Origin of the sequence: Paucibacter sp. KBW04 (assembly GCF_003852425.1) — a bacterium.
GTDB lineage: Bacteria > Pseudomonadota > Gammaproteobacteria > Burkholderiales > Burkholderiaceae_C > Paucibacter_A.
On sequence record NZ_QAJN01000001.1, the window covers coordinates 731886 to 788273 of the forward strand.

At 59.1% G+C, this 56388-nt stretch carries 53 protein-coding genes, 1 other RNA gene and 1 pseudogene (2 of these 55 running past the window's edge); 36 read left to right on the plus strand and 19 right to left on the minus strand.

Features of this window, described 5'->3' with window-relative positions; translation table 11 throughout:
* Window positions 1-876 carry the 5' portion of a peptidylprolyl isomerase gene (locus DBR47_RS03250; protein WP_124446780.1) on the minus strand. The gene continues 6 nt to the left of window position 1, outside the view, so the window shows 876 of its 882 coding nt (coding positions 1-876); it begins with the start codon at window positions 874-876; its stop codon lies beyond the left edge, outside the window.
* 302 nt (window positions 877-1178) lie between these two features.
* On the opposite strand from DBR47_RS03250, the gene DBR47_RS03255 reads away from it, so the two are divergent.
* The 4 genes from DBR47_RS03255 (at window position 1179) to DBR47_RS03270 (ending at window position 10135) form a co-directional block, all read left to right on the plus strand.
* Window positions 1179-4118 (plus strand): HD domain-containing phosphohydrolase, encoded by a 2940-nt coding sequence (locus DBR47_RS03255; protein ID WP_124446782.1) that lies wholly within the window; start codon window positions 1179-1181, stop codon window positions 4116-4118.
* A 43-nt stretch (window positions 4119-4161) separates the two neighbouring features.
* Window positions 4162-7791, plus strand: a complete 3630-nt coding sequence (gene dnaE, locus DBR47_RS03260) for a DNA polymerase III subunit alpha (protein WP_124446784.1) — start codon at window positions 4162-4164, stop codon at window positions 7789-7791.
* A 62-nt stretch (window positions 7792-7853) separates the two neighbouring features.
* Window positions 7854-8690: a WlaTC/HtrL family glycosyltransferase gene (locus DBR47_RS03265; RefSeq protein ID WP_124446786.1), complete on the plus strand. Its 837-nt coding sequence runs from the start codon at window positions 7854-7856 to the stop codon at window positions 8688-8690.
* A gap of 137 nt (window positions 8691-8827) precedes the next feature.
* The gene (locus tag DBR47_RS03270) at window positions 8828-10135 is read left to right on the plus strand and encodes a patatin-like phospholipase family protein (RefSeq protein WP_124446788.1); all 1308 of its coding nucleotides are present in this window, start codon (window positions 8828-8830) and stop codon (window positions 10133-10135) included.
* Between the two features lie 37 nt (window positions 10136-10172).
* Here DBR47_RS03270 and DBR47_RS03275 read toward each other — a convergent pair whose 3' ends face one another.
* Both DBR47_RS03275 and msbA read right to left on the minus strand, forming a co-directional pair.
* Window positions 10173-11261 carry a glycosyltransferase family 2 protein gene (locus tag DBR47_RS03275; RefSeq protein ID WP_124446790.1) on the minus strand — a complete coding sequence of 363 codons (1089 nt, stop codon included), beginning with the start codon at window positions 11259-11261 and terminating at the stop codon, window positions 10173-10175.
* A 586-nt stretch (window positions 11262-11847) separates the two neighbouring features.
* Entirely contained in the window at window positions 11848-13587 is a 1740-nt protein-coding gene (gene msbA / locus DBR47_RS03280) for a lipid A export permease/ATP-binding protein MsbA (protein WP_124446792.1), read from the minus strand.
* Window positions 13588-13625: 38 nt separating this feature from the next.
* Between msbA and DBR47_RS03285 the strand changes: the two genes are divergently transcribed.
* Entirely contained in the window at window positions 13626-14765 is a 1140-nt protein-coding gene (locus tag DBR47_RS03285) for a glycosyltransferase (protein WP_124446794.1), read from the plus strand.
* Here DBR47_RS03285 and DBR47_RS03290 read toward each other — a convergent pair.
* From DBR47_RS03290 to gyrA, 13 genes are all read right to left on the minus strand, one after another.
* Window positions 14755-15777, minus strand: coding sequence for a glycosyltransferase (locus DBR47_RS03290; RefSeq protein ID WP_124446796.1), 1023 nt, complete (start codon window positions 15775-15777; stop codon window positions 14755-14757). The genes DBR47_RS03285 and DBR47_RS03290 overlap by 11 nt on opposite strands.
* On the minus strand, window positions 15774-16754 hold the full coding sequence (locus DBR47_RS03295; RefSeq protein ID WP_124446798.1) for a glycosyltransferase family 32 protein: 981 nt from the start codon (window positions 16752-16754) through the stop codon (window positions 15774-15776). The genes DBR47_RS03290 and DBR47_RS03295 overlap by 4 nt, the downstream gene beginning before the upstream one ends.
* 8 nt (window positions 16755-16762) lie before the next feature.
* Window positions 16763-17491, minus strand: a complete 729-nt coding sequence (locus DBR47_RS03300; protein WP_124446800.1) for a glycosyltransferase — start codon at window positions 17489-17491, stop codon at window positions 16763-16765.
* Between the two features lie 12 nt (window positions 17492-17503).
* Complete coding sequence (lapB, locus tag DBR47_RS03305; RefSeq protein WP_124446802.1) at window positions 17504-18652, minus strand: lipopolysaccharide assembly protein LapB; 1149 nt, start codon at window positions 18650-18652, stop codon at window positions 17504-17506.
* Complete coding sequence (locus DBR47_RS03310; protein WP_124446804.1) at window positions 18642-18935, minus strand: lipopolysaccharide assembly LapA domain-containing protein; 294 nt, start codon at window positions 18933-18935, stop codon at window positions 18642-18644. The genes lapB and DBR47_RS03310 overlap by 11 nt, the downstream gene beginning before the upstream one ends.
* 81 nt (window positions 18936-19016) lie before the next feature.
* Window positions 19017-19331: an integration host factor subunit beta gene (locus DBR47_RS03315; protein ID WP_124446807.1), complete on the minus strand. Its 315-nt coding sequence runs from the start codon at window positions 19329-19331 to the stop codon at window positions 19017-19019.
* A 189-nt stretch (window positions 19332-19520) separates the two neighbouring features.
* Entirely contained in the window at window positions 19521-21230 is a 1710-nt protein-coding gene (gene rpsA, locus DBR47_RS03320) for a 30S ribosomal protein S1 (RefSeq protein ID WP_058719250.1), read from the minus strand.
* A 158-nt stretch (window positions 21231-21388) separates the two neighbouring features.
* On the minus strand, window positions 21389-23476 hold the full coding sequence (locus DBR47_RS03325) for a bifunctional 3-phosphoshikimate 1-carboxyvinyltransferase/cytidylate kinase (protein WP_124446809.1): 2088 nt from the start codon (window positions 23474-23476) through the stop codon (window positions 21389-21391).
* A gap of 75 nt (window positions 23477-23551) precedes the next feature.
* The gene (locus DBR47_RS03330) at window positions 23552-24448 is read right to left on the minus strand and encodes a prephenate dehydrogenase/arogenate dehydrogenase family protein (RefSeq protein ID WP_124446811.1); all 897 of its coding nucleotides are present in this window, start codon (window positions 24446-24448) and stop codon (window positions 23552-23554) included.
* Window positions 24449-24463: 15 nt separating this feature from the next.
* On the minus strand, window positions 24464-25582 hold the full coding sequence (gene pheA, locus DBR47_RS03335) for a prephenate dehydratase (RefSeq protein WP_124446813.1): 1119 nt from the start codon (window positions 25580-25582) through the stop codon (window positions 24464-24466).
* The gene (gene serC / locus DBR47_RS03340; RefSeq protein ID WP_124446815.1) at window positions 25575-26696 is read right to left on the minus strand and encodes a 3-phosphoserine/phosphohydroxythreonine transaminase; all 1122 of its coding nucleotides are present in this window, start codon (window positions 26694-26696) and stop codon (window positions 25575-25577) included. The genes pheA and serC overlap by 8 nt, the downstream gene beginning before the upstream one ends.
* A 106-nt stretch (window positions 26697-26802) precedes the next feature.
* Entirely contained in the window at window positions 26803-27384 is a 582-nt protein-coding gene (locus DBR47_RS03345) for a DUF2059 domain-containing protein (protein ID WP_197046834.1), read from the minus strand.
* 15 nt (window positions 27385-27399) lie between these two features.
* Window positions 27400-30069, minus strand: a complete 2670-nt coding sequence (gyrA, locus tag DBR47_RS03350) for a DNA gyrase subunit A (RefSeq protein WP_124447019.1) — start codon at window positions 30067-30069, stop codon at window positions 27400-27402.
* Window positions 30070-30335: 266 nt separating this feature from the next.
* Between gyrA and ompA the strand changes: the two genes are divergently transcribed.
* From ompA to DBR47_RS03375, 5 genes are all read left to right on the plus strand, one after another.
* The gene (gene ompA / locus DBR47_RS03355) at window positions 30336-30998 is read left to right on the plus strand and encodes an outer membrane protein OmpA (protein WP_124446819.1); all 663 of its coding nucleotides are present in this window, start codon (window positions 30336-30338) and stop codon (window positions 30996-30998) included.
* A 154-nt stretch (window positions 30999-31152) separates the two neighbouring features.
* Window positions 31153-31854: a bifunctional 2-polyprenyl-6-hydroxyphenol methylase/3-demethylubiquinol 3-O-methyltransferase UbiG gene (gene ubiG, locus DBR47_RS03360; protein WP_124446821.1), complete on the plus strand. Its 702-nt coding sequence runs from the start codon at window positions 31153-31155 to the stop codon at window positions 31852-31854.
* Window positions 31851-32561, plus strand: a complete 711-nt coding sequence (gene gph / locus DBR47_RS03365) for a phosphoglycolate phosphatase (RefSeq protein WP_124446823.1) — start codon at window positions 31851-31853, stop codon at window positions 32559-32561. The genes ubiG and gph overlap by 4 nt, the downstream gene beginning before the upstream one ends.
* 13 nt (window positions 32562-32574) lie before the next feature.
* Window positions 32575-32948: a transfer-messenger RNA gene (gene ssrA / locus DBR47_RS03370) on the plus strand.
* Window positions 32949-33130: 182 nt separating this feature from the next.
* On the plus strand, window positions 33131-34540 hold the full coding sequence (locus DBR47_RS03375; protein ID WP_124446825.1) for an integrase arm-type DNA-binding domain-containing protein: 1410 nt from the start codon (window positions 33131-33133) through the stop codon (window positions 34538-34540).
* A 39-nt stretch (window positions 34541-34579) separates the two neighbouring features.
* Here DBR47_RS03375 and DBR47_RS24650 read toward each other — a convergent pair.
* From DBR47_RS24650 to DBR47_RS24525, 3 genes and pseudogenes are all read right to left on the minus strand, one after another.
* Window positions 34580-34879 (minus strand): annotated as a pseudogene (locus DBR47_RS24650) (transposase); the annotation flags it as partial.
* An 814-nt stretch (window positions 34880-35693) separates the two neighbouring features.
* Window positions 35694-36122 (minus strand): ORF6N domain-containing protein, encoded by a 429-nt coding sequence (locus DBR47_RS03385; protein ID WP_124446830.1) that lies wholly within the window; start codon window positions 36120-36122, stop codon window positions 35694-35696.
* The gene (locus DBR47_RS24525; protein WP_197046836.1) at window positions 36119-36343 is read right to left on the minus strand and encodes a hypothetical protein; all 225 of its coding nucleotides are present in this window, start codon (window positions 36341-36343) and stop codon (window positions 36119-36121) included. The genes DBR47_RS03385 and DBR47_RS24525 overlap by 4 nt, the downstream gene beginning before the upstream one ends.
* Here DBR47_RS24525 and DBR47_RS03390 point away from each other — a divergent pair.
* From DBR47_RS03390 to DBR47_RS03515, 26 genes are all read left to right on the plus strand, one after another.
* Entirely contained in the window at window positions 36342-36548 is a 207-nt protein-coding gene (locus tag DBR47_RS03390) for a DDE-type integrase/transposase/recombinase (RefSeq protein WP_197046837.1), read from the plus strand. The genes DBR47_RS24525 and DBR47_RS03390 overlap by 2 nt on opposite strands.
* Before the next feature lie 524 nt (window positions 36549-37072).
* Window positions 37073-37339, plus strand: coding sequence for a flagellar biosynthetic protein FliQ (locus tag DBR47_RS03395; RefSeq protein ID WP_124446834.1), 267 nt, complete (start codon window positions 37073-37075; stop codon window positions 37337-37339).
* A 17-nt stretch (window positions 37340-37356) separates the two neighbouring features.
* Entirely contained in the window at window positions 37357-38121 is a 765-nt protein-coding gene (locus DBR47_RS03400) for a flagellar biosynthetic protein FliR (protein WP_124446836.1), read from the plus strand.
* Window positions 38118-39227, plus strand: coding sequence for a flagellar biosynthesis protein FlhB (locus DBR47_RS03405; protein WP_124446838.1), 1110 nt, complete (start codon window positions 38118-38120; stop codon window positions 39225-39227). The genes DBR47_RS03400 and DBR47_RS03405 overlap by 4 nt, the downstream gene beginning before the upstream one ends.
* The gene (locus tag DBR47_RS03410; protein WP_124446840.1) at window positions 39224-41290 is read left to right on the plus strand and encodes a flagellar biosynthesis protein FlhA; all 2067 of its coding nucleotides are present in this window, start codon (window positions 39224-39226) and stop codon (window positions 41288-41290) included. Before DBR47_RS03405 ends, DBR47_RS03410 begins: the two co-directional genes overlap by 4 nt.
* Window positions 41287-42000: a flagellar hook-basal body protein gene (locus DBR47_RS03415; RefSeq protein ID WP_124446842.1), complete on the plus strand. Its 714-nt coding sequence runs from the start codon at window positions 41287-41289 to the stop codon at window positions 41998-42000. The genes DBR47_RS03410 and DBR47_RS03415 overlap by 4 nt, the downstream gene beginning before the upstream one ends.
* Complete coding sequence (gene flgG, locus DBR47_RS03420; RefSeq protein WP_124446844.1) at window positions 42000-42770, plus strand: flagellar basal-body rod protein FlgG; 771 nt, start codon at window positions 42000-42002, stop codon at window positions 42768-42770. Before DBR47_RS03415 ends, flgG begins: the two co-directional genes overlap by 1 nt.
* A 266-nt stretch (window positions 42771-43036) precedes the next feature.
* Window positions 43037-43465 carry a flagella basal body P-ring formation protein FlgA gene (locus DBR47_RS24655; protein WP_197046838.1) on the plus strand — a complete coding sequence of 143 codons (429 nt, stop codon included), beginning with the start codon at window positions 43037-43039 and terminating at the stop codon, window positions 43463-43465.
* A gap of 42 nt (window positions 43466-43507) precedes the next feature.
* On the plus strand, window positions 43508-44071 hold the full coding sequence (locus DBR47_RS03430; protein ID WP_255420646.1) for a flagellar basal body L-ring protein FlgH: 564 nt from the start codon (window positions 43508-43510) through the stop codon (window positions 44069-44071).
* A gap of 1 nt (window position 44072) precedes the next feature.
* The gene (locus DBR47_RS03435; protein ID WP_124446850.1) at window positions 44073-45200 is read left to right on the plus strand and encodes a flagellar basal body P-ring protein FlgI; all 1128 of its coding nucleotides are present in this window, start codon (window positions 44073-44075) and stop codon (window positions 45198-45200) included.
* Between the two features lie 21 nt (window positions 45201-45221).
* On the plus strand, window positions 45222-45590 hold the full coding sequence (flgB, locus tag DBR47_RS03440) for a flagellar basal body rod protein FlgB (RefSeq protein ID WP_124446852.1): 369 nt from the start codon (window positions 45222-45224) through the stop codon (window positions 45588-45590).
* On the plus strand, window positions 45590-46027 hold the full coding sequence (flgC, locus tag DBR47_RS03445; protein ID WP_124446854.1) for a flagellar basal body rod protein FlgC: 438 nt from the start codon (window positions 45590-45592) through the stop codon (window positions 46025-46027). The genes flgB and flgC overlap by 1 nt, the downstream gene beginning before the upstream one ends.
* The gene (gene fliE, locus DBR47_RS03450) at window positions 46024-46329 is read left to right on the plus strand and encodes a flagellar hook-basal body complex protein FliE (protein ID WP_124446856.1); all 306 of its coding nucleotides are present in this window, start codon (window positions 46024-46026) and stop codon (window positions 46327-46329) included. The genes flgC and fliE overlap by 4 nt, the downstream gene beginning before the upstream one ends.
* 3 nt (window positions 46330-46332) lie before the next feature.
* Window positions 46333-47775: a flagellar basal-body MS-ring/collar protein FliF gene (gene fliF, locus DBR47_RS03455; protein ID WP_124446858.1), complete on the plus strand. Its 1443-nt coding sequence runs from the start codon at window positions 46333-46335 to the stop codon at window positions 47773-47775.
* Between the two features lie 742 nt (window positions 47776-48517).
* Entirely contained in the window at window positions 48518-48949 is a 432-nt protein-coding gene (locus tag DBR47_RS03460; protein WP_124446860.1) for a FliH/SctL family protein, read from the plus strand.
* Window positions 48946-50277 (plus strand): FliI/YscN family ATPase, encoded by a 1332-nt coding sequence (locus DBR47_RS03465; protein WP_124446862.1) that lies wholly within the window; start codon window positions 48946-48948, stop codon window positions 50275-50277. Before DBR47_RS03460 ends, DBR47_RS03465 begins: the two co-directional genes overlap by 4 nt.
* The gene (locus DBR47_RS03470; protein WP_124446864.1) at window positions 50274-50738 is read left to right on the plus strand and encodes a hypothetical protein; all 465 of its coding nucleotides are present in this window, start codon (window positions 50274-50276) and stop codon (window positions 50736-50738) included. Before DBR47_RS03465 ends, DBR47_RS03470 begins: the two co-directional genes overlap by 4 nt.
* Window positions 50735-51613 (plus strand): hypothetical protein, encoded by an 879-nt coding sequence (locus DBR47_RS03475; protein WP_124446866.1) that lies wholly within the window; start codon window positions 50735-50737, stop codon window positions 51611-51613. Before DBR47_RS03470 ends, DBR47_RS03475 begins: the two co-directional genes overlap by 4 nt.
* A 20-nt stretch (window positions 51614-51633) precedes the next feature.
* Entirely contained in the window at window positions 51634-52011 is a 378-nt protein-coding gene (locus DBR47_RS03480; RefSeq protein ID WP_124446868.1) for a flagellar hook assembly protein FlgD, read from the plus strand.
* A gap of 10 nt (window positions 52012-52021) precedes the next feature.
* Window positions 52022-53215 carry a flagellar hook protein FlgE gene (locus DBR47_RS03485; protein ID WP_124446870.1) on the plus strand — a complete coding sequence of 398 codons (1194 nt, stop codon included), beginning with the start codon at window positions 52022-52024 and terminating at the stop codon, window positions 53213-53215.
* On the plus strand, window positions 53212-53979 hold the full coding sequence (locus DBR47_RS03490) for a FliM/FliN family flagellar motor switch protein (RefSeq protein WP_124446872.1): 768 nt from the start codon (window positions 53212-53214) through the stop codon (window positions 53977-53979). The genes DBR47_RS03485 and DBR47_RS03490 overlap by 4 nt, the downstream gene beginning before the upstream one ends.
* A gap of 3 nt (window positions 53980-53982) precedes the next feature.
* On the plus strand, window positions 53983-54321 hold the full coding sequence (locus tag DBR47_RS03495; protein WP_124446874.1) for a FliM/FliN family flagellar motor switch protein: 339 nt from the start codon (window positions 53983-53985) through the stop codon (window positions 54319-54321).
* A complete protein-coding gene (locus DBR47_RS03500) occupies window positions 54318-54716 on the plus strand; it encodes a flagellar biosynthetic protein FliO (RefSeq protein ID WP_124446876.1) in 399 nt (132 codons plus the stop codon). Before DBR47_RS03495 ends, DBR47_RS03500 begins: the two co-directional genes overlap by 4 nt.
* Entirely contained in the window at window positions 54713-55504 is a 792-nt protein-coding gene (fliP, locus tag DBR47_RS03505) for a flagellar type III secretion system pore protein FliP (RefSeq protein ID WP_231512098.1), read from the plus strand. The genes DBR47_RS03500 and fliP overlap by 4 nt, the downstream gene beginning before the upstream one ends.
* A gap of 71 nt (window positions 55505-55575) precedes the next feature.
* On the plus strand, window positions 55576-56259 hold the full coding sequence (locus DBR47_RS03510) for a sigma-70 family RNA polymerase sigma factor (protein WP_255420647.1): 684 nt from the start codon (window positions 55576-55578) through the stop codon (window positions 56257-56259).
* A 37-nt stretch (window positions 56260-56296) separates the two neighbouring features.
* Window positions 56297-56388, plus strand: partial view of a hypothetical protein gene (locus DBR47_RS03515; RefSeq protein WP_124446880.1) — the beginning only. The gene runs 289 nt beyond the window's last position; only the first 92 of its 381 coding nucleotides appear in the window; the start codon lies at window positions 56297-56299; its stop codon lies beyond the right edge, outside the window.

Genomic DNA, 56388 nt, shown 5'->3' on the forward strand with positions numbered 1-56388 from the left:
AGCTGCCTTCACCGGCCGCGTCGGCGGCGGCCCGCCGCAGAGTTCGGTGCGGCCCGGGTTGTGCACATACCAGCCGCCTCGGTTGCGGCGTGCATCCAGGATTTGTGACCAGCTCTTGCTGTCGGTGCGCATCACCTGCAGGGCAGGGCGCTCTTGCGGCGGCATGTCGGCTAGCAAGCGAGTGGCCTTGATTTCTACCCGCTGCTCGGGCTTCTCGTAAAAGCCCATGTTTGGGCCGCCGCGCGGCAGGCTGGCCAGCAGGTCCATGCCCTTGAGCACGCGGCCCACCACGGTGATGTTGAGGTCCAGGGCGCGTGGGGCCTGGCCGATGATGGCGTAAAGCTCGGCCCCGGTGCTGGAGTCCACCGCGTCATTGCGGCCCGCACCCACCATGCCGTAGCAATGGGCCAGCCATGCCTTGTTTTGCTTGGGTGCCGCGGCGACCGGGAAGCCGTCCACAAAGCCGGTGACGGGCGCCCAGGGGTCGGTTTCGGCCAGACGGGTCAGTGGCAGGCCTCGGTAGGCGATGTTGAACTCGGCCGGCAGCTTGGCCGCGGCCGCGCCTAGGCTGCGGGCTTTGGCGGGGTCATCGCCGTTCGGGTCGCCCCATTGCGTGACGAAATTGTCTTGCACCCGCACGATGGCCAGGCCATCGTAAAAACCTTGCTGGGCCAGCTTGCGGATATTGGCCACATGCTTGGGCGCGAAGCGGGGCGCCAGCTCGATCAAGACCTGACCCTGGGGCAGCTCCATGACCAGGGTGTTTTGCGGATCCAAATCACGCCAATCACCATCGGGCGCGTGGGCAATCACCTCGGCCGTGGTTTGGGGCTTGGGCTTGGCCCCTGCTTTGGCTGCATGTGCTGGGGCAGACATCGCGAGCAAAAGGGCGCAGCTGAGAGCAGCGCTGAGTGCAAGCCTTGGGGCGCTCAAGCTGGTGGTCAAGCGGGCGCTGAAGCGGGCGGGAAGCAATGCGTTGGCGGCATGAGATTTGTGCATGAAGCTGGGTCTCCTTTGGGGTGGCAGCATATAGCTTTTGCGCCTAACGCCGTCTTCCATGGCCTGGGTGGGGCGAGCTCAGGGTAGAGTGGGCGATCGTTTGAATTCATGGTCAAGGTCGAAGGCGAGCGAATTTTGCTCGACCCCGTTCGCCGCGCCGGATATTTTTTGGAGAACCCATGCACGCCGGCCGGAAAATTTCCTTCCAGTTGCTGATCGCGACCTTGTTTGTCGGGCTCACCCTGTTGGTGGCTCTGGTCTTGGGCCTGGTGCTGTTTCACCGGCTTGACCTGATGACTTTGAATGAGGCCGAGTTGCGTTTTGAAGCGCTGGGCCAAAGGACGGCAGGGGCGGCGCGTGCCATGCTCAAGCCAGGCAAGGATCAGGTGGAAGCGCTGGCACAGACGCGTTTGGCCCAAGCCCAAACGCTGCCGGAGCGACTCCACTTTGTGCCCTATCTGGCGGCGATGTTGAGCAGCAACAGCATGAGTAGCGCGAGCTATATCGCCTATCCCAGTGGTGAGTTCTTTTTGCTGAGAAAGTGGCAGGAAACAGCCGCCTTGGAGGCCTTGCTGGCGCCGCCGCCCCAGACCGTTTGGGTGGCGCAGAGTTCCAGCCTGGAGCGAGGCAAACGCGTGGGGCGCTTCCACTACTTCAGCCAGGATTTGCAGCTGATCGGCGAGCGGGAGTCTGCGGACTACCAGTTCGACCCGCGTGAACGGCCCTGGTATCAGGCGGCCATGGCGCACACGGACGGCAGGGCCCGTGCGATCACTCCCTATCAGTTTTCTTCATCGGGTCGCTTGGGCTTGACCTTCTCGGTGCAGGTCGAGCGCAGCGGCGTGGTCGCGGGCAGCGATATTCGCCTGAGTGCCCTGGGCGATTTGCTGGCTCAAAACCAGGTCTCTCCTTCGACCCGAACCGCTTTGCTGGGCGCCGATGGCAGCGTGCTGACCTTGCAAAAAGGCAGGGACTTGGCCCTGGAGCCCGCGCTGATCAAAGACGGACAGGGCTTGGGCCGTTTGCCCAGGCTGGAAGAGTTGGACGCGCCGATCTTGCAGCAGCTGCTGACGCATTTTGCGGTGGGCCAAAGCGAGAGTTTGGAGTTTCAAGAGCAGAGCTGGATAGGCATGAAGCAGGAGCTCATCCTGCCTGACACCCCGCCCTTGACCTTGCTGATCGCCAGCCCGCAGCGGGAGCTGTTGGCGGAGCTGGCGCAGCTGCGCAGGCATTCGTTCTGGCTGACTATAGCCGTGCTACTGCCCTTGTTGGGCTTGGTTTATCTGGCCTCGCGCTCGCTCGCGCGGCCGGTGCGGCAACTCAGTGCCGAGGCCCAGCAAATTCAAAACTTCGAGTTTGATAAGCCGGTGGAAGTTCGGTCCTCCATCACCGAGATTCAAGAACTGGCCGACTCGATGAGCGGCATGAAGTCGACCATCCAGTCCTTTATCCAGATCTCCACCAACTTGGCGTCCGAGGGCAATTTCGACCGCTTGCTGAGCTTGGTGCTCAGTGAGGTGGCCGAGACGGCCGAGGCCAAAGGTGGGGCGATTTATCTGCATGATCCCGGCAGCGCAAGCTTGCAGCCTGCCCATGCCTATCTGCATGGCCAGGGTCAGCTGAGTATCGAGAATTTGCGTGCTTTGCAGCTGGGTGATGAGGCCCTGCCTTGGCTCATGCTTGCTTTGCAAAGCAGCCATGTGTTTCGACTGAGCCCGCAAGAGTTCACGCAACAATTCGGGCGAGAAAGCGCCGAGACCCAGACCCAGAGCCTGATTGCCTTGCCCTTGCGGGATCGCCAAGCGAGCCTGGTGGGCTTGCTCGTCCTGCCTCTCAGCGAAGCCCATGTCGACCCCGGCAAGAAGGCATTGCTGGAAGCGATCGCGGGCACGGCGGCCGTGGCCATCGAGAGCCGGCGCCTGATTGAGGAGCAAAGGCGATTGCTGGAGGCCTTCATCCAGCTGCTGGCGGGCGCCATCGATGCCAAGAGCCCCTACACCGGCGGGCATTGCCAGCGTGTGCCTGAGCTGACCAAGCTGCTGGCGCGTGCGGCCTGCGAAGCCAAGACCGGGCCCTTCGCGGAATTTCAGCTGGGCGAAAGCGAATGGGAAACCCTGCACCTGGCCGCTTGGCTGCATGACTGCGGCAAGATCACAACGCCCGAGTACGTGGTGGACAAGGCCACCAAGCTGGAGACGATTTACGACCGTATTCACGAGCTGCGCATGCGCTTCGAGGTGCTCAAGCGCGATGCCGAACTGACCTATTGGCAGGCCCTGCAGCGGGGCGAAGAGGAGGGCGCGCTGCGGGCTCGGCTGCAGGCCGACTTGGCCGACTTGGACGCCGACTTCGCCTTCGTCGCCAGCTGCAACCAGGGCGGTGAGTTCATGGACGAGGCCAAGGTCGCGCGTTTGCAGACCATCGCTGCGCGCACATGGCGGCGCACCTTGTCGGACCGATTGGGCATCTCGCATGAAGAGGCCTTGCGCCGCCAAGCCCAGGCCGAAGCTCCCTTGCCCGTGGACGAGCCCTTGCTGGCCGACCAGCCCTGGCATCTGCTGCCACGCAGCGAGGCCGAGCGCCTTCCCGCCGACAACCCCTGGGGCTTCAAGCTGCAGTGCCCCGAGTTCCTCTACAACCGCGGCGAGCTCTACAACCTGAGCGTGGCACGCGGCACCTTGTCCGCCGAGGAGCGTTACAAGATTAACGAGCACATCATCCAGACCATCAAGATGTTGGAGGGCCTGCCGCTGCCACGCCACCTGGCGGCGGTGCCCGAAATTGCCGGCGGCCATCACGAAAAAATGGACGGCAGCGGCTACCCCAAGGGCTTGGCGAGACAGCATTTGAGCCTGCCCGCTCGCATGCTGGCGATTGCCGACATCTTCGAGGCCTTGACCGCCGATGACCGGCCTTACAAGCGCGGCAAGACCTTGTCAGAGGCGCTGCGCATCATGGGCTTTATGTGCAAGGACCAGCATATCGACGCCGATCTGTTTGCGCTGTTCTTGCAGTCCGGCGTCTATCTGGACTATGCCCAGCGCTATATGAAGCCCGAGGCCATCGATGCGGTGGATATCGCGCCGTTTCTGCTGATCTGTGAGCAGATGAAGGCTTGAGCAGCTTCGGGCTGGCTGCGACAGGCATTGCCTACAATGCCCCATGGCTTTTGTACATCTGCGCACCCACACCGAATTTTCCGTCGTCGACGGGACTCTGAGAACCGATGATGCGGCCTCTGCAGCCGCCAAAGATGGCCAGGTGGCCCTGGGTCTGACCGACCTCGCCAATATGTTTGGCGCCATCAAGTTCTACAACGCTTGCCGCAAAAAAGGCGTCAAGCCCATTCTGGGCGCGGACTGCTGGCTGGAGCCCGAGGGCTCGGACAAGAATCCCTCGCGCTTTTTGCTGCTGGTGCAGAACAAGCAGGGCTATCTGAATATCTGCGAGCTGCTCTCGCGTGCCTGGATTCAGAACGTGCAGCGCAACCAGGCCTGCTTGAAGTGGGAATGGCTGCGTGAACTGAACGAGGGCTTGATCTGCCTCTCGGGCGCACAGTTCGGCGGTCTGGGCGCAGCCCTGCTGGCGGGCGATAAGCCGCGTGCCCTGGATTGGGCGCGGCGCTTCAGCGACATCTTCCCGAATCGTTTTTACATCGAGCTGCAACGCGCCGGTCTGGCCGGCCAAGAGGCCTTGGTGCAGGCCAGCGTGCCCTTTGCTGCAGACTTAGGCCTGCCAGTGGTGGCCACTCACCCGATTCAATTCTTGGGCGAAGAAGATTTCGAGGCGCATGAGGCGCGGGTCTGCGTGGCCGAGGGCGAGACCCTGGGCAACCCCAAGCGCATCAAGCGCTTTGTGCCGGGCCAGTATTTCCGCAGCCAGGCCGATATGGAGGCGCTGTTCGCCGACATCCCCTCGGCCATCGCCAACACCGTGGAGATCGCCAAGCGCTGCTCCATCAGCCTGGTGCTGGGCAAACCGCAGCTGCCCAACTTCCCCACGCCGATTCTGGAAGACGGCACGCCCATGCCCATGGAGCAGTACTTCCGCCAGCTCTCCTTCGAGGGCTTGGAAGACCGCCTCAAGCTGCTTTACCCCGATGAAGCCAAGCGCGACGCCGAGCGGCCGCGTTATGTGGAGCGCTTGGAATTTGAGCTGAACACCATCATCAAGATGGGTTTCCCCGGCTACTTCCTGATCGTGGGCGACTTCATCAAGTGGGCCAAGAACAATGGCTGCCCGGTGGGCCCGGGCCGGGGTTCGGGCGCGGGCTCACTCGTGGCCTATGTGCTCTTGATTACCGACCTGGACCCACTCCAATACAACCTGCTGTTCGAGCGCTTCCTGAACCCGGAGCGGGTGTCCATGCCCGACTTCGACATCGACTTCTGCCAGGGCAATCGCGACCGGGTGATCGATTACGTCAAGCGCAAATACGGCCTGCCCGCGGTGAGCCAGATCGCCACCTTTGGCACCATGGCCGCCAAGGCGGCCTTGCGCGATATCGGCCGGGTGCTGGGCATGGGCTATGGCCAGGTGGACAGCATCGCCAAGCTCATCCCCGCGCCACCGGGTAAGACGGTGACCCTGGCCAAGCTGCCGGAGAACTTCGACCCCGCCAAGGAGAAGATGATTTACGCCCGCCACGAGGCGCCGGAGCTGGATGAGCGGGAGCAGCAGGAAGAAGAAGTGGCCGAGCTGCTCAAGCTGGCCGCCCGGGTGGAAGGCATGGTGCGCAATATCGGCATGCATGCGGGCGGCGTGCTGATCGCGCCCGGCAAGATCACCGACTTTTGCCCGCAGTACCAACAGCCGGGCTCGACCAGCGCGGTGAGCCAGTACGACAAGGACGACGTCGAAGCCATCGGCCTGGTGAAGTTCGACTTCTTGGGCCTGGCCACGCTGACGATTTTGGAGCTGGCCAAGGATTTCATCGTCGCCCGCTACCCCGAGCAAAAGAACTTCGCCTTCGAGACCATCCCGCTGGATGACAGGCGCACCTACAAGCTCTTCTCGGACGGCCTGACGGAAAGCGTGTTCCAGTTTGAATCCCCCGGCATGCAGCGAATGTTGAAGGACGCCAAGCCCTCGCGCCTGGAAGATCTGATCGCCCTGAACGCGCTCTACCGCCCGGGCCCCATGGACCTGATCCCCACTTTTGTGGCGCGCAAGCATGGCAAGGAAGTGGTGGAGTACCCGCACCCCCTGACCGAGCCGGTGCTGGCCGAGACCTACGGCATCATGGTCTACCAGGAGCAGGTGATGCAGACGGCCCAGGTGCTGGGCGGCTACAGCCTCGGCGGCGCGGACATGTTGCGCCGTGCCATGGGCAAGAAAAAAGCCGAGGAGATGGCCGAGCACCGCGCCATCTTCCGCAAGGGCGCGGCCGTCAACGGCCTGAACGAGGCCCAGGCGGACGAGGTCTTCGACTTGATGGAGAAGTTCGCGGGCTACGGCTTTAACAAATCGCACGCCGCTGCTTACTCGCTGCTGGCCTATCACACGGGTTGGTTGAAGGTGCATTTCGCGGCCGAGTTCTTCGCCGCGAACATGACCATTGAAATGGACGACACCGACAAGCTCAAGGTCTTGTTGAATGACGCCAAGCTCTTCGGCATCGAGTTCGAGCCGCCCAACGTCAACCTCGGTGTGCACCGCTTCGAGCCCATCATGCCGGGCGATGGCGTGTTCCCGCACTGGGTGGCACCGGCTGCCGGTGCACGGCCCAAACGCATCAATTACGGCCTGGGTGCCATCAAGGGCACGGGCAAGGGCGCGATCGATTCCATCGTGGCGGTGCGCCAAAAGGGCGGGCCCTTCAAGAGCTTCTTCGACTTCTGCTCCCGCATCGACCGCAAGGCCTGCAACAAACGGGTGGTGGAGGCCTTGATCAAGGCCGGGGCTTTTGACAGCCTGGAGCCCGATCGCGCCCGCCTCTTGGCCAGCGTGGCGCGCGGCTACACCCATGCCGAGACCTTGGAGGCGAATGCCGATCAGGGCGGTCTGTTCGACTTTGGGGATTCACACGCGTCCAGCACGGCCGAGCCCGATCTGGTGGACGCCAAGCCCTGGAGCATCAAGGAGCGGTTGACGCTGGAGAAAACAGCCATCGGCTTTTACCTCAGCGGCCATATGTTTGACCAAAGCGGGGACGAGGTACGCCGCATGGTCAAGCTGCGCATCGCCAACTGCACCGACATCCGCGAGCCGGTGATGGTGGCCGGCATCGTCAGCGATCTGCGCATCATCAACGGCAACCGTGGCCGTGTGGCCATCTTCAAGCTGGACGATAAGAGCGATCAGATCGAATGCGTGGCCAATGAGGAGCTGCTCAATGCCAACAAGGATTTGCTGGTCGACGACGAGCTGCTGATCCTGCAAGGCAAGGTGCAGATGGATCGCTTCTCGGGTGGCTTCCGCATGAACGTGCAGGCCGTCTGGGATCTGGCCGGTGCGCGGGCGCGTTATGGCAAGCATTTCTATGTGCCGGTGCGCGAGCAGCTGCCCGCGCTGCAGGAGATCGTCCAACAATGGCCAGCCAAACAGCTGAGCACCGAGAACGGCACCCAGCGCCTGGGCCTGAAGATGATCACCCATCACTTCCTCTCGGGCGAGCAGGCCGGGGCGGAGTTCAAGATCGAGCTGGGTGAGGACAGCCGCTTCTGGCCTTGCGACGAGGCCTTGGAGCGTCTGGCCCAGATCACCGGCCAGCCGGCGGTGGCAGCCAAGCCCGGCCAAGCGGCCAAGCCGGCACAGGCGGGGGGCTATATCGCTTTTGAATCGGGCGGCTGATCGAGACGCGGCTTGGGTCGGCTTGAAGTCAGGGTCAACAGACGGAGCAGGAGGCATAGCAGATGATCACGATAGTCAGTGCGTTTTTTGACATCGGCCGTGCCAACTGGAGTGCTTACTCGCGCTCGGTCGACACCTATTTCAAGAACTTCTCCCGGCTTTGTGCGCTGGAGAACGATGTAGTCTTGTTCACCGAGTCACGCCACCGCGAGCGCTTGGAAGCCTTGCAGCGCAGCAAGCCCAATTTGACCGTCTATTACCAGGACGATTTGTTCGAGCGCCATGCGCCCATGCTGGCGCGCATCGAGCAGATCCAACAGAGCGAGAGCTTTCGGGAGGGCATTCAAGACCCCAGCTGCCCCGAGTACAACTCGCCCAAATACGTCTTGATCAATTACCTGAAGAGCCGCTTTTGCGTGGAGGCGATTGAGCGCCTGCAGCTGAGCTGCCCCCGGGTCGCTTGGATCGATTTCGGCTATCTGCGCAAAAACCGCCAGCTGCCGGTGTCCCTGCGCTGGGACTACCCCTTCGAGGACAAGATCCATCTCTTCAGCCTCAAGCCCTATGGCGCCGACGTGGACATCGTCCACGCCATCAAGCACAACACGGTTTTCATCCAGGGCTGTCATATCGTGGCTTCGCGGCAGAAATGGGCCTTGATGGCCGAGCTGATGGAGCAGGCGTATCACTCGCTGGAACAGCGTGATCTGATCGACGACGATCAAACCCTGCTCTTGATGGCCAGCCTGAGCGCCCCCGAGCAGTTTGTTGTGCGCCCGGCGCTGATTGAAGCCAAGCTGGATTGGTTTTTTATCTTCCGCCGCTACAACCGCTTTGAACAAGAACTCTCCCTGCTGGACCGGCTGAAGTTCGCCGTCCGCAAGCTGGGCCTGCCTTGAGCCGCCGTAGCCTACCCTGGCCGCGGAATACTGATCGAACAGGCAGGACTGTCGCTTTGTTGGCGACTTCCCCCTTACTTCTTGTGCTTTACCGCTTGTTACATCGGCGATGATGCGACGCAAAGTGTTGCTTCGCCATGCCCGAGCTTCAATCGCCGCCTCCTCTCACCGCCAGCCCTCCGTCCACCGGTCTGATCCTGACCGGCGGCGGTGCGCGCGCGGCCTATCAGGTGGGGGTGTTGGCGGCCGTGGCGCAGTTGCGGCGCGATGCCGGGGTGGGAGGCAATGCCGGCGGCAACCCGTTTCCCATCATCGCCGGCACTTCAGCAGGCGCCATCAATGCCGGCACCCTGGCTTGTTATGCCGACGACTTCGACTCCGCCGTCGACGGCCTGGTGCATCTGTGGCAGAACCTGCACGTCGAGAACATCTACTGCGCCGACGCCTTTGGGGTGATACGCACCGGCGCCCGCTGGATGACGATGATGAGCCTGGGTTGGGCGGTGGCGCGCTGGCGGCGCACCCGGCCGCGCAGCTTGCTGGACAACTCACCGCTGGGCGAGTTGCTGCGCCGCTGGATACGCATGGACCGGGTGGACGCCATGCTGGAGGCGGGTCATATGCGGGCCTTGGCCATCAGCGGCTCCAGCTACACCTCGGGTCAGCACGTGACGTTTTATCAGACCCACAATGACATCAAGCCCTGGCTGCGCTCGCAGCGCATCGCCGTGCCGACGCAGATGACGGTGGAGCATTTGCTGGCGTCCTCGGCCATTCCCTTCATCTTCCCGGCCGAGCAGCTGGATTTGGATGGCCATCGTGAGTGGTTTGGCGACGGCTCCATGCGCCAAAGCGCGCCCATCTCGCCCGCCGTCCATCTGGGCGCCGATCGGGTGCTGGTGATTGGCGCGGGCCGTATGCATGAGCCCGCCGAGGAGCAGCAGCGGCGCGTGCTGGTCGAGGGCGCGCCCAGCATGGCCCAAATCGCTGGCCATGCCTTGTCCAATATTTTTCTGGATGCGCTGGCGGTGGATGTGGAGCGCTTGCAACGCATCAACAACACCTTATCCCTGCTGCCAGCCGCGGCGCGCAGTGCCACGCCTCTGCGCCCCATCGATGTGCTGGTGATCGCGCCCAGCCGCCGCCTCGACGAGTTGGCGGCCGAGCATCAAGGCAGCCTGCCGCCCGCCATCAAGGGCTTGTTGCGCAGCGTGGGTGTGGCGGGTGAGGGCAAGGGCGCCAGTGGCTCGGCCTTGACCAGCTATCTCTTGTTTGAACCCTCGTTCACCAATGAGTTGATCAATCTGGGCATGAGCGACACCTTGGCCAGGCGCACCGAGGTGCAGAACTTTTTCGGCTGGCCGACTCAGCCGCCCCAGGTGGATGCCGCCGCCATGCGCAAGCGGCGTGGCGGCTTTACTGAGACGGCGCCGGCTGCGCTTTAAATCAGCGCTGTCTTTTCGACCCTTGGGGGCGGGGCCGTCAATCCTTGCCTTGAATGGCGAACAGTGCGTCCTCTTGCTTTTGATCCGAGCCGGCGGTGCAGCGCTTGACCCAGTGTTGAAGCTTTGCCGCGCGCCACCACCAGCCACGCCCTCGGTAGGCCTTCAGCAGGCTGGGAATCGGCAGCGGTATGGATTGTGCAAACTGAGCCAGGTAAAGCGGCAAGCGTTCGTGCGCGCCTAGCTTCCCCGCCTGACGGCAGGCGCTGAGAAAAAATCCAGCAGAAAAAAAGGCGCAGGCGAACGCGGTCTCAGCATCCAGGTCAGAGGGCAGCCGGCGCGGAAGCCCTAGCAAGGACTGCATCATGTCGTCGTTCTTGGCCAAACCCGAGCCAGCCAGAATGCTGCCAGGGCGTTTGCGGTAGCCGATCCAGACCTCGGGGGCGTAGAAGTAGCTGCGGGCTCGGCTCAGCAGTTCCGGCATCATGGCAACATCTTCGAAGCAGCGCCCGACAGGGAATTGAAAACCCTCGGCGATCAGCTGGCGCCGGAAGATCTTGGTCCAGAGATGAACTTGTCCACTCGCGAAGACGCCTCGGGTGAGTTGAATCTGCACCTCGCCGACGCTGCCCTTTTTCAGCGCAAAGCTCTTGACATGAAGCTCACCGCGCAGGCGGTGTTTGAGTTTCATGGCCGGCCTAACAATCTTGAAGTCGCAAAGCACCATATCGACAGCACGCTGATCCAGGATCTCGCGCAGACGCGCGATAGCGCCGGGCAGCATGATGTCGTCTGAGTCAAGGAACCAGATGTACTCGCCGCGGGCCGATTGAATGAGGCTGTTTCGAGCGGCGCCGATGCCGCTGTTTTGCGGGTGAGTCAACACACGCAAACGCCCCTCATGAGCCTGATTCCATTGAGTCAACAAGTCGGAGGAGGCGTCCGTCGATGCGTCATCGACCACCACGATTTCAACCCCGTCCAAGGCCTGGTTTGCAACCGAATTCAGGCACTCAAGCAGATAGGGCTCGACGTTGTAGACGGGGATCAGAATGCTCAGCCACGGGCGCTCGACCGTGCAAGAGGATGTCGTTGATGGGGCCTGGTTTGGCAGGGTTGAGAGCCTCATATCGCGTGCTTTGAATCAGGTTGGGGAGCAGGCCGGCACTCGTCTTGCCGGCCTCTTTGTGCGGACATCCCGGGCTCGTGGGTATGCAAGAAGGGGAGCTTCTGTTCTTGACCCCATCCAGCGACTTGCAAAACCTCTTTGGTGGGCTGGATGCGCTGATTGGATTGGGGTCTGCAGAAGAATCGGTGGCTTGAAATTGACGCCTAAATAATGAGTTAGTTAGGCGTTAAAGGCTAAGCTGATTGGCATGATTTGACTTGGAGGCGGAGACGCTCTGCTTGAGTTGCCACTGCTCAAGCGTCTTGCTGCCTAAGCAGGCGAACTATGGCTCTTGTGCCGCCTCCCCGAGCGGGGATTAGGAACATCTTGTGCGATGTGTGAGCCTATCGTTTGGGGCGCTTGGCATCGGGCGCGTCGGCCCAACTAGGGTGAGGAAGTTCGGCAGGAACACAAGACGAAACTAGGTGCCAGTTGGGCTGAGCCTGAAGTGGAAGAGCAGGACGACTTCGCTCCTGTTTGGACGAAGTCGCCTCTTGTGCGTGGCGCTTCCCCTGGCTTCGACCTGGGTGAGCTATGCCGGAGGTTTTCACTCGCCGTTCTGCGCCCTCACCATGGCCGCATAAGCGCCGTCGCTCGCCAGCAAGGCACTGTGCGTGCCGCTCTCCAGCACCCGGCCTTGGCTCATCACATGGATGGTGTCGGCCGCACGTATGGTGGACAGGCGGTGGGCAATGACGATCAAGGTTTTGCGACCCTGCCATTGCTCCAGGGCTTGCTGCACGGCGCGCTCGCTCTCGGTGTCCAGGGCCGAGGTGGCCTCATCAAACACCCAGATGGGCGCGTCGCGGTACAGCGCCCGGGCAATGGCCAGGCGCTGGCGCTGGCCGCCACTGAGCTTGCTGCCATTGGCGCCCACCACCGTTTCCAGGCCTTGCGGCAGCTCTTGCACAAAGTCCCACAAATGGGCTGCGCGCAGGGCTTGTTCCAGGCGGGCGTCGTCGCGGGGCTGGGCGTAGGCGATGTTGTTGGCCACCGAGGCGTCGAACAGCACGATGTCTTGCGAGACAACGGCGAACTGCTGGCGCAGATTGGCCTTCTTCAGTTCATGGATGGGCACACCATCGAGCAAGACCTGACCCTTCTGGGGCTCGCCGAAGGCCAGCAGCAGATGGATGATGGAGCTCTTGCCTGCGCCCGAGCTGCCCACCAAGGCGGTGGTCTGGCCGGCCTTGAACTGGATGTTCAGTCCGTTCAGCGCGGGGCGCTCGGCGTCGGGGTACTGCAGCATCACATCGCGCATCTCGATCTCGCCGCGCACCTTGTCCAGCGTGCGGCTGCCGTTGTCGGGCTCGCGCGGCATGTCCATCAGGCTCAGGCAGCCACGGGCGATCACCATGGCGCTGGTGATGGGTGGCATCAGGTCGCTCAAGTGCCGCAGGCGCGAGGTCAAGAGCAGCAAGGCGGTGACGAAGGCGGCGAACTCGCCCACGCCGGTCTGGTTCTGGCGCGCTTGCAGCAAGGCCAGGCAGATGATGACCGAGAGGCCCACGCTGGCCACCAGCTGAGACAGCGGTTGGCTGAGGGCTGCCGCGGTCGTTGTCTTCATCGCATTGCCTTGCACGTCTTTGGCAAGAGCGCCGAAGGCGGCGCGCTCGTAGTCGGCCGCGTCAAAGGTGCGCACCACGCGCCAAGCGCGGGTCACATCGTCCACCTTGTTGACCAGGTGGAGCTGCGCATCGTAGGTGCGGGTTCCCATGGCGCGCACGCGCTGGTTGATCTTGCGAACCACCAAGGCCATCAGCGGTGTGGTGATCAGGGACAAAAGCGTGAGCTGCCAGTTCAGGTAAAAAAGGTAGCCCAGCATGGCGATGGCAGGCAAGCCGTCGCGCAGGACGCTCAGCGCGCTATTGCCGACCAAGCTCATGATCTGCTGCGGGTCGTTGACGACCTTGGTGACGGCCGTGCCCGGTTGCAAGCTGGTGAAGACGCGGGAATCGGCCCGCAAAAGCGAGTCCAACAAGGCGGCGCGGAAGTCCATCACGCTGCGCCACAGCGTCCAGTTGAACATGTATTGGCCGGCGAAACTGCAGGCCCCGCGCAAGGCAAACAAGCCAATCAGGGTGACGGGCACCCACCAGATGCTGAAGGAATTTTTTGTGAAGCCGTCGCTGAAGACCAGATTGATCAGCTTGGGGATCAGGGGTTCGGTGACTGCCGCGCCGATATAGGCCAGGACGGTCAGCAGCGCACCCATGCGATAGGGTTTGACGAAGCCAGCCAAACGGCGGGCAATTGGCTTGAAATCGGACGCTTGTTCATCACTCATAGCCTGCCATTGTCGCCGCTGTTTCTATACTGCCCGGCATGAGGAAAAGCGTGGAAAACAACGAGCGAAGAGATGACACCTTGACCAGATCCGAGGCGCCGCGGGTGCTGCACTTCGTGACGGGCGGTTTTTCGGGGGCGACGCAGGTGGCGATTGATCTGTGCTTGGCCTCTTTGCAGACCGGCCGCATCGCGCCGCTGCTGGTGCTGCGCCGCAAACGCAATACCGACAAGGTGCGGGTTCAGGCCTTGCGCGACAAGGGCTTGCAGGTTTGGGTGGTGCCGGGTTGGTCACATCTGGCCACGCTGTGGGCGCTGCGGCGCTTGTGCTTGGCCTTGCGGCCACGGGTGATGGTGGCGCATGGCTTCCCCGAGCATCTGCTGGGCCGTTGGGCCGCGCTATGGGCGGGCGTGTCGGTGCTGACCCAGGTGGAACACAATAGCCGCGAGCGCTACAGCGCCTGGCGGCTCTGGCAGGCCCGCCGATTGGCGCCCTACAGCGCCAAATTGATTGGCGTGTCGGAAGGCGTGCGGCAGCGCCTACTGCAGTTGGGTATGCCGGCGGCCAAGACTCTGGCGATTCCTAATGGGATTGATCTGCGGCGCTTCGAGGCAGCGCAAGGCAAGCCTTTTGCGGCACGTTTGCCGCAGCTGGTGATGTCGGCCCGCTTTGCGCGCCAGAAAGACCATCTGACCCTGATCCGTGCCCTGCACCTGCTGCGTCAGCAAGACCTGGCACCTAAGCTCAAGCTAGGCGGGGCGGGCAAGGCTTCTTACCGCAAAGCGGCGGAGGATTTGGTCCGGCAACTGGGTCTGCAAGACCAGGTCGAGTTCCTGGGCCACTACGGCCAAATGCCCCAGCTTTTGATGGACTCGCAGATCTGCGTGCTCGCCACCCATTACGAAGGCATGCCCCTGGCCTTGGTGGAGGGCATGGCAGCGGGCTGTGCCTGTGTGGCCTCGGATGTGGTGGGTGTCAGCGAGGTGCTCGCCCAGGGCGAGACTGGATTCCTGGTGCCCGAGGGCGATGCCCAGGCCTTGGCCGATGTGCTGGGCCGCCTGCTGCGCGAAGCCGGTCTGGCCGAGCGACTGGGCCGGGCTGCGCGCGAGCGAGCCTTGGCCGAGCATGGCATGCCGCTGATGATTCAGCGTTACGAGGATTTGCTGCTCAGCCTGTAGCTCGGTTGAGCCAGTAGCGCAGCTGCAAGAAGCGCAAGAGTCGCCCGGTCTTGAGGTAGCTGCGCAGCAGTTCCTGCGGCGCGATCGGCGAGCTAGCGGCAAACTGCCGGGCGAAGCGCTTCAAGGCCTTGCCTGCGTCTGCATCGCGCAGCTTTGTGCGGCGCTTGCAGACCCGCACAAAGGTTCGGGCGCAGAAGTGCGCGATCAGGAGCAGACCTTGGGGGCTGAAGCTCAGACCTGGCGCTCGCAAGGCCTTGGGCAAGCCCACCAGGGCGCTCATCCAGTCTTCTAGTTTGCTGGCGTTCAGGCTGCTGAGAATGCTGCCGGGCCGCTGGCGATAAGCCATCCAGACTTCGTTCACATGCATCCAGCGCTGGGCGGTGAGGGCCAGGCGCGGGTAGACGGCCAAGTCTTCAAAGGCTTTGCCTACGGGGAAGCGCAAGTCCTGCGGCCAGGCCGCCCGCCGCACGATCTTGGTCCAGGCATGGAATTGGCCTTGCGCAAACATGCCGGTCAGCAAGGCCTCGGTGTCGGTCTGCAGGCTGTTGGAGGGGCCGGCAAAGGTGGAGACATGGGCGTACTTGGGCTTGGACTGTGTCTGGCCGTCGTCAAAAGAGCGGAAGTCGCACAGCAGCAAATCGAGGCCTTGGGTTGCCGGGCCTTCGATCAAGGCCTTGAGGCGGGGCAGCACACCGGGTTCCATCAAATCATCGGGGTCGACGCACCAGACGTAGCTGCCCTGCGCCGCTGCCAGGCCCGTGTTGCGGGCAGCGCTGAGGCCCTGGTTCTGTGCATGGCGGATCAGGCGAATTTGCTGAGGATGGCGGGCCTGCAGGGCTTCGATCAGCGCGGACGATGCATCGGGCGATGCGTCGTCGACGAAGATCAGCTCCACGCCTTCATCGGCCTGTTGGAGGATGGAGTCGGCACAGGCTTGAAGATAGGCCTCGACTTTATAGACGGGCAGGATCAGGCTTAGCCAAGGAGCGGCCTGCGCGGGCATGCTTGTCATCGTGTCAGTTTGAGCAGTCGGGCCAAGGCGCTTGAGCGTATCCAGCGGCCCTTGGCCAAGCCTTGTTCCACCACCCGGCGGTCATTGCCGCGCAGCTTGATCAGCACCGGCAAGCGGGCCGGGCAGGGCATGAGGGCCAGACGGGCGAAGAGGTGGCGCTTGCGCCAGCCAACGGCGGCGTGGAAGCCCAGTGCAGAGTCCTCGGCGCGCAACAGGCTCAGGCGGTATTGTTCGGGCGCCAGATCCAGCAGATCGGAGGCGGCCATATGCATCAGCAGATAGCACTGAAAGTCCGGGGTCAGGTTTTGCGCGACCCGCTCCAAGCGGCCTTGTTCGCGCAGACGCTGCAGATTGGCCTCGGCTCCCAGAGCCAAGACCTCGTCAAAGGCCTGGGCCAGGGCGACGACAAAGGGGCTGGCGGGCACGGCGGCCATGAACCAATTCTCGATCAGGGGCAGCGCGGGGCGCGTGCTTGAGCTGTCGAGATAAAAGCCTATGTACTCGGCCTGGGTGCGGGCGCGCTGTTCGTGCACCCAGGACAGATCGCGGCACAAGACCGTGGAAGCATCCATCCAGATGCCGCCATGGCGGGCCAATAACTGCACGCGGAGCCAGTCGGCCTGGCGATAGGCGGGCAGGCCGTCAAAGCCGGCGGCCAAGCTGTCGGCGTCAATCCATTGAAGCAGGCTGCGGCGATTCAGCAGGCGCAACTCATGGTCCGGCGCTTGATCGCGCCAGTTTTGCAGGCATTGCTGGATCAGCGGTGGTGGTGCACCGGGCTCCCAATAGCTCCAGATGATGCGCGGGATGCTGGTCTGAAGCTCGGGCGCATTGGCGCCTATCAGGCATTCCTGCGCCCGTTCGGGCACTTTGGCAAAGGCCACGCGAGCCAGTTCACGCAGCAGCAGAAGCAGAACCAGCAGGCCTAGGCCTAGCAGGCCCAGGCTCAGCATGAGCGGCCAGGAAGGGCTTGCCATGGGCTTGATTACTCCCGCCAGTGGTCAGCGATCCAGCGGGCCGGCCGCGCATGCCGCCAATTGCCGTTGTTTCGGCCGGCCAGGGCGTCGGGCGGGTTCATCACGCCGTGGAAGATCAGGATTCGGGCACCCTTGGGGATGAAGGGGTCGCGCCAGAAGCTGCTGGGCCACCAAGGAATGCAGTGGTATTTGTAGCTGGCGCACCAGCTGCTGTCCCAGTACTGCAGCTTGCCCTGTTTGTGCAGCACATCGCTCAAAAAGGCTTGCTCGTTGCGGAATTCGGCCTTGGCCTTGGCCTGGTTCTCACGGAACTGCTGCAAGACATCGGCATGCGCGCCCAGGGTGAAGCGGTAGACCGAGGAGTTGCCGGTGATGCGCCAGGGGCGCTTCCAGTCGTGAATAATCAGGAACTCACCCGGCACTTCAAAAAAAGGTGTGATGTCGTCGGTGATGACCACATCCAGATCCAGGAAGAGCGCGGTGCCGCGCAGGCCGTGCAAGTCGGCCTCGAAGGTGGTCAGCTTCTTCCAGCCCCGCTCCGGCTCGCCATTTGGCAGGGTCAGCTCGGGGATGGGCAGGCATTGCACCTCGTCGCGAATGCCCTCCGTGCGATCGGTCAGGCAGACGAATTTGAACTCGCCCTTGAGATGCCGGCGCACCATAGCGTAGAGACGGTTGACGTACTCGGGGCCGTACTTGGTACCCCATTTCATGCAGAGGATGACGCGCTCGTCCATGCTTGTTCTTCTTTACAGTTCTTCTACGTGACGGGGCGGATAGGTGTCCCAATTCAGGCAGCCAGGGCATTGCCAGAAATAGTGTTGGGCCTCGAAGCCGCAGGCGGCACAGCGGTAGCGCTGCAGAGGCCGCGCGGCGCGATCCAGGGCGCTACCGACCAAGGGGGCCTCGGCCTCGCTGAGCTGGCTGCCACTCACGGCCAGCAGATTGCGGGCCGCCGACAGGCTGGGCTGCTCGCGCAGATGTTCGGCCAGGCGCTGGCGTTGCTGGGCGGCGGCGGGCTCCAGCTTGGCGATCGCGGCCAGCAGATGCAGACCCGGCGTGCGTTGGTACTGGCTGCTCAAGGTGGCCAAGGCGCGCTCGGTGGCGCCGCAGGCTAAAGCGGCCTCGGCGTAGTCTTTTGCGACCAGATTGAAGGCTTCCGGGTTCAGGGCCAGCAACTCGGCATAGGCATTCATCGCGGCCTCGGCCTGGCCGGCCCGGGCCAGCATCTGGCCGCCCAGCACATGGGCTCGGGCGGCTTGGGGTGCGGCCTCTCTCGCTTCGCGCAGCAAGGCTTGTGCCTCCTCGGTCTGGGCACGGGCTTGCGCTTCCAGGGCCAGCTCGCACAGGTAATGCGCCACTCGGGTCGCAAACGAGGCAGTGCCGCTGAGCTCCAGGTGGCGGGCCACGTCCACTGCCTTGCGCCAGTCACGCGAGCGCTCGAACAGGGAAAGGAGTGCCAGCTCGGCCTCGTGTTCAAACGCCGTGCCGCGCAGGGCCGAGAAGGCCTCTTCTGCGCGGTCAAACAAGCCGGCCTTGAAGAAGTCCTGTGCCAAGGCGTGCTGGGCGCGATCGCGCTCGCTGCGGGGCAGATCGCCGCGTTGCAACAGATGCTGGTGCACCCGCACGGCGCGCTCGTACTCGCCGCGGCGGCGGAATAGATTGCCCAGGGCGAAATGCAGCTCCGAGGTGTCGGGGTCGTTTTGGACGGCTTCGATGAAGGCGTCGATGGCCTTGTCCTGCTGCTCGTTGAGCAACAGGTTCAGGCCTTTGAAATAGGCTTTGGGGGCATCGCGCTGTTCGCGCTTCCACTGCCGGGTGTCGAGCTTGGAGGCCAGCCAACCCAGGGCGAAAGCGGCCGGCAGGACGAAGAGCAGCCAGCGGGGATCAAATTCCATCGTGTATCACGGCAGGGGGCTGGGGCTCATTGCTGCTGCCCGCCGGGCTCGTCTCGGGTGCGGCACGCTTGGCTTGGGCGCGGTGTTTCCACCAGGCCGGCACCATGGCCAAGACGCCGAGGGCGCAACCGAAACCGAAGGCGGTGAGCACGACGATCACCAGGGGCGCGCGCCACTCATGACCGAAGAACCAGCGCACATCGACCTCGTGGCTGTTGTTCAGCGCAAAAGCAAAGAGCGTGAAGAAGAGGAAGGCTCGAAAAAGCCAGATGAAGATGCGCATGGTGTCAGCATTCTAAGCCGGGGCAACCATGGTCGAGCGAGGCCGGGCTGGCCTGGCAGCCCAAGCTCGCAAATGCGAGTCTCAAGCGTCTTGGGGCGCGGCAGCGGCTGCACCGCCCTTGGCATCGACGGCCTCGCGCAAGGCCTTGCCGGGCTTGAAGTGGGGCACCAGCTTTTCGGGGATCAAGACCTGCTCGCCGCTGCGTGGGTTGCGGCCCATGCGAGGCGGGCGTCGATTGACCTGGAAGCTGCCGAAGCCACGAATTTCGATGCGGTGGCCGCGCGCCAGGGCATCGGACATGGCGTCCAGAATCGTTTTGACGGCGAACTCGGTGTCGCGCTGGGCCAATTGGCCAAAGCGGTCAGACAGCAAAGCAACCAGGTCGGAGCGGGTCATGTTCTTGGGTTCGGTGCGGTTGTTTGGGCGCGAGGTCTTGCGTAAAACATCAGGGCGGAAATTCTTTACGCAATGCCTGGAGCCGATTGAAAAGGGCTCGCACTTGGAAGTGACGAGCCCTTTTGAGCGAGGCGAGATTAGCACAGTGAACAGGCCGCAAAGCCTGTTCATCCTGCCATTTCGGCCTGATTAGCCTTGGTTGTCCAGCTTGGCGCGCAGCAGGGCGCCCAGGCTGGTCGTGCCGGCGCTTTCGCGCTCGGCAGTAGCGCTCAGGCGCTGCATGGCTTCTTGGTTGTCGGCGTTGTCCTTGGCCTTGATCGACAGCTGAATATTGCGGGTCTTGCGATCCACATTCACGATCAGGGCGGAGACTTCGTCGCCTTCCTTCAGCACATTGCGAGCGTCTTCGACGCGGTCGCGGCTGATTTCCGAAGCGCGCAGATAGCCCAGCACTTCGTCGGCCAGTTCGATCTCGGCGCCACGGGCGTCAACAGTCTTGACCTTGCCGGTCACCGTCATGCCGCGGTCATTGACCGTGGTGTAGGTGGTGAAGGGGTCGCTGTCCAGCTGCTTGATGCCCAGGGAGATGCGCTCGCGCTCAACGTCCACGGCCAGCACCAGGGCTTCGACTTCTTGGCCCTTCTTGAAGTTGCGCACGGCAGCTTCGCCGGTTTCGTTCCACGACAGGTCAGACAGGTGCACCAGGCCGTCGATGCCTTGAGCCAGGCCAACGAACACGCCGAAGTCGGTGATCGACTTGACGGGGCCCTTGACGCGGTCGCCGCGCTTGACGGTTTCAGCGAAATCTTCCCAAGGATTGGCCTTGCACTGCTTCATGCCCAGGGAGATGCGACGCTTGTCTTCGTCGATTTCCAGGACCATGACTTCGACTTCGTCGCCCAGGGTGACCAGCTTGGAAGGAGCAACGTTCTTGTTGGTCCAGTCCATTTCGGACACGTGCACCAGACCTTCGATGCCGGGTTCGATCTCAACGAATGCGCCGTAGTCAGCGATGTTGGTGATCTTGCCGAACAGGCGGGTGCTGGTGGGGTAACGACGAGCAACGCCGAACCAAGGATCGTCGCCCAGCTGCTTCAGACCCAGCGAAACGCGGTTCTTCTCAGCATCGAACTTCAGGATCTTGGCGGTCAGTTCCTGACCAACCGTGACCACTTCGCTCGGGTGACGGACACGGCGCCATGCCATGTCGGTGATGTGCAGCAGGCCGTCGATGCCGCCCAGGTCCACGAAGGCACCGTATTCGGTGATGTTCTTGACCACGCCTTGAACGATGGCGCCTTCGGCCAGCGTTTCCAGCAGCTTGGCGCGCTCTTCGCCCATCGAAGCTTCAACCACAGCACGACGCGACAACACGACGTTGTTGCGCTTGCGGTCCAGCTTGATGACCTTGAACTCCATGGTCTTGCCTTCGTACGGGCTCATGTCCTTGACCGGACGGGTGTCCAGCAGGGAACCCGGCAGGAAGGCGCGGATGCCGTTGACCAGCACGGTCAGGCCGCCCTTGACCTTGCCCGACACGGTACCGGTCACGAAGTCGCCCGACTCCAGTGCGGTTTCCAGCGACAGCCACGAGGCCAGACGCTTGGCCTTGTCGCGCGACAGGATGGTGTCGCCGTAGCCGTTTTCGATGGCGTCAATCGCCACGGAAACGAAGTCGCCGATTTGAACTTCCAGTTCGCCCTGGTCGTTCTTGAATTCTTCGATTGGCACGTAGGCTTCAGACTTGAGGCCGGCGTTCACAACCACAAAGCTGTGCTCAACGCGCACGACTTCGGCCGAGATCACTTCACCGGCGCGCAGGTCGGAGCGCTGCAGCGACTCCTCGAACATGGCGGCAAAAGAGTCGGGAGCGAAGGCTGCGGTTTGGGTTTGGGACATGAGGTTTCCTGGACCTGCTGCAACAAGCGTTTGTTCGCAGGCGGTGGGTGCAAGGCGCGGGAGCGCTTTGCGGGTTAGGTTGTTGACAGCGCCCGGGCGGAGAGCCTGGGCGACGTTTTTGGGCTTTGGATGATCTCCTGGGCCCGGCCTTGCAACGCTCAACGCTGAGCGCCAAAAGGCCTGGTTTCAGCCCACCAAGACAACACCAAATTCACTGATTGCTCAATGGTTTGGGCCGAGTTGTCGAGCATCCGCGCATCTTGCGCAGGGTGTAGGGGCGATGCCGCGCGGCTCTTATCCCGCGCGTCACGCGCCTCCAAATCTTGACGCAAGCTCACGATATTAGCCGAAATCCCCTTGGAAATCAATTGCTTATGGCGCCGCTCGGCCCGCGTTGCCGCGCTGGCCGTGAGGAAAACCTTGAGCTCGGCATCGGGAAATACATCGGTGCCCATATCGCGCCCATCGGCCACCAGGCCGGGCAGGCGGCGGAAATTGAGCTGCAATTGATTGAGCGCGGCGCGCACCGGCGGGTGGGCCGCCACCTGGGAGGCCATCAAGCCGGTGGCCTCGCGGCGCAGGTCCTCGCTGATGTCTTCTTCGTCCAGCCAGACATGGCCGTTCTTGAAGCTCAGATTGAGTTGGGCAGCCACGGCGGCCACGGCCTCGCCGTCGTCCAGATCAACCTCGCCTCGGTGGGCCGCCAGGGCGCAGGCGCGGTAGAGCGAGCCGGAGTCCAGGATCACATAGCCCAGGGCATGGGCGATCTGGTCCGCCAGCGTGCCCTTGCCGGAGGCGGTGGGGCCGTCGATGGTGATGACGGGGATGTCTTCGCGGCGCGCCTCCACCACCTCGAACAGGGTTTCGAAATAGTCGGGGAAGGTCTTGGCCACGCATTGCGGGTCCAGGATGCGCACCGGCACGGCGGTGTCGGCGGGTTGCGTGTCGCTGCGGCTGGCTTGCGGATCGGGGTGGTTTTTGATGCGCTGGGGCGAGCGATCACTCAGCAACCCGTTGAAGGCGGCCAGCGAGAAGCACATGGCCATGCGATGGTCGTCATAGGTGTGAATGCTGGCGGCCTGCCAGGCGCGCAGGGGCTGCACGCGCAGCCAGTCCGGGCCTTCCTCGACTTCGGCGCCTAGCTTGCGCAGTTCGGTGCACATGGCGCTGATGCGATCGGTTTCCTTGACTCGCCAGCTGGCGATATTTCGCAGCGTCGTGGGGCCGTCGGCGTACAAGCCCATCACGGCCAGGGTCATGGCGGCGTCGGGAATGTGGTTGCAGTCCAGATCGATGCCACGCAGCGGCCAGGCGCCGCGCCGTACTTCCAGCCAGTTCGGGCCGGTTTCGACCAAGGCGCCCATGGCCTGCGCGGCCTCGACAAAGCGCACATCGCCCTGCAAGCTGGTCTGCCCCACGCCCTCGATGCGCAGCGCCTCATCGCTGGCCGCGATGGCGCCCAAAGCGATGAAGTAGGAGGCCGAGGAGGCGTCGCCCTCCACATGCAGATCACCGGGTGAGCGATAGCTTGAGCCCGCAGGGATGGTGAAGCGCTGCCAGCCCTCGCGCTGCACTTGGATGCCAAAGCGCTCCAGCAGGGCCAGGGTGATGTGGATATAGGGCTTGGAGATCAGCTCGCCGATGACTTCGATCACCACATCCTGATTCTCAGCCACCAGGGGCAGGGCCAGCAGCAAGGCGGTGAGGAATTGGCTGGAGACATCGCCGCGCACCTTGACCGGCTGACCCAGTTTGAGCGTGGAGGGGCCCTTGAGCTTGAGCGGCGGATAGCCCTCCTGGCCCAGGCAGTCAATCTCGCAGCCCAGTAGGCGCAGGGAGTCCACCAGGTCGCCGATCGGGCGCTCGTGCATGCGCGGCACGCCGCTCAACTCGAATTCACCGCCTTGGCTGGCGGCCAGCAAGGCCAGTGCGGCTGTCAGCGGCCGCATGGCGGTGCCGGCATTGCCGAGGAAAAGCTGAGCCTGACGGGTTTGGAATTGCCCACCAACGCCGGTGACATGCAGCACGCCAGCGTGGTCGGTCTTGAGCTGGCAGCCCAGGGTCTTGAGCGAGGCCAGCATCACGGCCGTGTCATCGGAGTCCAGCAAATCGTGGACGGCTGTCGTTCCCTCGGAGAGGCCGGCCAGCAGCAGCACCCGATTGGAGATGCTTTTGGAGCCCGGCAGGCGCACCGTGCCAGCGGCGCTGCGCAAGGGGGGGAGGTCGAGGAAGGGAATCTTGAACATGGGGGAGGGCAATTCAGTAAAGATGCGGCCGAGGCACAGGCCTGGCGCCGCAAGAGGAGCAGGGCAGTGCCTGGCTTACTTGGCTTGGCGAGGCGTGCCGATTTGACCCATCTGCCCCATCTGCCACTGGCCGCGGGCATCGGAGATCAGGCGGATGCGTGCCTCCAGGGCGGCGGCATCGTCGGATTTGAGCAGGGTCTCCAGCGCGTCCAGGGTCTGGCGAAATCGTTGCGACTGCACCAAGACCTCGGCCTTGTTGGCCATCAGAATATCGCGCCAGACAGCCGGGTCGCCGGCCGCGATGCGGGTGAAGTCGCGAAAGCCGGGGCCGGCCAGGCTGAGGAAGTCGCGCCCGGCGGGCTGAGTCGCCACCGATTGGAAAAATGCGAAGGCCAAGAGATGGGGCAGATGGCTCACGGCGGCAAAAGCGGCATCGTGATTCTTGGGCGACATCTTCAGCACTTGCGCGCCCAGATTGGCCCAGACATCGGTGGCGCGTTGCACGGCCTGGGCCGAGGTTTCGGCCAGGGGGGTCAGGATAACGGTGCGGCCTTGGTAAAGGCTGGCGTCGGCGTGCTGGACGCCACCAGTTTCTTTGCCCGCGATAGGGTGGGCCGGCACAAAGCTGGGCAGGCGATCGCCCAAGGCTCGGCGAGCCGCGTCCACCACATCACATTTGGTGGAGCCCACATCCATCAGCAGCACCTGCGGGCCGACCAGATGGCGAATGGCCTTCAGCGTCGATTCGGTGGCGGACACCGGCACGGCCAGCAAGACGATGTCGGAGCCGGAGACGGCCAGCAGGGCCGAGTCGGCCGCCACATCGATGACGCCCATGCGCCTGGCGGCCTCGGTGGTGGAGGGCGATTTGCTATAGCCCACCACATGCTTGACCAGGCCGGCCTTCTTCATCGCCAGGGCGAAAGATCCGCCCATCAGGCCGCAGCCGATCACGCCCAGTTGCTTGAACATAAGCTGATTCCGTCCTCAAGCTTTCAGGGGGTAGGCGCCGATGATTTTGAAGAAGGCGCACAACTCGCGCAGTTCGGCCAGGGCTGCCGCCACATGGGGCTGCGAGGGGTGGCCGTCCAGATCGATGTAGAAATAGTAATCCCATTGGCCGGTACGGGCGGGGCGTGATTCCAGTCGCGTCATCGAGACGCCATGCGTCTTCAGCGGCACCAGCAAATCATGCATGGCGCCGGGGCGATTCGGCACCGAGACGATCAGGCTGGTGCAGTCGCGGCCCGAGGCCGGCGGCGTGGCCATGGTCTGGGGCAGGGTGATGACGGCAAAACGGGTGCGGTTATAGGCCTCGTCCTGCACCGCATGGGCCACGATGTGCAGACCGAACAAGGTGGAGGCGCGCTCGCTGGCGATGGCAGCCCAGGCCGGATTGCTGGCCGCCAGGCGGGCACCCTCGGCATTGCTGGAGACGGCGCGGCGCTCGGCGTCCGGCAGATGTTTGTTGAGCCAGTTTTGGCATTGGGCCAGCGCCTGTGGATGGGCCAGCACCGCTTCGATGCCTTGCAAGGAATTCTCTTTCCGCATCAGGTTGTGGCGGATCAAGAGGCTGACCTCGCCCACCACATGGGTGGGGGTGTGCAAAAACAGATCCAGCGAGCGGGTCACCACCCCCTCGGTCATATTCTCGACGCCCACCACGCCGTATTGGGCGCTGCCGCTGGCGGTGGCGTGGAAGACCTCGTCAAAGCTGGCGCAGTAGATCAGGTCCGCCGCGCCGCCAAAGTACTCGATCGCGGCCTGCTCACAGAAAGTACCCACCGGGCCCAGCACGGCCACGCGCTGGGGCGACTCAAGAGCCAAGCAGGCCGACATGATCTCGCGCCAGATGGCGGCCACATGCTCGGCCTTGAGCGGGCCGGGGTTGGCGGTCTTGATCTTCTCGATCACCTGGGCCACGCGGTCGGGGCGGAAGAAGGGCGTGCCTTCGCGGCGCTTGACCTCACCCACCTGCTCGGCCACATGGGCGCGGCGATTCAAGAGATCCAGCAATTGCTGGTCCAGCGCGTCGATTTGATCGCGCAAGCCCAAAAGTTCCGGTGCCGCCGCAGGGGCGGGCGTGCCGGCCGGGATGTCAGCCATATTGAGCCTCAAAGTCCTTCAAGTACGCCACCAGGGCTTGCACGCCCTCCAGTGGCATCGCGTTATAGATCGATGCACGCATGCCGCCCACCGACTTGTGGCCTTTGAGTTGCAGCAGATTGCGCGCCTTCGCTCCATCCAGGAAGGCACTCGTGAGTTGCGGCGTGTTGTACTCGCCGCGCAGATAAAAGGGGATGTTCATGCGCGAGCGGGCATTGGCCGCGACGCGGTTTTCAAACAGATTCGAAGCGTCCAGCGCGCCGTAGAGCAGCTGGGCCTTGTCGATATTTCGCTGCTCGATGGCGGCCACGCCGGTCTTGCCGGCATAGCTGAAGCGCTTGAGCCACTGAAACACCAGGCCGGCCACATAAATAGAGAAAGTGGGCGGGGTGTTGTACATGGACTGAGCAGCCGCCACGGTCTTGTAGTCAAAGGCCGAGGGGCAGATGGGCAGGGCATGGCCCAGCAAATCGTCGCGCACGAACACCAGGGTCAGGCCGGCGGGGCCGATGTTTTTTTGCGCGCCGCCAAAAGCCAGGCCCACCTTGGACCAGTCGATGCTGCGCGAGAGCTGGTGCGACGAGCAGTCGATCACCAGCGGCGCCTGGCTGCCCAGGGCCTTCAGGTCGGGCAACTCGTGGAACTCGACGCCATCAATCGTTTCATTGCTGCAGACATGCACATAGGCAGCGTCGGCGCTGAGCTGCCAGCTCTCGGGCTTCGGCAACTCGGTGAATTTTGAGGCCGAGGCATCGGCCGCGATATTCACCGTGGCATAACGTTTAGCCTCGTCGGCGCTCTTCTTCGACCAGGAGCCGGTGACGATGGCGTCCACCTTGCCGCCGCGCGAGAGATTCATCGGCACGATGGCGTTCTCGGCCAGGCCGCCGCCCTGCATGAAGAGGATGCGGAAGTTGGCCGGCACCTGCAGCAGAGCACGCAAATCGCTCTCAGCCTCGGCGCAGATGCGGGTGAACTCGGGTCCGCGATGGCTCATTTCCATCACGCTCATGCCGCTGCCATGCCAGTCCAGCATCTCGGCAGCGACTTGATTCAGCACCTCTTCAGGCAGGGCCGCGGGGCCGGCGGAAAAATTGAAGGGGCGCTGAGTCATGGGCTGGCTGCTTGGCAGATTGGACGGGACTGAATATCGAGCCGCCTCGGTACGTCCGCACAGAGCCGACGCGTCGAGGCGGGTTTTGCGCGTGTTGCTGGCTCGCTTACTTCTTGGCGGGCTTGGCGGCCGGCGCCGAGGAGGCGGCCGGTGGCGCGATGCCCAGATGCTTGCCCACGCTTTGTTGCAGGGCTTTGAAGCGGGTTTCCAAGGTCGGTGCGGTTTCGGCCAACAGCTTGTCGCCCAGGGCTTTTTGCAACTCGCCGTTGATCTGGCCGAACTTTTTGTAGACCGGCGATTCCAGCCATGCCAGCAGCTGCTTCAGCTCCTCTTCGCTGAATCGCTCATCCAGCAAGGTGCCCACGGTGCCGGGGGCGATCTTGATGGCCTTGTCCTTGATCATCGGCGCGTTGTCGTCGACGAACTTTTTGATGTCGGCTTCGATGGCCTTGGCCGTGGCTTCGCGCTTCTCGGCAGGCACTTGCTGCAAGGCCGCACCGGCACCTTGCATCAGATTGCCCAGGGGCTGCTGCATCAGGCTGCGCGCCAACTGGTCATAGCTCTGCGATTGCAGGGCCAGCAGCTTGGCGATCATTTCCTTCTTGGCCGGGGTGGCGGTCGACGCTGCAGTCTGGGCAAAGCTCAGATTGGCGCAAAGCACCAGCGCGGCCGCGGCCAGAAATTTCATGGGCTTGGTGTTCATTTATTCCTTGGAGGTGTCGTCGCTGTCGCTGACGTTGTCGGTGCCAGCGGCTTGGTCGTCGCCCGTGGCTTCGGTACTGCTGTTCTCATTGGCGTCGTTCTCGACGATGCGCTGCAGGCCCGAGAGCTTGGAGCCATCATCCAGAGCGATCAGGGTCACGCCTTGGGTGGCGCGGCCCAGTTCACGGATCTCCGAGACACGGGTGCGAACCAGCACGCCACGGTCGGTGATCAGCATGATCTCGTCGTCCGCATGCACCAGGGTGGCAGCCACCACGCGACCATTGCGCTCGGTCTGCTGGATGGCAATCATGCCCTTGGTGCCACGGCCGTGGCGGGTGTACTCGGTGATGGCGGTACGCTTGCCAAAGCCGTTTTCGGTGGCGGTCAAAACGCTTTGGTTTTCGTCTTCGGCCACCAGCATGGCGATCAGGCGCTGCTCGGGTTCCAGCATCATGCCGCGCACGCCGCGGGCGGTGCGGCCCATGGGGCGCACATCGTCCTCGTCAAAGCGCACGGCCTTGCCGCCATCGCTGAACAACATCACATCGTGCTTGCCATCGGTCAGGGCGGCGCCGATCAGGTGATCGCCTTCGTCCAGGTCAACCGAGATGATGCCGGCCTTGCGCGGATTGCTGAAGTCCTTCAGCGAGGTCTTCTTGACCGTGCCCATGGCGGTGGCCATGAAGATGAAGTGATCCTCGGGGAAGCTGCGGAACTCCCCCGTCAGCGGCAGCACCACGGTGATTTTTTCGTCTTGCTGCAGCGGGAACATATTGACGATGGGCTTGCCGCGCGAGTTGCGCGAGCCCTGCGGCACTTCCCAAACCTTCAGCCAGTAGACGCGACCGCGATTGCTGAAGCACAGAATCCAGTCGTGGGTGTTGGCAATGAAGAGCTGATCGACCCAGTCGTCATCCTTGGTCTGGGTGGCTTGCTTGCCGCGGCCGCCGCGTTTCTGGGCGCGGTACTCGCTCAGAGCCTGGCTCTTGATGTAGCCGGTGTGCGAGAGCGTCACCACCATATCGGTGGGGGTGATCAGGTCCTCGGTCCCCAGTTCCTGCGCGTTATGTTCAATCGCGCTGCGGCGTGCACCGATCTTGGTCTGGCCGAATTCTTGACGAACCTGGATCAGCTCTTCGCTGATGATGGCGGTGACGCGGGCAGGCTTGGCCAGGATGTCCAGCAGATCGGCGATCTGCGACATGACTTCCTTGTACTCGCCAACGACCTTGTCTTGCTCCAGGCCGGTCAGGCGTTGCAGGCGCATCTGCAGAATCTCGCCGGCTTGGTCTTCCGACAGGCGGTAGAGGCCGTCGCTTTGCAGGCCGAACTCGGGTGCCAGGCCATCTGGACGGTAGGCATTGCGACCACCTTCGGTCTCGCCTTCGGCGCGCACCAGCATCTCGCGCACCAGGGAGGAATCCCAGCTCTTGCTCATCAGCGCAGCCTTGGCAATCGGCGGCGTCGGCGAGGCCTTGATGGTGGCGATGAACTCGTCGATATTAGCCATCGCAACGGCCAGGCCTTCCAGCACATGGCCGCGCTCGCGCGCCTTGCGCAGCTCGAAAATCGTGCGGCGGGTGACGACCTCGCGGCGGTGCTCCAAGAAGACCGTGATCAGGTCCTTCAGATTGCACAGCTTGGGCTGACCGTCGATCAGCGCCACCATATTCATGCCGAAGGTGTCTTGCAGCTGGGTCTGTTTGTACAGATTGTTCAGCACCACCTCGGGCACTTCGCCGCGCTTGAGCTCGATCACCACGCGCATGCCGGACTTGTCGCTCTCGTCCTGGATGTGGCTGATGCCTTCGATCTTCTTCTCGTGCACCAACTCGGCGATGCGTTCCAACAAGGTCTTTTTATTGACCTGGTAGGGGATCTCATCAACGATGATGGCCTGGCGGTTGCCGCGGTCGATGTCCTCGAAATGGACCTTGGCGCGCATCACCACCTTGCCACGGCCGGTGCGATAGCCATCGCGCGCACCGGACAGGCCGTAGATGATGCCGGCGGTCGGGAAGTCCGGCGCCGGGATGATTTCCATCAACTCATCGATGGTGCAGTCGGGGTTCTTCAGCGAATGCAGGCAGGCGTCCACCACCTCGTTGAGGTTGTGCGGCGGAATATTGGTGGCCATGCCCACGGCAATACCGGTGGCGCCATTGACCAAGAGATTGGGCAGTCGGGTCGGCAGCACCAGCGGCTCTTTTTCCGAGCCGTCGTAGTTGGGTCCGAAATTGACGGTTTCCTTGTCAATATCGGCCAGCATCTCGTGGGCGATTTTGGCCAGGCGGATTTCGGTGTACCGCATGGCGGCGGCGTTATCGCCGTCCACCGAGCCGAAATTACCCTGACCATCGACCAACATATGACGCAGGGAGAAATCCTGGGCCATACGAACGATGGTGTCGTAAACAGCGGTGTCGCCGTGCGGGTGGTATTTACCGATCACGTCGCCAACGATACGGGCCGACTTCTTGTAAGGCCGGTTCCAATCGTTGTTCAACTCGTGCATGGCAAAAAGCACGCGCCGATGCACGGGCTTCAAGCCATCGCGGGCATCGGGGAGGGCTCGGCCGACGATCACGCTCATGGCGTAATCGAGGTATGAACGCCGCATCTCCTCTTCGAGGCTGATGGGCAATGTTTCCTTGGCGAACTGGGTCATGCGCATGTGCGTGGCCGCACCCATCAGGTGGACCCGCATCGTTAGGGACAGGAACGGAGATTCTAAAGGCCTGCGGCTGTAGCACTCTCACAACAACTTTGGCGACTCCTTCGATTGAGGCCGCCACAATACGAGCCTATCGGTGCCCTATGGCACAATCGATGAGTCCCTAGGAGAAACCCGCATTAGCGGATCTATCTAAGGTTTTGTTCTAGCACTTACTGGGCACTCGCAGGGCAACTGCGGCATTCCTTGAGAGGAGAATCATGAAGAAATTGAATCGAGTGGCGTCGCTGATGTCCGTCGCTGTGGTCGCTGCCTTTGCTGCGTCCGGCGCTGTTGCGCAACAACAGACGGTGGACAACTGGCGCGCAACTGACGGTACCGTTTGGAAGAACGGCACCAATGAACTGTGCTGGCGTGATGCCAACTGGACACCCGCAACGGCTGCGGCCGAGTGCGACGGTGCTCTGAAGCCCGCCCCCAAGGTCGAGGCTCCCAAGCCTGTGGCTCCTCCTCCGGTCGTGGCTCCCCCGGCTCCTCCGAAGCCCGTGGCTCCTCCCGCTCCTGTGAGCGAGAAGGTCACCTTCGCTGCTGACGCATTCTTCGACTTCGACAAGGCTGTGCTGAAGCCCGAAGCCAAGGCTAAATTGGCTGACCTGCTGGCCAAGACCAAGGGTCTGAACCTGGAAGTCATCATCGCCGTGGGTCACACCGACTCCGTGGGCTCCGATGCTTACAACCAAAAGCTGTCGGTCAAGCGCGCTGAAGCCGTCAAGGCTTACTTGGTTGGCGCCGGTGCTGAGAAGAACCGCGTGTACACCGAAGGCAAGGGCGAGAAGGCTCCTGTCGCCGACAACAAGACTGCCGAAGGCCGCGCCAAGAACCGCCGCGTGGAAATCGAAGTCGTCGGTACCCGTACGAAGTAATTGCCAGACGCCTGCGGGCGTTTGTCAAAAGCCCCGCCTAGCGGGGCTTTTTTTCGTCTGTTCCGCCCGTTTTCGCCCGGCGGGCGCGTTCTTAAGCGCATCTCTTTGTGACAAGTCGTGTTCCGCTGCGGCGCATCCATTACCATTTCCGCCCATGATTAATGCAGACCCCCAAGAGCTCGCCAAGTTTGGCGATCTGGCCCACCGCTGGTGGGATGTCGACAGCGAATTCAAACCGCTGCACCAAATCAATCCGCTGCGCCTGGATTGGATCGCCGGCTACTGTCCCTTGGCGGGCAAGACGGCGCTGGATGTGGGCTGTGGCGGCGGCATTCTGAGCGACTCCTTGGCCCGACGCGGCGCCCAAACCCTGGGCATCGATCTGGCCACCAAGGCGCTCAAGGTCGCGCAACTGCACGCCATGGAGGCGGGCACCGAAGGCGTGGAATACCGTGAGATCGCGGTGGAGGCCTTGGCCCAAGAGCGGCCCGCCAGCTTTGATGTGGTGACCTGCATGGAGATGCTGGAGCACGTGCCCGACCCCGCTTCGGTGGTCAAGGCCTGTGCCGAGCTGGTGAAACCGGGTGGCTGGGTGTTTTTGTCTACCCTGAACCGCAATCTGAAGTCCTTTATGTTGGCCATCGTCGGCGCTGAGTATGTGCTGAAGATGCTGCCGGCCGGCACGCATGAGTACGCGCGTTTCCTGAAGCCAGCGGAGTTGGCCCAGTTCTGCCGCGATGCCGGTCTGGAACTGCAAGCCAGCCGAGGCCTTAGCTTCAATCCGCTGACGCAGCGCTACAGCATGGGCTCGGACACGGATGTGAACTATCTGCTTGCCTGCCGCAAACCCGCATGAGCAGCGCCGATTTGTGTGAGCCCGCCCAGCGGCTGCGGCTCTTGCCGGGCGTGACCCGGGCCGTCTTGTTTGATCTGGATGGCACCTTGGTCGATAGCGCACCCGATCTGGCTGGTGCCGCCAATGAGATGCGTTTGCAGCGCGGTCTGGCGGCTCTGAGCTATGCGCAGCTGCGGCCCATGGTGGGCGCGGGAGCGCGGGGCATGCTCGGTCTGGCCCTTGATATTGCACCTGGGCATGCCGACTACGAGGCCTTGAAGAACGAGTTTCTGGACCGCTACGAGCGTCGCCTGACCCAGGAGACCCGATTGTTCGATGAGATGCAAGCAACCCTGGATGGTCTCGCTGCAGCCGGCCTGGCCTGGGGCATCGTCACCAACAAGGCCGAACGCTTCGCATTGCCGCTGACCCAGGCCTTGGGTTTGCAGGCCGCCGCCAGTGCTGTCATCGGTGGCGATACCACGCCGCATACCAAGCCGCACCCGGCACCCTTGCTGGAAGCGGCCAGGCGCGCCCGGGTCTTGCCCGAGGACTGCGTTTACGTCGGTGACGACGAGCGCGACATCCTGGCCGGCCGCGCCGCAGGCATGAAAACCGTTGCCGCAGCCTGGGGATACCTGGGAAATGGCAAGCCGGTGGGCGCTTGGGGCGCAGATATTGTGATTTCTCGTCCGAATGAGCTCTTGGAAGTGCTCGGAGTGGCCTAAAATAGCAAGTTCTGGGGCCGACCAGGTTTCGACGTGGATGCGGATCCGGAGTAGGGCATACCGAGCACCAGTTCGCTCGTAAAACCACTGGAAACAAAGTAACTGCAAACGACTCTACGTTCGCACTCGCCGCTTAATTGCGCGTGAGCTTCTCAACGGTTGGCCCATGGGCCGGGCCTTGCGTCGCAAGACAACAGGCTGAGAAGTCATTCACATGGGCTGGTTTTGGATCGGGTTACTCGGTAAAGAACGAGATTTAGTGACTGGCGGGAGAGATAGCGTGCCGCTGCGCGATCGCTTCCGTGAGATTCAAATCAGACGGCTAAGTATGTAGAACTGCCCGGTGATGGTTTGCGGACGCGGGTTCAATTCCCGCCGGCTCCACCATTTTCATGTTTTGGGACGTTCCAGAAGGTCCCAAAAAGTTAATAGGCCTAAGTGAATCAATCACTTAGGCCTTTTTTCTTTCTCAGACACGTCCAAAGGGTTTCTTTACATCCGGCAGCTGACCGCACAACAATTTGTACAACTGCTCATTTTGAGTTGTGCGGTGGAGAAAGTTGTGCGGTATGACTGGAATAGATCTCTTAAGCGACAAGGCTATCAAGGCGGCTCTCAGGCGTGCCCAAGTCTCTAGCAAACCAGTCGGCGTCAATGACGGCGGGGGGCTGACTTTGGAAGCTCAACCCACTGGGGTGGGTTGGTGGCGGCTACGCTATTGGGTTGCTGGAAAGGCGAGCCGATTGAGCGTGGGAACTTATCCTGATACTTCTCTCGCTCAGGCTCGCCGTAAGCGAGAGGAGGCGAGAAAGCTGCTCGCCTCGGGTTCTGATCCAAGTGAGGCAAAAAAGGCGGAGAAGGCTGAGGCCATGGCTCGAGCCGGGTTTGCAAAGCTGGTGGCAGCTGGAAAACCCTTGCCGGGCTCGTTTGAGTTTGTCGCCAACGAGTGGCTTGACAAAGTGCATAGAGCGAAGGTCAGTGAGGGGCATGCCGAACGAACTCAAGTCCGTCTGAAGCAGGATGTGTTCCCGTGGATTGGCAGCCGCCCGATTGGAGAGGTTGAAGCTCCTGAACTCTTGAAGCTCCTTCGCAGAGTGGAGGGCCGCGGTGCAATTGAGACGACTCATCGTGTCAAGTACGTTTGCGGTCAAGTCTTTCGCTACGGAATTGCAACGGGTGATTGCAGCCGCAATCCAGCGGCTGACCTTAGGGATGCGTTGAGGCCCGTCCAGACTCGCCATCATGCGGCATTGGTGGATCCATACGAGGTCGCAAAGCTACTCAAGGACATGGATGGATACTCGGGCAGCGCCATCACAAAGGCGGCGCTTACTTTGTCCGCATTACTTTTGCTGCGCCCTGGTGAACTCCGCCATATGGAGTGGGCCTGGTTGAACTTGGAAGGCAGTGTGCTGACAGTGCCCTCAGAGGCAATGAAACGGACAAGAACTGACAAGTTGAGCGGGCCGCCGCATGTCGTACCACTTCCTCGGCAAGCCGTGACTGTTTTTGAAACTTTGAAGCCGCTTACGGGGACAGGACGTTTTGTTTTTCCGGCCTTAACCACGAGTCAGCGATGCATGAGTGAGAACACTGTACGCAGCGCGTTGCGTCGACTGGGATACGGGAATGAGGATATGACCGCCCATGGCTTCCGAGCGACGGCGCGAACAATGATTGCGGAACGTCTTGGGTTCATGCCGGAGATCATTGAGGCTCAACTTGCCCATGTTGTTGGAGACTCACTTGGCCGCGCCTACAACCGCACGCAGTACCTTCAACAGCGCCGGGAAATGATGCAAGCGTGGGCGGACTATGTGGACCAACTTCGCAGTGGGGCTTGGGCAACGCCGATAGGATCAAGAAGAAAAGCACATCCGAATACGGGAGGACAAGGCGACTCACACACGAGTCGCAAAGGGCCTGCTCAAAGAAATGATCCAGCCAGCGTCCTGCCTCGTCGTGAAGCGAGCAAATGACCTCTCTAAACCTAACAACCAAGGCTCCGAGAAGTAGAGCTATGCGGCCATGGCCAGTCGCTGTTTCGGGGTGACGTCGCCCAAGGCCATGTTTGGGCGCTCATGGTTGTAGCGCCATATCCACTGCGTGGCGAAGTCCCGGACCTCGTCGAGGTGGGGCCAATGGTACGGTGACAACCACTCGTAGCGGACGGTCCTGTTGAATCGTTTCACGTAGGCATTCTGTTGCGGCTTGCCCGGCTGGATATGCACGATGTGGATCCCTCTGGCGCTGGCCCAATCCAGCATCGTGGCACTGATTTGCTCCGGCCCGTTGTCACAGCGAATTACTTGCGGCTTACATAAATGCGACGACAGGGAATTTGGTTCTGCAGCACCTGGATGATCATTGGGCTGCGAGGGGGCTGAGTTCAGACGTTTTACGAACCTACAACAGCTTGGGGCGCCTAGACGATGACAACGGTGACAACTGGTCGGTGGGTTTTTACAACCGACAGTTGAGCTTGAACGGATCAGCCGGAAGTGTTGGCAGCACCTTGGTTCGGACCCTCCGCGATGGTGCTAAGCAAAGCTTTGGCTGGGATGCATCTTTGGGGCTGTATACCAGCACAGAAGGGGGCGGAGCCTATGAGCGCGTGAGTTACGACTCTGCGGCAGCGCAGTTCGTTTGGCATAGCAGTGCTAACGATCAAATGGAGACCTATGACGCCGGCGCGGGTCAACTCCTGCAGGCGGATGACTTGCATGGGAACTCGCAGCGCTTCACCTATGCCAATGGTCTTTTAATCAGCGTGGCCAACAAGTCTGTTGGTGACAGTGAGTACCGAGTCAACACTGAGTACAGCTACAACGCGAAGCAACTTGCGCAGGTTCAGACGCGCCAAGAAGACGGCAGTCTCCGAACTCGAGTCCGCTATGACTACGATTCGAGTGGACGTCTTTGGCACGTTTCAGTCGATCTGAGCCCCGAGGATGGGAGTACGGCTGATGGATTCGTGTATGTCACGACTTACAGCTATGACGGGGCTAGTCAGCGAGTCAGTAATGTTACCCAGTCAGACGGTAGCAGCCTGACTTTCGTCTACGTAAAGGTTGGGGTTGATTACCGGGTGCAATCGGTAAAGGATGGTCTGGGAAATAAGACAAGCTTTGACTACAGCCAGGCGGGTAAGACATGCACGCCGGCCAGTTCGCGCAGGCGCACGAAGGCGCGCACCACGTAGATGCCCATCTCCACCGCTTGAGGCGAGGCCAGCACATTGGCCGCCTGAATGGCACCATGCTCGGTGAAGGCATAGGGCAGCGTTTTAGAAAACTTCAATTTACTGAGGTGATCGCAATTTGCGACCACCTCGGCCTTCTCGGCGGCGTCGAGCTGGAACATGAAATCGCCCGGGAACCGGTCCCGGTTGCGCTTGACCTGCTCGTTCAGTCGCCGGGTGGGCACACCGTACAGCGCGGCCAGGTCGGCGTCGATCATGACCTTGTGGCCGCGCAGGATCAGGATGCGGCCCTCGATGCGCGGCAGCAGCACCGGCGCCGAGGGTGAGGTCGGTGGTTTCTCGTTGGCGGTGGGGCTCATTGCGCGGCCGCCGTCTTGGGGGCATTCGCAATGCCAGCCTCCCCAGCCCCAGCAATTCCACCAGGCCCACCCCATTGCCGGGCGGCATGCTTGAGCAGCAGGCCTTCGAGCACGGCGCGGGCGACCTGCTTCTCTTCGGGCGTGAACTGGCTCATGGCCTCGAACTGCAGGCGCAGATCCTCATCGGGGCCGCGCTCCAGGTCGCATGAAGCCGCACCCATGAAGATCAACAAAGTTCTGACGGACAACGGCAGCCAGTTCACTGACCGCTTCACAAGCAAAACACGAGAGCCCAGCGGCAAGCATCACTTCGATTTGCGCTGCCGAGCACTGGGCATCGAGCATTGGGCGTGTCCGTCTCGTCACCCGCAGACCAACGGCCTGGTGGAGCGCTTCAACGGGCGAATCAGTGAATTGGTGAAGTAGACCCGGTTCAGTTCAGTGACCGAAATGCAGGCGACCCAGCGCGTACTGCACGACCAATAACCAGCAAATTCCACTGCATTCGATTAATCACCTGACGCCCTCCAAGCGTTCAAAGACTGGTCAAGCAAACGCCCTGAGTTCTTAGTTAAACGGGTGAAGAATCTCCCTGGTTTTGACACCTAGCCCTTTGGCAGGCTTAGGGCGAACGACGTGTCTGTCATTCATTCTGAAAAAAGCAATACGAATTTGCCTTTGGTCCTACGAGTTGTGGTGGGGGTGGAGTCAATATTCACAAAGAAATGACCCTGAAGTGGCGACAGGTTCTCCGGTATCGCCGCCCCCCTAATTTGACGAAGAATTCCGCTTGATCAACTGCTACTCTGCGGCCGCATTCCGTTGAAGACGTTCAAAAAAATAGTTCAAGCATCCGACCAAGCTCGTTGAAGCTCTGGCGGCGTGTGGAGCGAGCTCATGTAGAACTTACTGGCTCAGCGTTGGACTTGTAGAGGGGTTTGAGGGAAAAGATGTCACCAGATCAGTCAACGCAGTTGCTTGCCCAATTGCTGTGGAAGGCTGCGCTTATTTCAGCGCCCCTGCTTTTGTCGCTCCTGCTCGTCGGAGTGCTTGTGAGCGTTTTTCAGGTGGTGACTCAAATCCAGGAAATGTCTCTAACTTTCATCCCGAAATTGATCGTGAGCGTGGTTGTGTTGGCGGTGGCCGGGCCATGGATGTTGGGCCAACTGATGAGTTTTAGCCGAACTTTGATCAACAGCATTCCTACTTTTCTTTAGGGAAATCGAGAGACTTCATGCTGAAGGTACTCGACGAAGGATGGATGCTGACAACCCTACTTGTATGGGTGCGCATTGGGGTCTTGTTGTTCTTGAGTCCCTTTGTCTCGGCTGCGAAATTGCCAGCTACGGTAATCGTATTGCTTGGTTTCGCGCTGGCCGGATTCCTTGTGGGTGCGTTGCAAGTTCGAGCGCCGATGAGCGTAGCAGCGCCCGGGTCATTCGTGTTCGCAGTTATTGCCGAAGCGTTGACTGGCGCGCTGATGGGTTTTGCTCTGCAGTGTGCATTTGCCTCGTTTTCAATGGCGGGTCAGATTTTGGATTTGCAGATGGGGTTTGGTGTGGGGACGTTATTTGACCCTGTGACTCGGGCAAACACACCGGTCCTGGGTTCAGTCTTGGCGATGTTTGCTGTTATGTATTTTTTCGGGGTGGAAGGGCATCAAGCGTTTTTGCGGGGCGTTGTCTTTTCACTTGAAGCGGTGCCCCCTGGTACACAGGGTTGGCAATCAGGGGTGGTTGACTTGCTGCGGCCTGTTGCGGCGATGTTTACGACTGCCTTAGCTGTTATCGCGCCAACCTTGTTCATCTTGCTGTTGCTCGAAGTGGTGCTGATGATTACGTCCAGGGTGCTGCCGCAGATGAATGTATTTTTTGTTGCGGTGTCAGCCAAGATTTTGGTGGGTTTGATCGTCTTGGCGATTACTGCGGCCTTTGTTGGTCCAGTCATGTCTCGCGCTTATGCGGGGCTTTTTAGGTTTTGGGACGGTGTGTTGCGATGAGTGCCGAGCAAGACCTAGACCGAAATGAAAAGGCGTCTCCCTTCAAACTTGAAGAGGCAAAGAAGCGTGGGCAGGTCGCCAAGAGTGCCGATGCGATGTCATTGGCTGTCCTCCTTGTGGCGACGGTATCGATTTTCGCATTGGCTCCAAGCGCGGTACGGGGCATGGCAGCCTTGATGAAGCTGGGTTTGAGTCGCAGTGTGGCCGGGCCGAATACTGCGGGTGAGGCGTCCCAGTGGATAAGCGCAGCCATGTTTGAGGCTTTGAAAGTGCTTGGTCCTTTGCTTTTGGTTTTGGTCGTAGTCGCAGTCGTGACTCAGCTTTTGCAAACGGGCCCGGTATTCAGCACCACCCCATTGAAGCCTGATTGGAGTCGGCTGAATCCGCTGACGGGTTTCAAGCGAATGTTCTCTATGAAGCTTGTGTTTGAAGCGGTTAAGAGCTCCCTTAAATTGCTTGCCATGACGGCAGTTGCCTGGATGGCGCTCAAAGCGCTGCTGCCAGGCGCAGCGAAGCTTCAATCGAGCTCGCCAAAGGCCTTCATTCACCTCTTGCTCGATGCGGCCGGCGGTTTGACTGGCAAGTTGTGTGCAGTGCTGGCAATTTTCGCAATTGTGGATTTGCTCTACACGCGTTGGGACTACCTGCGAACCTTGCGCATGAGTCGTCGGGAAATGACGGATGAGCATAAGCATCGCGATGGGGACCCTCGCATCAAGGCTCGATTGCGCGAACTTCGTTTGGAGCACTTGCGGCGGACCAAAGCCGTAAACAATGTTTCGAATGCTGATTTGCTGGTGACCAATCCAACGCACTTGGCTGTTGCTATTCGCTACCGTCATGGTGAGTCGGTGGCACCTCAATTGATCGCAAAGGGTGCAGGTGGGCTCGCCAAAAGAATGCGCGATTTGGCCTACCAATCGCATGTCCCTATCGTGCAAAGCCCCGCCTTAGCGCGAGCGCTTTTCAAGGAAGTTGATCACGAGGCTTTCGTACCTGAGCGCTGGTATCCGCAGATCGCCAAGTTGTTGGTTTGGGCACAGACGGCCAAGATGGCAAAGGCTAAAGCCTGGCCAAGCTCCGTGGTGGGAGGGGGGGGCTCTTGAACGCGCTACGTCGAGTACTTGGCCCCCATGCTGACATCCTGTTGGCGCTGCTCGTTATGGGCATCCTTACGGTGCTCTTCGCGCCGGTGCCATCATGGTTGTTAGACATTTTGATTTTGATGAACGTGAGCTTTGCTTTGATGCTGTTGCTACTCACGTTCTACATGCACCGACCGGTTGAGTTCTCGACCTTTCCGTCGCTTCTCTTGATCGCCACTTTGTTTCGGCTCGCCTTGAATGTTGCCGCCACGCGCTTGATCCTGACGGATGCTGATGCAGGGCACGTAATTCAAGCTGTTGGTTCTTACGTGGTTGGCGGCAACTATGTCATTGGTTTGATCGTATTTTTGATACTCGTTGTTGTGCAGTACGTTGTCGTGACCAGCGGGGCTCAGCGTGTGTCTGAGGTCGCAGCCCGATTTACTTTGGACAGCATGCCAGGTCAGCAAATGAGCATCGATGCCGACCTCAATATGGGTTTTATCGATCAAGCCGAAGCCCAGCGCCGCCGCAAGGTACTCGAAAAGCAGGCAGGGTTCTACGGCGCAATGGATGGCGCTAGCAAGTTTGTAAAGGGTGACGCAATCGCGGGGATCGTCATTCTGCTAATCAACATCATCGGCGGACTGATCATTGGCGTGATGCAGTTGGGTATGGCGTGGGATCAGGCCTTGCATACGTATACGTTGTTGACGGTCGGTGATGGAATCGTCACTCAAATCCCGGCCTTGGTCATAGCAGTTGGAACCGGCATCATCGTCACCCGTTCTGCCTCAGACACAAATCTGGGTGGAGAGGTCTTGCGCCAACTGACTTCCTTTCCGAAGGTGGTTTGGATTGTGGTCGCTACGATTGGTGTGCTGGCCTTTTTGCCCGGCATACCGGCAGTGCCTGTTGTGGTGGTGGTCGCTGTGCTCTGCCTATTTGGTGGCTTTGCGCACATGCGGATTCGATATGAAGGTGAGATCGCGGCTGATACGGAATCTGAGCCCTCCAAGGAAAAGACGGGTGAATCGCCACTGCCAAGAGTTGAGCCAGTCGATGTACGAATAGCCCCGCAACTTGCTCCACTTGCCGACGGTGAGGGGTCGGTGCTGCACCAAAGGGTTGCCGCGTTCAGAACTCAGTTCGCATCTGAACTTGGCGTGTTGCTTCCACCTGTTCGATTCAAAGTTGATCCGAAGATCGCAGTCCATGCTTATGAGATCAGCATTTACGGGGTCATTCATGGTCGAGGGGAGTTGATGCCGGATCGGATATTGGCGATTCACGCAAGTGGGGATACGAAATTGATTCCGGGGGTAGAGACCAAGGAGCCCACCTATGGGCTACCCGCGGTGTGGATTGAAGAGGGCGATCGTGAAAGAGCGCGAGCCTCTCGGTATACCTTGGTCGACCCGCCCACTGTGTTCATCACCCACCTTAGTGAGACTCTTAGGCAGCACTGTGCAAGTCTCGTCACGCGTGTTGAAACGGACAAGCTCCTGAATCGTGTGCGTGAGTCTCAGCCTGGCTTGGTCGAGGAGGTTGTGCCCTCACTGTTGAGCATCGTCGACATTCAAAAGGTTTTGCAGAATTTGTTGAAAGAAAAAGTTGGCCTTCGAAATGTGGACGCCATCTTGGAGACCTTGGCCGATGTCGGGCGCAGTACCAAAGATGCGGCTTTGTTGACAGAGGCTGTTAGGCAGAGGCTGGGCGCGGCTATCTGTCAGCAACTGATGGGTGAGGCTGCAGTTTTGCAGGTGTTGACGCTGGACCCTGCCTTAGAAAACAAGTTGCGTAGCGGCATTGAACAAAGCAGCTTTGCCGCTGACCCGAAGTTGGTGGAGCAGTTGTTGAGTCGCGTCGCGGGCCTTGCAGAGCAAATGATGCGTGGCAATTTGTTGCCTGTCTTGCTCTGCGCACCAGATCTGCGACGCCATCTTCGCAGCCTGACCGAACGAGCATTGCCGCACATGCGCGTCCTAGCTGTCACGGAGGTTCCAGGAAACGTAGCGCTAAAGGCATTTGGAAGCGTTGCGCTACCGGCGTTGGCCACTGAGGTCCAAGGGAAAGCATCATGAGCATCATTGAAGTCGCCGCCATCGGATTGCAGCAAGACACCGAGCGCTTGCGAGTGATCAGTCACAACGTGGCGAATGTATCAACGCCGGGCTACAAGCGGCAACTCGCCGTTTTAACGCCGTTTTCTGGTTTGGTGGACGCCGAAGCCGGTAAGTACGCCGGAGCATCCGTGCATACGGATATGTCTACTGGACGCTTACGCAGCACGGGGAGTCCGTTAGATGTGTCGCTTGACGGACGAGAGTTCCTGATGGTGTCGAGTGCTTCGGGTGATTCACTGTTGTCTCGTGGGGGCAGTCTTCATGGGGACGCCTCAGGGCGCTTGGTGACATCTGCTGGGCAGGTTGTCCAAGGTCTGGGCGGCGATATTCGCCTACCGCCAGGGGCTACTCAGATTCGCATTTCTTCGGACGGGAAAGTCTTTGCGGATGACGTCCAAGTTGGCACCTTGCAGGTAGTCAGTGTTGCCGCTGAGGCCCCAATCGTCTCAATAGGCGATGGGCTCTTCATTGCACCCAACAAAGCTGACATGCAGGCCGTCAGCACTCCTCGCGTGCTTGTTGGGCAAAGCGAGGCATCCAATGTCGTGTCGTCACAGGAGATGGTGGAGTTGATGACAACGATCCGCCATGCGGAGTCCATGGCCCGCCTGATTCAAGGCGCCGATGAGATGCTCGAAAAGTCGATTCGAAAGTTTGGAGAAGCTTGATGAATGATGCGCTGTACATCGCTGCTACCGGCATGCAAGCCCAGCAGACGCAGTTGAACGTGATTGCAAACAATGTGGCGAATGTCAACACGACTGGCTTCAAACGCTCAAGCGTGAACTTTCATGATTTGGTCCAGCGTGAGGGGCAGCCCGCGGATGGACGGGAATCAGTTTTGAGCCCTGCGATGAGCGCAGGGGTGTCTATCGGTAGCCAGCTTCGCATGTTTGCTGCCGGCGATTTGAAACGTACGGAATCGCCGATGGACTTGGCCATTCAGGGCAATGGCTTTATTGAAGTGCTTTCACCGGATGGCAGCACGGCCTATTCGCGGGGCGGCACGCTTCAGGTAAACGCAGACAACCTCCTTTCGACGTCGGAGGGATTTGTTTTGAAGCAGCGAATTCAGGTGCCAACCGACGTGAAGTCGTTGACAGTGGGTCAGGACGGGCAAGTCGTCAGCGTCGACAGCAAAGGGCATGAATTGAATCTTGGTCGACTTGACGTGATCACGTTTGCCAATTCAGGAGCGCTTACAGCTGCTGGTGACAATGTTTTTCGAGCCAACGCACTTGCCGGTGAGCCTGTTGCTGGGACGCCTGGCGATGCTGGTGCCGGACGCTTGATGCAGGGCTACCTGGAAAATTCCAATGTGAAGTTGGTTGATGAAATGGTGCAGCTGATGGTGGCCCAACGGGCCTATGAAATGAATGTCAAAGTCATTCAGGCTGCGGACGAGATTGCGGGCATGACCAACAACCTTCGCAAATGACCTTTAAGGCATTTTTGCTTGTGGGGCTTTACGTTGGCTCAATGGGTGCTGTCGCGGCTCCAGTCGATCTTTTGCCTTTGTCACGGTGTGAGGAGGTTCGACGTCTTGTTGAGCGTGCTGGGCTGGACAGGCAGATATCGGTGTCAATGACATGTACTTCGGTCGTGCCGAAGGAGGTAGGAGACACGCAGGGTGACCTTCGATTGTCTTCGCAGGGCATTCGTTGGGTGGTGGGGCCATCCAAGCTGGAGTTGGAGCGTGTCGGCATGAATGGAAAAGTGACTGCTGTCGCGATTCCAGTTCAGTTGAACTTGAGCACCATGGCTTGGGTTTCCAGAAAGAACTTTTCAAGTGGGCAAAGTGTGCGCAGTGAGGACTTCGACTGGGCCCAGTTCGCCTGGCCTCCTGGCGCCATCGTCAAGTCGACCTCCATCTCTGCGCCCGTGGGGCGCCTTCGACGTCCCCTGCGAAAAGCGGAGCGACTAGACGACTCAAATTTGGTTCCCATCAATCAACGTCTTCAAGGTGATGAAGTGACCGTTCGCTGGCGAAGCAGAGGTATTGAACTTGAAACGCTTGCAACATTGGTTGCTGACGCCTCAGTGGGAGAAAGGGTGCGCGCTCAAATAAAGGGGAGCCGCAGCATATTTACCGGCGTTCTTGAAGACTTTTCAACTGTAGTTTTAGAGCGATAGCCCATGAGATGTCACCTGATTTTGATCTTTGGCTGTGGGCTGATGGTTGGCTCATTCGCACAGACAGTTGAATCCAAGGCGGGACCCGCCGCGCGAGGGAGCCTGTATTCGGAGTCAAGCTACCAAGCGTTGACCTCAGATCGCCGTGGCCACAAGGTGGGTGATCTAGTGACCGTGATTATTTTCGAGAACGCTAGCGCATCGAGTACGGCAGATACGGGTGCCAACAGGGATTCAAATGTTGGCTTGAGCATCAGTACACCCACGTTCAATAAAAGTGCAGGGGTTGGCGCCAACAGTGACTTTTCTGGGGGAGGACGTACCCAACGTGCAGGAAAGGTCCTTGGCCAATTGACGGTCTTTGTTCGCGAAGTTTTGGCAAACGGCGATCTCTTCGTCTCTGGCGAACAAAGTTTGGAAGTGAATGGTGAGCGTCAGGTGATCAAGCTTGAAGGGCATGTTCGGCCAAAGGACATCACGGAACTGAATACGGTGCTGTCAACACGGGTCGCAGACGCGAAAATTTCCTTCTCAGGCGATGGTGTCCTTGGTGATCGACAGCGTCCGGCTTGGTGGCAAAAGCTGCTGGGACTGTTTGGGGTTTGAGATGAAATTTCATTTGTCACCGAAATGGATTGCGTTGGCCTTGATGAGCGTTGCATTGACTAACGTAGATGCTTATGCGCAGCCAATTCGAATCAAGGATTTGGGTCGGCTCAGTGCATCTCGCGAGAACAGTCTGGTCGGCTTCGGATTGGTCACAGGTCTTGCTGGCACAGGTGACTCACAGCGCAGCAAGGCAACACGTCAGTCGATCGCCAATCTTCTGTCTCGTTTTGACCTTGCTGTCCCGAGCGACGATATCTTGAGCCGCAACGTGGCTGTCGTGACTGTTACGGCCAGCTTGGCTAGCTATTCGCGTGCTGGTGATACTTTGGACGTCACCGTAACTTCGGTAGGTGATGCAAGAAGCCTGGCTGGCGGCAGCTTGTTGATGACGCCATTGAAAGGACCCGATGGACGGGTCTATGCGCTGGCGCAGGGCGCACTTACCGTCGGCGGCTATCGATACGACGCTAACAACAACTTGGTGCAAAAGAATCACCCCACCGTCGGGTTAGTCTCGGGTGGCGCAACGGTGGAGTTGGGCCTTGTCGGAGAGCGAGCACCGGTCGAAGCGATCACCTACGTGCTGCATTCTGCGGACTTCACGACCGCCGGCCGAATTGCCGATGCCATCAATGAATCAACGGGATCAGAGGTTGCGGAAGTGCGTGATGCGTCAGGCATTGACATCCGCGTGCCAGAAGCGTTTCGAAGCCAGATTCCTGCTTACATGCGTCAGTTGGAAACGCTGTCTGTGATGCCAGACCGGCAGGCACGGGTGATCGTGAATGAGCGGACAGGAACTGTAGTCACCGGTGGAGACGTACGAATTTCCAAAGTGGCTGTGTCGCATGACGATTTGAAAGTCACGGTTGAAGCTGAAACGTCTGTGTCGCAGCCCTTACTGGTTCGACAAACTGGAGCGGGCGTTCGAACCCAAGTTGTGACCAATAGCCGCCTGATTGTTGAAGATGGAGGCAGCACAAAATTTGTTCCCGCGGGGGACACCACGGTGGCTGATCTGGTTCAGGCGTTGACTCGCCTCAAGACAAAAACTCGCGACATCATCGCAATTTTGCAAGCTATCAAGGCGGCCGGCGCCCTGCATGCCGAGCTGATTATCCAGTGATTTTTACTCTTGGACCTAGCTATGCAAATGATTGATCCGACAACTTTGGCTCTGGTGGGTAGGGCGCTCGACGTAGCAACGCTGCGCCAAGCCGTTCATGCTCAGAACATTGCCAACGCTAATGTGGAGGGTTATTTGCCTTCTTCCGTCCGTTTTGAAGAGCATCTTGGCCATGTGCGTGCGGCGCTGTCGGATCGCCAGCCAGTTCAACCTCGTGATTTGGAAGTTTTGCAGCCCTCAGTCGTGGCAGCTGCACTGGGATCGAAAGTGGAGTTGGACATGGAGGTATCTGCACTTGCTCGAAACAGCATGCACTACCAAGCCCTGGTAAAGGTGCTGGATCGTGAGATGTCCCTTATGTCACTCGCTGTTTCTGATGGGAAACGATGATGGATTACCGAGCCATATTTGAAGTAAGCGCAGCTGGGATGACCCTGGAAAAACGTCGCCTGGAAGTGGCGACGTTGAATTTGGCGAATATGCACAGCAGTTCGTCGTCTAACGCGGATGCATACAAGCCCACCCGATTGGTGGCTAGCCCAATTGCCATGGACTTTTCGCGCTTGTTGCTTGCCGACTCGGGTGCAGCTATGCCGATGCAGCCATTGACGCGAGTTGTACAGACAGATGTTAGTCCCAGAATGGTGCGTGACCCAGGCCATCCGCATGCGGATGCGCAAGGGTTTGTTCGATATCCCGGGGTCGACCAGGCAACCGAGATGATTTCTGCCATGAGTGCTCTGCGAGCCTATGAGGCTAACGTGGCCGCTGCGGGATTCGCGCGGTCGATGGCAACACGTGCGCTTGACATTGGAGGTGCCCGATGAACCCTTCGGTAACTGCGATCGAGGCTGTGGCGCCCAATCTGTCCGGTGCCAACGCGGTGTCATCGGCGGGAGGTGCACCAACGGCCCAGTTTGGGAACTGGATTGCCCACGAAATTTCCCAGGTCAATACGCAGATGGTCGATGCCGAGAGGGCCGCGCAGCAACTGGCAGTGGGGGGGACGGCCAGCGTCCACGACACGATGATTCAACTTGAGCAGGCGCGTTTGTCGTTTCAGCTCGCGATTCAAGTCCGGGCGAGAGTGCTTGAAGCCTACCAAGAAGTCATGCGGATGCAGGTGTAAGAAATGTCTGAGTTGAATAGTTTTTGGCGCGACTTGTCTGGGGCGCGACGTGTTGGGTTGCTGCTAGGCATGGCACTGATTGTTTTGCTTGTTGCAGCACTGGCCTGGTGGTCGTTTCGCGCCCCATATGGCGTACTCTTCTCTGATCTATCTGACCAGGATGCCGCGACCGTAGCGCGCGAGTTGGACAAGCTAAAAGTACCTTATGAAGTGGCTGCCAATGGCCACAGCATCTTGGTTGTTGAAAACTCGGTTCACAAAGTGCGGATGGCGCTGATGGGGCGTCAGTTGCCACTGCACGGAGGCGTCGGCTTTGAACTCTTCAACAACGCAGAATTTGGTGCCAGCGACTTTGTGCAAAAGGTCAATTACCAGCGAGCACTTCAAGGAGAGCTAACGCGGACTATTGGGTCGATAGAAGAAGTTCAGTCAGCGCGCGTACACCTTGCATTGCCTGAACAAGGGCTTTTTCGAAAAGATAGTAGTAGAAGTAAAGCATCGGTGACCGTTGCCATGAAGCAAGGCCACACGCTGACGCCTGGGCAAGTTCAGGGAATTCAACGCCTGGTTGGAGCTTCGGTGCCCGAGGTGAAGGCTGAAGACGTGACAGTCTTGAACCAACATGGAATCCCACTCTCACGTAGCGCGGGCGATGATGGCTCGTCTAACTCGCTCGTAGCGGGGGGGCAGCTGGATTCCAAGAAAGAGCTTGAACTTCACCTCAGCGAGAAGGCGAGCAGAGTTTTGGAGAAGCTCTTCGGTAAAGACGGCGCGTTGGTGACGGTCGACGTTGCGTTGAGTAATGTTCAGTCCAAAGTTACAACCGAAGAGGTCCTGGCAGCAGCTAATTTGCCCAAGGAACAGATCCCAACCGGGGTGCTCGTCCGTGAGCGAAGCGTGACCCGTGATATTGGCGGTGAGGGTGATAAGTCAGCTGGACCAGTGACGACGACACAAGAGTCAGACTATTTGACGGGTCGACGGACAGAGCAAGTGGTGTCGGCGCCTGGAGGAGTCGCACGAATTCATGTTGCCGCTGTGGTACGAGCAGTAGAAGATGAACAACAACTAGTTCATGCGCGAGAGCTCTTGCAGGCTGCGGTTGGCGCGCAGCTGGCTCGTGGCGATATGGTCACGGTCTATTCCATGACCGGGGCAGGCATTGCCAAGAGTCCCGCGTCAGCTATCGATACTGGACGAAAAGAGGGGAACGAAGAGCCTCTGCTACCGATACGCCATTCCGCCACATCAGAGGCTTCAAATGTTGTGCGGGTGTTGGTGGTACTGCTTGGCGTGGTTCTTTTGTTGGTAGGTCTTTCCTTGTGGCTGAAGAGCCGCTCGCGGCCTAGTGCGTTGTCGCGGAACGAAAGCCTGTCAGCAGATCAGCGGGAAGCTGTTCTGCGGTCGGTCAGGGGTTGGCTTGATGGCGACGGAGGTGTCGCGTGATCAGTGAGACACCGACATTGGCGAGAATGCGGCGAGCCGCATTGGAGTTGCATGCCTTGAGTCCTGAGGACCAGGCATGGTTGATTGAACGGCTTGCCCCTTCACAACAGGCGCAGGTGCGCCCTTTACTCGAAGAATTGAGGGCACTTGGAATTCCTGGCGACGCAGATGTATTGAAGCAGGTGCTCTCGTATCAAGGGAGGCTAACTGAAGTGCCGGCAGAACGGTCTCCTTGGTTTTCTATGGGAGCGGATGAAGCGATTGAGCTACTTGCTCAAGAACCTCCTCTCCTTGTCGCGCGCTGCCTTCAAAGTCTCAATGAGCGTGCCGTAAAGGAGTTCTTGGCCCGCCTACCTAGCGACTCAAGTGCCGAGGTAGGCGCGCTGCTTCAAGATTGGCCCAATGCCCCGGCCCTAAACGAGGCCCTGGAGCGTGCGCTTCGAGCTAAGTACGCAAGGTGCGCCATCCGTTTCGGAGAATCGCTTTGAGTGCGGGAATCCTTAAGCGGACCGTGTTGACGTCGAGTGCTCTAACGAGAGCATCTGTTCAGACCAGACCGAAACGAGTTGAAGAGCACCAACACGAAGGAAAGCCAATCGCACTAGACCGTACGCCTTCCATTGAAGCAGCTCATCGGGCTGAAGAGGAGGCCTTCAGGGCGCTTGCGATTAACAAAGAGAAGGCTCGCTTGGAGGGTCTAGAACTAGGAAGACAGCAAGCAAAGGGTGAGCTAGAAAAGGCCTTGGCCGCCCAAGCCGTTGAAGTTGCCAATCTTATGGAGGGCGCAAGTCTTGCTTGGGCCAAGCAAGTCGAGCGTTTGCAGGTCGAGATGAGCGAATTCGCTTTCGTTGCGGTCAATCGCTTGTTGGCTGACGCGCTGAGTGATCCTCAAGTTGCCTTGGGTGCGGTTCGCCGCGTGCTGAAGGAATGCAATGCATGGCAGTCCCTAACTGTTGAATTGCATCCTCAAGATTTGCGCTGGTTGCGCGAAGGTCTCAAGGGTGATGCATTGACGGCAGATAAATCGGTGATTTTTGCGGGGAGTGAAGACGTTGCCGTTGGTGGCTGTCGAATTGTTTCAGAGCAAGGGGAAGTTGATGCACGGTTGGAGGTCCAACTGGGTCGACTGCGTCAGAGTTTGGACGAGTTTCGTGCGGCAATTCAAGTTTCATGAGCAAAGCATCTTCCCCTGACCTGCGAAGCGTCGCCCGCAACTTTCCGATATATCAGTGGTCGGGGAAAGTCAGCCGGGTTCAATCGTTAGGGGTGGAGTCCACAGGGCCAATTTGCGCCCTAGGTGACCTCGTAGAGATTCGCTGGGCAGGGCAAAAGTCTCAGGCCGAAGTCATTGCTTTGCGCGAAGGACGCGTGACTTTGCTGCCCTATGGTGACACCAAAGGCCTGACTGTTGGCGCTGAAGTTGTTGCACTGGAAACGGCCCCCTCCGTACCGGTGGGAATGGGCTATTTGGGTCGGGTAGTTGATGCCTTCGGCGTGCCGCTAGATGGGTTGCCTGGGCCTAGTTCAACCGGTGTCGCAAGCCTGCGCCGTAAGCCACTCAATCCGCTTTTGCGTGAGCCCATTTCCGAACGTGTGTTCACTGGTATCCGAGTCATTGACGGTTTACTGCCGTTAGGGCGCGGGCAGCGCCTTGGAATTTTCGCGGGTAGTGGAATAGGTAAAAGCTCGTTGATGGGGATGTTGGCTCGGAACGTGCAAGCGGATGTCAATGTCGTCGCCTTGATTGGTGAGCGTGGTCGGGAAGTACAAGACTTCATTGAGCATTGCCTATCGCAGGAAACTAGGTCACACACAATTTTGGTGGTGGCGACTTCTGACGAGCCAGCCGTCGTTCGTGCGCGGGCCGCGTATACCGCCACCGCGTATGCAGAGTACTTTCGAGATCAGGGGAACTCAGTCTTTTTGCTGATGGATTCGGTGACGCGATTCGCAATGGCCCGCAGGGAGATCGACTTGGCGGCCGGACAGCCTCCAACTTCGAGAGGCTACACGCCCAGTGTCTTCTCTGAGATTCCTGCGCTGTGTGAGCGCTGTGGCTCGATCGCAAGTGGAGGGGCAATTACTGCGATGTACACCGTGCTGGTCGAAGGCGATGACCACAACGAACCTATTGCTGATACTTTGCGGGCAACACTTGATGGACAGATCGTTCTAAGCCGAGAGCTTGCGAATGAAGGCCATTTCCCAGCCGTTGATTTGCTGAAAAGCATCAGTCGCCTAGAACGCCAAGTGGCCGATGTGTCCACATTGGATGCGGCCAATCGCTTGAGAGGGGTACTGTCGGTTCACCACAGACATCGCGAAATGGTCGAAATGGGCCTTTACAAGGCAGGTACCAACCCGGAGCTCGACCAGGCATTGCTGCGCATTCCCGGAATAACGCAATTCTTGCGACAAAAGCTAGACGAGGTCTCGTCATTTGACCAAACGTATCAAAGCTTATGTAGAGCTCTGACTGAATCGAGCGGGGTAGTGCGATGAGCAAACTTGGCCAACGGCGCTGGCTACTTGTTGCGAAGCGCGCAGCTGAAATCAAGGCGATGCTTGATGCTCAGCACCTTGCAGGTGCGAGGCTGCTTAGTCAGCAGGCTGACCGTGCTTGGGCGGACGCGAAAGGGACAAATGAGCAGGTTCAGCAGCAGTGGCGTACATGGCTTGAACGAGAGAGCTTTCACGCCGCGGATGAAGCTTTGTTCCGTGGCTATCAAAGTCAGACGCGGAAAGTTGAGTTCGAATCTCGATCAATGGCAATAGAGGCGGATCGACTATTCAACGAGGCGCAACTTCAAGCGCGTCGATCTCTGGGTGAGAAACGAGCCTTGGCAACTGCAGTTCGTCGGGCTTTGCTGCAGTCAGATTCAGCAGATGTAAAAGCAAGCCAAGTGGATGCTGACGAAATTTGGCAGGTGCTTAGCTCAGATGAACACGAGGTTGGATCATGAATCCACTTTCAATGTCGCCATTTCCTTTGCCTCTCAGTCAAAAGTATGAGGGTAACAAATCGGAGGAACTGTCGAACTGGATGATGCATTTGGAGCGTGCTTGGCTCGCGAACTGGCCCAGTTCGTCTGTTGCGGGTATCACAGAATCACAACCTCAAGTTGAAGGGTCTAGCCCCGTACCGGCTGATTTGAATCGAGCGACCGAGACTTTATTGTCAACCACTCAATCCTTCGCGGCACAGTCTCTTCGGGGCGCGAATAGTGACTCCCCGCCAACAGATTCATTCCCTGCTGAATCTGAACGCGCAACGTTTGACCAGCAAGGAAATGAGGTTGCTGAATTCGTAGCGCCTAGGTCGATGGTGGTTGGAAATTCCTCGGTGTTGAAGCGGGAGTTCGAGGCGAGCGTAGCTTCAGCGCTAGTCGTGAAAAGTGACGTTGGGTTCTTCAGTATTGAACAGCAGGTGTCAGAGTCACCAAAGGCGGAAGTACAGACAAATAACTTGCTTCCAGTATCTCCGCCTGTTGGCCACCTCATCAGAGTCTGCACTACTGATGCTGAAAATGAGCAATTACCTAATCGATTCAGTTCAGCGCCGTGCCAGCAAGATATATCCCAGCCTTACAAACAGAGCCTACTTCGCGTGTCAGTCAATGAAGCAGGCGTACAGGTCACTCTTCGTGATGCTGCGTTGAGCCATGCCGCCGCACTCTATGCGGGTACAGCCCTAGCCCAAGAGCTGCGCTCTCGCGGTGCGGAAGGTTTACGCGTTTATGTGAACGGGCTAAGGTTGAGCCAGCTGGATGTTCATCCTTCATCACCCGTGGATTTTTTGAACAAAGCTCCTCTGCCGCTCGACCAGCTAGCGAAGTGAGTAACTCTAAGGATTTTTAGATGGCTACAAATGTACTGGCAGCAAGCCCCGTTAATATTCAGGATTTTTTGCGGATTTTGGTTGCTCAATTGAATAATCAAGATCCTTTGAAGCCTTTGGATAATCAAGAGTTTGTTACGCAGCTTGCGCAGTTTACGTCGCTTCAGCAAACTCAGAACTTGGATGACAAATTGGGCCAACTCTTGTCCGTCCAGGGAAGTATGCAGTCAGTGGGTCTTTTGGGCAGGCAAGTCACGGTTGGCGCCGAAAACGGCACGTTTAGTGGGAAGGTCACCGCTTTGAACTTTGTTGGCGGCGAGCCGCGCCTGACCGTTACGCTGGATAACGGTAGCGTAATGACCGACATTGGAATTTCAAGTTTAGTCACAGTCAAATAGGAGTCTTTGAATGTTTGATTCAATTTCCATCGGAATGTCGGGTCTGCAGACGTTCTCCAAAGGATTGAAGGTAATTAGTAATAATGTTGCCAATCTGAATACGCCTGGATTTAAATCGTCAAATATAGATTTTGCCGCGCTCTATTACCAGGGAGGGGAGGGGGGCGGCTTTTCGACTGATGTTAATTCGGGGCAAACAGGGACCGGGGTTACTGCGTTAACTACTTTCATTAATTTTAAAGATGGTGATGTTCGGCAAACCGGAAATTCGTTGGACGTAAGTATTGATGGCCAAGGATTTTTGATAACTAAAGACTCAACAGATGATGGTTATACCTATACCCGTGCCGGCCAATTTGAGTTTGATAAAGATGGAAATCTTGTTTCTCGGGCAACAGGCCGGCAGGTAATGGGGCTGTCTGCTGATGGAAAGCTAGACGTCATTTCCCTAACCGGATTGAGGATCAGTCAGCCTAAGGCCTCGACGAGCGTAAAGTTTTCTGGGAACTTGTCTAGTTCGGCTACTAATTTCACGCTCGACTCGCTCAAGTTGGTAGACGGCGTTGGTGGGGCGCATGTTGTGAAGCTGTTGTTTAAGCCTAAGACTGGCGAGGCTGGAACTTGGACGGTTACTGTCGTGGACGGCACAGTGGAGACACCAGCAGGCGAATTGCAATTTCTCGCTGGAACGCCTGTTTCCGGAAAAGACAAGTTGAATTTCAAGTTCGCACCAGCAGGTGTCCCCGCTTTCGACATCGCATTGGATTTTTCGCAGCAAGTGACGTCGTTTTCAACTGGAACCACTTCCACATTAGCAGTGTCCTCGCTTGACGGACAGGTTGCGGGCACGGTCACACAGGTCGACTTCGACAGCAGTGGACAGCTTACGCTCAAGTATTCCAATGGGGCCTCTGCAGTTGGCCCAAGCCTTGCGTTGGCGACCTTTGAGTCAACGGCTCACCTCGGTCAATTGGGCGCCAGTGAGTTTTCTGCTCAAGGATTGACCCCGACAAAATTAGCTCGTGCCGGCACTGAAACAGTCGGAAAGATCGTTTCCAAACAGATTGAAGGCTCTAATGTTGATCTTTCTGCTGAGTTCAGCGACTTGATCGTAATGCAGCGGGGATACCAAGCATCATCGAGAATTGTGAGTACCGCCAATGAAATGTTACAAGACCTTTTTGATATGAAGGGACATCGGTGATACACGACGACGCGTTGCCAATCGTTTGGATCACCGACCAGGCACTTACGAAATTCAAGGCACTCCTCGACGCAAAGGTCGAAAAATGGCGCTTAGATTGGGGAGTTCGTGGTTCTTTCTCAAGTGAGGTGCTGGTAGAAAGGGCAGATTGCGATGCTACTGTCGCTGAGTCCCCTGACGTTCAGTTAAATGACAGAGATGATTGCGGGAATTGCCCGGTAGTCTGCTTAGACAAACGTGAGGTGGAGCGGTGGATTTTCGGGTTTGGCAATATCGTTACTGACGCCAGCCTGGCGGTTGCTGCGGAAGCAATAGAGGAATTTACTCGTTCGATATGCATCGAAGTAGGATCGGACGAAAATTTTAGTCAAAGCCCTTATCAATCTAGGCAGATGGTTGGCGACTTTGGTGTCGTGTACAAATTAAAAACACCGGGAAAACAGGTTCATGTCAGGGTGGCGGCCGAGGCAATGCTCAAACTTGGCTTGCTGGTCCGGCCCAAACCGGAGAGTTTGATCCATTGGGTACCGAGACAGGCGTTTGCCGACCTGCCTGTTCAGTTGCAGGTGGAGATAGGCCAAGCCGACGTCTTCATTGGCGATTTAAATGCCTTGGGGGCTGGGGATGTATTGCTGGTTTCAAACGCGCACGCAGAGCCGGTTGCTGTTCTAACAGAGGATCGCAAAGTTCAATTACGTGCGCATATTGGACGTGTTGGGGCGAATCGCGCGGCCCAATTTGTATCCGACTTGAAGAAAAAGTGAATTATGAACAATATTGAAAATTCCCACTTTATGACGGTCGATGCTGTGGAGCTTTCTCCTCTTTCGTCCACGGAATCTTCTGTTGCACTGCAGCCTTCCATTGGCATCGCTGCATTGTCGGGAGTCAAAGCCAATGTGAGGGTGTTTGCCGGCAATATTTCAACTTCGGTGGGTGAAATATTAAATATGAAAGATGGTGCAGTTTTTTCAATGGATAAGGCGTTGAATGCACCCTTTGACTTGATGATTGGCGAGGCTGTTGTTGCTCGCGGAGAGCTTGTCGCCGTTGGCGAGAATTTTGGAATTCGGGTCACTCAAATTCAAAGTGGCTCCGGGTTGTGAGCTTCCACCTCATTTTCGCCTGGGGTCTTGACCTCTTTGCAATCGCGCTTTCAGACGGGGTAGGTGCTGGAGGGGGCGGGCAAAGCATTCCCTTTCGTGTCGCGCCTGAATTGAATGGGGAGTCTCTCTCCTTGTGGCAAGTAGGTTTAATTTGTATTGTGGCGCTGGTGGTTTGCATTCTTGTTTTGCGCTTTCTAATTGATCGACGCCTTTGGGTAAAAAATACTCCCAACGCGGTGGTTGTTGTGGAGCGTACCGTGCTGAATCCGAATACCCAGTTGCTGGTTGTTGATTATGGATCTCGTCGTTTGCTATTGGCGGTTGGAAGTACGGGTGTTAATTGCTTGCGCGATGATGAAAAAGACGGGTGCGATCAGGAAGACTCTGTCAAATGATTCGTTATTTCAGTATGCCTACCTGGCGAGTAGATAGTATTTTCCTGCGAGCGCCTATTTTTTTTGGTCTGACCTTGGCTTGCTCTACAGCTTTGCCTGGCGGAATGGGGTCTAGTCCAACTAGTTCGAATGTACTCTTGGGCCAGGTAGCAAGTTCCGCCGACATGAGTTCGGCCATGCGCGTCTTTTTGCTATTGACAGCGTTGAGTTTCATACCCGCCGCGTTGATATGCATGACATCTTTTGTGCGGATTGTGGTGGTGCTTTCAATGTTGCGCCATGCAATCGGGCTTAATGAGACTCCGCCCAATATGGTGGTGATTACTTTGGCTCTTTTTCTCACCCTTTTCTCCATGCAGCCGGTACTTGAGAAGGTAAATAGAGAGGCGGTCCAGCCGTATGTAATGCAAGGCGCGAAGCTTGATGATTCACTTGAAAAGGGAAAAGCCCCAATCAAAGAATACATGATCAGACAAACGCGTGAAACTGACCTCATGTTGATGATTGAAGTCGCTTCGGCGCCCCGGCCAGAAGGTGTGGATGACGTCAATATGTTGCATTTAATCCCAGCGTATATGCTGTCGGAACTGCGTTCGGCATTTCAAATTGGCTTCATGGTTTTTTTGCCCTTCCTATTAATTGATCTGATTGTTGCTAGTGTTTTAATGGCTTTGGGAATGATGATGGTTCCGCCTGCAACTGTGTCGGTGCCGATAAAGTTATTACTTTTTGTGTTGATTGACGGGTGGCATATCGTCGTTCGAGCCTTGCTCGGATCTTTCCATTGAGTGGCTCGGTCGTCATTTAAAACGTGGCATCGGCGTCTGTTTTTGATAGTTCATTTTTGTGGAAAAAATGGATGGAGTCACGGGCGCCTTCTGCTCGGGATTCATTGGTTTCGCATTACAGTCGTCTGGTTCGCATCTTGGCAGCCAAGTGTTATTCTCACCGTGTTGCCAATGAGTTGGAGTTTGGAGACTATTTCCAGTTCGGAATGGTGGGCCTGCTTGAATCTATTGATCGATTTGATCCAGCGATTGGCGTAAAGTTTGAGACTTTTGCTGGACATAGAATTCAAGGTGCGATTCTGAATGGCGTCGAAAGCCTAAGCGAAGTGCAGAAGCAGGTAGCGGTACGTCGACGCGTACTAAAGGAGAGGCAATCATCCTTGGCGTTGGATACGGAAGATGCTGCCCTATCGACGCTAGAACAGCTTGCTTCGTTAGCGATTGGCTTGGCTATCGGGTTTGTACTGGAAGATTCCAGCTTGTATCTGGAGGATTCAGAACGCGCAGAGGCGGATAATAGCTACGGGCGTATTGAGATGCGACAACTGTGTCGTCGCCTTTCGGATTGCGTGGCGGAATTGGGCGGCAATCAGCAAATCGTCATCTATAGGCACTACTTCCAGAACCAAAGTTTTGACGATATCGCAGGGGCATTGCAAGTCAGCAAAGGGCGTGTGGCGCAGATTCATAAGTCTGCCATTGCTGAGTTGCGGCGCTTGCAGGGGCGTTACAGGCTGATGGAGCTGAGGGCATGAGTTGTGGTGCCGGGCGAGCCTGGGAAGGGGCGGGGAAATGATCAATAAGTTGGGGGCATTGACTCAGGTCATTGCTTCGTTGCGTAAAGGCGATGCGACTCATGCAAAGCCAGGGCCGACCGGTAAGGC

Excerpts from the sequence above, each read along its gene's own strand:
- pheA (WP_124446813.1), bottom strand. The coding sequence starts at position 25,582 with ATGGCTGACATCCCGGCCGGCACGCCCGCCCCTGCGGCGGCACCGGAA.
- lapB (WP_124446802.1), bottom strand. The coding sequence starts at position 18,652 with ATGGAATTTGATCCCCGCTGGCTGCTCTTCGTCCTGCCGGCCGCTTTC.
- DBR47_RS03295 (WP_124446798.1), bottom strand. The coding sequence starts at position 16,754 with ATGGCAAGCCCTTCCTGGCCGCTCATGCTGAGCCTGGGCCTGCTAGGC.
- DBR47_RS03290 (WP_124446796.1), bottom strand. The coding sequence starts at position 15,777 with ATGACAAGCATGCCCGCGCAGGCCGCTCCTTGGCTAAGCCTGATCCTG.
- DBR47_RS03275 (WP_124446790.1), bottom strand. The coding sequence starts at position 11,261 with ATGAGGCTCTCAACCCTGCCAAACCAGGCCCCATCAACGACATCCTCT.
- DBR47_RS03375 (WP_124446825.1), top strand. The coding sequence starts at position 33,131 with ATGACTGGAATAGATCTCTTAAGCGACAAGGCTATCAAGGCGGCTCTC.
- dnaE (WP_124446784.1), top strand. The coding sequence starts at position 4,162 with ATGGCTTTTGTACATCTGCGCACCCACACCGAATTTTCCGTCGTCGAC.
- msbA (WP_124446792.1), bottom strand. The coding sequence starts at position 13,587 with ATGAGTGATGAACAAGCGTCCGATTTCAAGCCAATTGCCCGCCGTTTG.
- DBR47_RS03310 (WP_124446804.1), bottom strand. The coding sequence starts at position 18,935 with ATGCGCATCTTCATCTGGCTTTTTCGAGCCTTCCTCTTCTTCACGCTC.
- DBR47_RS03470 (WP_124446864.1), top strand. The coding sequence starts at position 50,274 with ATGAGCAAACTTGGCCAACGGCGCTGGCTACTTGTTGCGAAGCGCGCA.
- flgC (WP_124446854.1), top strand. The coding sequence starts at position 45,590 with ATGGATTACCGAGCCATATTTGAAGTAAGCGCAGCTGGGATGACCCTG.
- DBR47_RS03285 (WP_124446794.1), top strand. The coding sequence starts at position 13,626 with ATGAGGAAAAGCGTGGAAAACAACGAGCGAAGAGATGACACCTTGACC.
- DBR47_RS03300 (WP_124446800.1), bottom strand. The coding sequence starts at position 17,491 with ATGGACGAGCGCGTCATCCTCTGCATGAAATGGGGTACCAAGTACGGC.
- DBR47_RS03435 (WP_124446850.1), top strand. The coding sequence starts at position 44,073 with ATGAAATTTCATTTGTCACCGAAATGGATTGCGTTGGCCTTGATGAGC.
- DBR47_RS03390 (WP_197046837.1), top strand. The coding sequence starts at position 36,342 with ATGAAGATCAACAAAGTTCTGACGGACAACGGCAGCCAGTTCACTGAC.
- DBR47_RS03405 (WP_124446838.1), top strand. The coding sequence starts at position 38,118 with ATGAGTGCCGAGCAAGACCTAGACCGAAATGAAAAGGCGTCTCCCTTC.
- fliP (WP_231512098.1), top strand. The coding sequence starts at position 54,713 with ATGATTCGTTATTTCAGTATGCCTACCTGGCGAGTAGATAGTATTTTC.
- DBR47_RS03475 (WP_124446866.1), top strand. The coding sequence starts at position 50,735 with ATGAATCCACTTTCAATGTCGCCATTTCCTTTGCCTCTCAGTCAAAAG.
- DBR47_RS03325 (WP_124446809.1), bottom strand. The coding sequence starts at position 23,476 with ATGTTCAAGATTCCCTTCCTCGACCTCCCCCCCTTGCGCAGCGCCGCT.
- DBR47_RS03265 (WP_124446786.1), top strand. The coding sequence starts at position 7,854 with ATGATCACGATAGTCAGTGCGTTTTTTGACATCGGCCGTGCCAACTGG.
- DBR47_RS03495 (WP_124446874.1), top strand. The coding sequence starts at position 53,983 with ATGAACAATATTGAAAATTCCCACTTTATGACGGTCGATGCTGTGGAG.
- ompA (WP_124446819.1), top strand. The coding sequence starts at position 30,336 with ATGAAGAAATTGAATCGAGTGGCGTCGCTGATGTCCGTCGCTGTGGTC.
- DBR47_RS03485 (WP_124446870.1), top strand. The coding sequence starts at position 52,022 with ATGTTTGATTCAATTTCCATCGGAATGTCGGGTCTGCAGACGTTCTCC.
- DBR47_RS03400 (WP_124446836.1), top strand. The coding sequence starts at position 37,357 with ATGCTGAAGGTACTCGACGAAGGATGGATGCTGACAACCCTACTTGTA.
- flgB (WP_124446852.1), top strand. The coding sequence starts at position 45,222 with ATGCAAATGATTGATCCGACAACTTTGGCTCTGGTGGGTAGGGCGCTC.
- DBR47_RS03480 (WP_124446868.1), top strand. The coding sequence starts at position 51,634 with ATGGCTACAAATGTACTGGCAGCAAGCCCCGTTAATATTCAGGATTTT.
- gyrA (WP_124447019.1), bottom strand. The coding sequence starts at position 30,069 with ATGACCCAGTTCGCCAAGGAAACATTGCCCATCAGCCTCGAAGAGGAG.
- DBR47_RS03270 (WP_124446788.1), top strand. The coding sequence starts at position 8,828 with ATGCCCGAGCTTCAATCGCCGCCTCCTCTCACCGCCAGCCCTCCGTCC.
- DBR47_RS03255 (WP_124446782.1), top strand. The coding sequence starts at position 1,179 with ATGCACGCCGGCCGGAAAATTTCCTTCCAGTTGCTGATCGCGACCTTG.
- DBR47_RS03385 (WP_124446830.1), bottom strand. The coding sequence starts at position 36,122 with ATGAGCCCCACCGCCAACGAGAAACCACCGACCTCACCCTCGGCGCCG.
- DBR47_RS03330 (WP_124446811.1), bottom strand. The coding sequence starts at position 24,448 with ATGTTCAAGCAACTGGGCGTGATCGGCTGCGGCCTGATGGGCGGATCT.
- DBR47_RS03315 (WP_124446807.1), bottom strand. The coding sequence starts at position 19,331 with ATGACCCGCTCCGACCTGGTTGCTTTGCTGTCTGACCGCTTTGGCCAA.
- ubiG (WP_124446821.1), top strand. The coding sequence starts at position 31,153 with ATGATTAATGCAGACCCCCAAGAGCTCGCCAAGTTTGGCGATCTGGCC.
- DBR47_RS03345 (WP_197046834.1), bottom strand. The coding sequence starts at position 27,384 with ATGAAATTTCTGGCCGCGGCCGCGCTGGTGCTTTGCGCCAATCTGAGC.
- gph (WP_124446823.1), top strand. The coding sequence starts at position 31,851 with ATGAGCAGCGCCGATTTGTGTGAGCCCGCCCAGCGGCTGCGGCTCTTG.
- fliE (WP_124446856.1), top strand. The coding sequence starts at position 46,024 with ATGAACCCTTCGGTAACTGCGATCGAGGCTGTGGCGCCCAATCTGTCC.
- DBR47_RS03430 (WP_255420646.1), top strand. The coding sequence starts at position 43,508 with ATGGTTGGCTCATTCGCACAGACAGTTGAATCCAAGGCGGGACCCGCC.
- fliF (WP_124446858.1), top strand. The coding sequence starts at position 46,333 with ATGTCTGAGTTGAATAGTTTTTGGCGCGACTTGTCTGGGGCGCGACGT.
- DBR47_RS03395 (WP_124446834.1), top strand. The coding sequence starts at position 37,073 with ATGTCACCAGATCAGTCAACGCAGTTGCTTGCCCAATTGCTGTGGAAG.
- DBR47_RS03415 (WP_124446842.1), top strand. The coding sequence starts at position 41,287 with ATGAGCATCATTGAAGTCGCCGCCATCGGATTGCAGCAAGACACCGAG.
- DBR47_RS24525 (WP_197046836.1), bottom strand. The coding sequence starts at position 36,343 with ATGGGTGCGGCTTCATGCGACCTGGAGCGCGGCCCCGATGAGGATCTG.
- DBR47_RS03510 (WP_255420647.1), top strand. The coding sequence starts at position 55,576 with ATGGAGTCACGGGCGCCTTCTGCTCGGGATTCATTGGTTTCGCATTAC.
- DBR47_RS03465 (WP_124446862.1), top strand. The coding sequence starts at position 48,946 with ATGAGCAAAGCATCTTCCCCTGACCTGCGAAGCGTCGCCCGCAACTTT.
- flgG (WP_124446844.1), top strand. The coding sequence starts at position 42,000 with ATGAATGATGCGCTGTACATCGCTGCTACCGGCATGCAAGCCCAGCAG.
- rpsA (WP_058719250.1), bottom strand. The coding sequence starts at position 21,230 with ATGTCCCAAACCCAAACCGCAGCCTTCGCTCCCGACTCTTTTGCCGCC.
- DBR47_RS24655 (WP_197046838.1), top strand. The coding sequence starts at position 43,037 with ATGAATGGAAAAGTGACTGCTGTCGCGATTCCAGTTCAGTTGAACTTG.
- serC (WP_124446815.1), bottom strand. The coding sequence starts at position 26,696 with ATGACTCAGCGCCCCTTCAATTTTTCCGCCGGCCCCGCGGCCCTGCCT.